Raw genomic sequence first — 57,434 nt, forward strand, 5'->3', positions numbered from 1 at the left:
GCATATAATCGACTCAGGCCGCACCTCAGCCTGGGAATGAAAACACCCGAAGAGGTGCATAAAAAAGCCGACTGCCATTGGCAGCCGGCTTGAATAAAAAAACGTCAACGTATTTTAGGACGAGACATCTAATACCTTTCGCTGTAGAGCAGGGGGTGCGTCCAGTCAAGGCAAGAGACGCGAAGTTTAGTAACACTAAATGAGCGACTCTTAACGCCGAATGGGCGCATCCTGATCGCAGCTTATGCGACGCCGATTGCTTCTCGCCATGCCAGAATCAGACGAAACTCATCGTTATCCAGATCAACGGTGAGATCACGTTTAATCTCAGTCAGTGATGCATAGGGATCGGCATCATCCAGTTCAGCCATGATCGTTTCGAAGTTTTCTCCAATAAAACCAGGCACATCAATATACTGACCGGCACGAATGATCGCCACGTAATGCTTGAGTACTGTCGCCCGGCTAACACCCTGCTCAACAGCAATCTCATCCAGCGACATGCCTCCCTTACGCTGCAGCGACAGGGTATAGGTCTGCGTTTCAGTCAGCCCCGGCCCCTTGGCAATCAACTTGGGAATATCCTTACCGCCCACATTTTCCAGCGCGCCATCGGACTTCTCGACATGATCCTTAATCTGCTTAACGAACGCAGCACCATAAGCCTCAAGTTTACGCTGACCGACACCACTGATGGTGCGCAGGGCATCATCATCGGTCGGTTTACGCTGGGAGAGTTCGGTTAGCGTCACATCACTGAACACCACATGTGGCGGCAGATCCTCTTTCTCGGCGATGCTCTCTCTGAGTTTGACCAGCTTCTTGAACAGCGGCTCATCACGAGGGGTTCCTAAACGCTTGAACTGACGTTTAATACCCGGCTGATACTTGGCCAGAATGATCGGGTCACCGATGCCGATATGCTCGGCCTTTTTCGTTGCCAGCATGGCAGCACGCTTGGAAACATCCTGGATAAAATAACCGTGATGTACGAGCTGGCGAAGGATAGAAGTCCACTCATCTGCATTGAGATCTGAACCTGTACCGTGGGTCTTGAGCTTATCATGTTTGTGTTCACGGATACGGGCATTGGTAGAGCCGCGCAGTACATCGACAATATAACCCATGCCGAAATGGCCTTTGACCTCGCGCACGCAATCCAGTGCAGCCTGGGCAAATTCAGTCGCATCATAGGTGGCTGGTGGATCCAGACAGATATCACAGTTACCACATGACTCATCGAGTGCTTCACCAAAGTAACCCAGCAGCACGCGACGACGACAGGTCAGTGCCTCGGAGAAGGCGACCATACTGTTAAGCTTGTGCACCTCAACGCGGCGCTGATCAATGTTTTCCACATTCTCAATCAAACGGCGCACCAGATTCACATCACCGGAGCCATACAACATCAATGCTTCCGATTCCAGTCCATCTCGGCCGGCTCGTCCTGTCTCCTGATAGTAGGACTCAATACTCTTGGGCAGATCATGATGAATCACAAAACGGACATTGGGTTTATCCACACCCATACCGAATGCGATGGTCGCAACAATCACCTTGATACGGTCACGCAGGAAATCATCCTGTACCTTTTCACGTGAGCGACCCGGAATGCCAGCATGGTAGGCAGCAGCACTGATACCGTGGCGCTGCAAATTCACGGCCAGATCCTCCACCCGTTTACGCGACAGGCAGTAGATCACACCTGAGGCATTGGGCCAGCCCTCAAGAAACTGCAAAATCTGAGTCAGTGGCTGACGTTTCTCAGCCACCAGATAACGGATATTCGGGCGATCAAAACTGGCCACAAAACGCGGCGCTTTGGTCAACTGCAGACGTTCACTGATATCTTCACGTGTGTGTTCATCAGCCGTTGCAGTCAGTGCCAGCATAGGCACATCAGGGAAGATTTCGCGCAGCTCTCCCAAGCGGACATATTCAGGACGGAAGTCGTGTCCCCACTGCGACACACAGTGCGCCTCATCCACGGCGAACATAGAAACTTTAATTTTCTCCAGCTTCTGCAGAAAACTCTTCGAGAGCAGGCGCTCCGGCGCCACGTAAAGCAGATCAAGTTTACCGGACTCAAAACGCTCCAGCACATCCTTGGCATCGGCGGCCTTCAGCGATGAGTTGTAATAAGCTGCTTTTACACCGCAGGCGGTCAATGCATCCACCTGATCTTTCATCAGAGAGATCAACGGAGATACAACAATGCCCGTACCGTCACGCATAATGGCAGGGATCTGATAACAGATTGATTTACCACCACCGGTTGGCATCAGGACAAAGGCATCCTTGCCATCAATCAGGTTACAGATGATCTCTTCCTGCATAGGGCGAAATTCATCGTAGCCAAATATGTCCTTGAGAATTTTTCTGGTTTCTTCTATTACCTTCTTTGTAGCCATTTCCTTCCTCTTGCAACCGACCATCTGCCAGGCTGCATGTCTAATGCCGGAACTGAAATTTCCGGTCTTTATCACTCAATGTAAGTGTAAATTTGAGAGCCCGTCCATGGGATAAATCACTACCATTTTCAGCTTCCTATTATTATTTCATCACGGATTAGCAATCTTGGCAACTGTTTTGAGTGGAGCACGGCATCATACGCCTCTCTTAATACTCTGTCTTTGACCAATTCAGCGTAGCGAAGCCATTGAACTTATTGCATGATTAGACACATGGATTCATCTGCACTTGAAGGTAAACGTATTCTGCTAACGCGTGCTGCCCATCAGCTAGGCAGCATCGAGACGATGGTCCGTGCCTGTGCTGCTGTGCCGATCCCTTTCCCCTGCCTTGAACTGCAGGTGAACACGGATGCGCTCAAGCAGGGCATCGCCATGCTACCGGAGTTCAGTGATCTGCTCTTCACCAGCGCCAATGGTGTGCTCGCCCTGGCCAGCTTCTGCCATGAGCATAACCGCACCTTGAAAAGCACTCTGGCCGACAAACGTATTGCAGCGGTGGGCGCTAAAACTGCAGCCGCACTCACAGCACTGGATATCAGTGTCGACATTATCCCCGAGATCGCTTCACAGGATGGATTGATTACCGCATATAGCGAACATGGCATGCCTGAGCAGCTGCTCTTCTTCCGGGCAGAGGAGGGCAGAGAGAGGCTTGCTGAAGTGTTAGAGCAGCAGGAGATTGTTGTGAAAACGGTGAAGGCTTACCGCACCATCTGCCCTGATGATGATGCCGGTAAAACCGTTGCCCTGCTTGAAGCGGGAGAGATTGATGCCGTACTTCTGGGCAGCACAAAAACCGCCCGCCACTACCTGCAGCGCATCGGTTCCAGCGAACTTGCCAATCGGCCTGTTGTGGTCGCTATCAGCAAACTGATGGCAGAAGAGACCGAGCAGCTAGGCTTGCACGTGCAGGTTGTGGCAAAAAGCGCTAGTTTTGACTCCATGCTCGCTGCTTTGAGCAACTATTTTGAATCTAACTCCTGAAGAGGTGCCCTCTAATGTCCCTGCCTGATCTGATTGTTCGTCCCCGCCGCCTGCGCAGAACCGCGACCATGCGCCGAATGGTGAGCGAGACAACACTCTCTGCAGACGATTTGATCTATCCGATCTTTGTTGATGAGACCATCGATTCTCCGCGCGAAGTCAAAAGTATGCCGGGTGTTTCCCGTATTCCACTCTCCATGGTTGGCGAGATGACTCAGCAGGTCGCAGCCCTGGGCATTCCGGGCATTATCCTGTTCGGTATTCCGGCTGAAAAAGATGCCATCGGCTCCGGTGGTTGGGATGATAACGGCATTGTGCAGCAGGCGATCCGTGCAGCCAAAGCAGCCAGCCCTGACACCTGTGTGATTGCTGACACCTGCTTCTGCGAATATACCGACCATGGCCACTGTGGCGTATTGCATGGCGAAGATGTCGATAATGATGAGACGCTGCTCAACCTGCAGAAGGAGGCCGCTTCCTATGCCAGAGCCGGTGTCGATATTGTTGCGCCATCCGGCATGATGGATGGCATGATCTCGGCCATCCGCGACGGGCTCGATGAGGCCGGTTTCAAGAATATTCCCATTATGTCCTATGCCGTTAAATATGCCTCCGGTTATTTCGGACCCTTCCGCGATGCAGCCGACTCCACACCAAGCTTTGGTGATCGGGCCACCTATCAGATGGATCCGGGCAATCGCCGCGAAGCGCTGAAAGAGGCGTGGCTGGATATCGAAGAGGGTGCCGACATGCTGATGGTCAAACCCGGCCTGGCTTATATGGATATCATTCGCGAAGTAAAAGATGCGACCAATGTGCCGATGGCGGTGTACAATGTATCGGGTGAATATGCGATGGTGAAAGCTGCTGCAGCCAATGGCTGGATCGATGAGAAGCGCGTTGTACTGGAAACTATGCTAAGCTTTAAACGTGCAGGTGCTGATCTGATCCTATCCTACCATGCACTGGACGTAGCACGCTGGCTGAACGAAGATAAGGGATAATGGAGAACGAAAAAGATATGTCCGAGAAGAAGAGCGAGGCGGAGATCGTTATCTCTGCCACCCCATCTGAAACGACTGCCAGCGAGAAGAAATCCTCTGGCGGACTGGCCAAGTTTGCCGGTTTCATCCTACTGGTTCTAATCATTATCGGTGGTGGACTGGCCGCCAATGGTCAGCTAATGCCGCTGCTCGAATCACTGCAGACCAAATTTGCCAGCCAGCAGAGCTCTGAGCCTGAAATTGTGGCCAGCGAACCTCTCTATCAACCTGCCCCAGAGCCTGAAGAAGTTGAACCAGAAGTGGTCACTGAAAGCATCAATGTGTCCGCATCTGCAGAGGCTGAGGCTCTGCTCTCGACTATTGAGCAGCTGCGCAGCGAACTGCAGAGCATGGAAGCATCACAGCGCTCTCTGCAAGATGGCCTGATCGAGCAACAGAAGATGAACCTGCAGGTACGCCTGCGCTGGATCACTGATCCAGCCAGCCGCGCACCTCAAATTCAACTGGCCTGGGAGGAGATCTCTCTGCTTCCCGGACTAAGCAGCGAGCAGCGCAGCCAGGCAGAATCGATGCAGTCGCTGGCTCGCGCCACAGTTCAGAGTCTGCGTGACTGGCAGGCCTCACTGCATAAATGGGCAGATGCACTCGCCACACCGGTGCATGAAGATATTATCCCTACCCCTGAACATCCGTGGCTGGCCTGGATTACCGGTCAGTTTCATCTGCGTCAGGCACCCACGCAGGAGGCCCGTCGTCTCGGCTCTCTACGTGAACGGCTGCTGAGTGCATCACGCTCGTTAACACTGGAGCGCTGGCCGAGTGATGGTGAGTGGCAGAGCCTGCATGCTGAGCTTCTGCTGCAGGTCAAAGCGATGCGTGGTCAGAGCAGTGAAACCGCGACCGATCTTGGTCTGCCAGAGAACTTCGCAGCCATTCAGAAAGATCTGCATAACCTGCGTGAAAGCGCCCGACTCTGGTCCCAGAGACCTCAAGGAGAGTATTAATGCGCCTTGTTCTCCTGCTTATTATCGCACTGGCAACCGCTGTTGCCCTGATCGCATTCCCCAATATAGCTGATCAGCATCTCCGCCTTGAAGCCTTCGGCTGGATCTTTGAAACCCGCCAGGGCGCATTTCTCATCGCCCTGTTTGCACTGCTACTTGTTATCGGGCTGCTGCGCGCCATTGTTGGCGCCATCTTCTCAGGCCCGGGCACGGTCTGGCGCTCGGTTCGCATGGGCAGCCGTAAACGTCGTGAAAAGAAACTGCGTGAAGGTTTGGCCCAGTGGCTCGATAATCGTGGTGATTTTGGCATTAAATCGATTAAACGTGCCAAGGGTGTACTGCCTGACTGGACAATGGATATGCTCAAAGTGCTCGCTATTCCTGCCAAGGATCAGGATGCACAGAGCGAGCATGAGGATGCACTGGTCACGGTACTGGCTGCACGCATTGCCACTGATCCATCCGTCCATCAGAAACCTGACCTATCGACCCGCAAAGCCCATATCGATGCATGGCTGCATCTGCACCCCGGTGCTCCGCTGGCCATCAGCCGCAAAGCTGATATTGCTGAAGAGGAGGAGGATTGGCCCGGTCTCGTTTCACTGCTTGAAGAGGAGTGGAAACAGGGACACCGCTCAGCCCATTCGGTGAAACCACGCCTTGCCATGGCCTATATCAGACTCTCTGAAGTTGAACCTGAACAGGCCATGACCCATCTGCGTAAGGCATACCGCCTGCTGCCGGAAGATAGCGATGTATTGCTGGCTTATGGCTTGGGTCTGATTGTTTCCGGTGAAGCGCCTACAGCATCACGCCTCTGGTTCTCACACCTTGAGAAGCATGACGCGCCTGATATCGCTGATGCCCTTCTCAGTAGTCAGAAACAGGATGCCCTGCGTGCCTACCGTAAACTTGAGTCACGCAAAGAGAGTGAGCTTAATTTCTCTGAGCGCTGGCTGCGTGCAGAGCTTGCCCATGCCGCCAAACTCGACGGTCTCGCTTTTGAACAGATGCTTGCACTGGCTGAAGCCGCGGACAGTGCTGATGCGTGGCAGAGCCTTGCGCACTGGTACAGTGAATCAGGTGATTTCGAGAGCGCTGCCAACGCATACAAGCGCGCTTTAGAAACCTGATATCACCACTTTGACAACCGGCTATAACCGTCTAAAATAGTAATAGGATAGATAAACACCTCTCTTGAGGTGTCAGGCGGTTGCCGACGGGTAACCGCCTGTTTTATTTCACCATTGAGACATTAGGAGAAGATGTGAGTGAGCAACAGGATTGGCAGTCTGTTGAGAAACCGGCTGAGGGTGAAGCGGTCTGCTTTGACCTCAAAGCCAGACTCCGCCTCTCAAATGGTGAGCAGGCCGATATCACCGAACAGGGTTTTCTTATCTGCCATCAAGGCCAGTACCGCGCCTGGAAAAACAGCTGCCCGCATGCAGGAGCGCCACTGGACTGGGTTCCCGGCCAGTTCTTCTCAGAGGATGGCAAACAGCTTGTCTGCCACGTCCACTTCGCCCATTTCGACCCCCTCACCGGCGTTTGCCTCTCCGGCCCCTGCCAACAAAAGGGCCTCTCTCCTCTCGAATTCAATGAGTTAGAATACATGATTCAGGTTCCGGTCTCTTCACAACTTGAGGGCTCCGAGTGAATACTTCCGACCCACAGAGGATATTCATAATGAATATTCAGGGGGTAAGTTGAGGCTTTTTATATATTTGTTTCTGGGAATGTTTTTGACTGTGGGCTGTGTACGTTACGACTACCAGTTAATCACGTCGCTCGATAAAGAGAAATTCACTTTTTATGCCGGTTATCATTTGGTTGCTAGCTCAGAGAAAGATGAAAATGAATTCGTTACCGAGCTTTTAGAACAAGAGCTGAAAAAGAACCGCCTTTGCCCCGATGGATATATTATTGACCGGAAATCTTATAGTAGGCATTCAGACCCCTTATGGGACTTGCACTGTAAGTAAATCCCATCAACCAATTAGACTTTTTTCAATACTTTAATATCCACTCTTGGCTGCATGGGATCGATGGGGTCAGACTCGATTGATATTTAGCTAAGCCTTTCCAACCATCCGGTTTTGCCTCGCAAAAAGTCATTTAGATTTATTCACAGGCGCGGGAAAGAAAGTCCATATGATCAACACCGAAGAAGAGTTCTGGGCGGCCTCTCTCTTTCTTAAGGATGAAGCTGGGGACACCAAACGCGCCGGCTTTGAGTGCGGCATGGGTATTGGGTTCAAAATCTTCGTTTTTTAGCTGTAACCATTCGTCGGGCAACTCTTTTAGAGAGACAACCTGTTCTAGACAATCCCCTGCAGTTGGATCAACAGCTCCTGACCAGATCGATTCGAAGGCGGCCAGGCAGAAAGTCGCACGATCACTGCCATGAAGTGCTCCGGCAATGCGCAGGGCAGGGCGGCTGTCGAAGGTGCCGGGTCGGATCATTTTGAAGGGCACGTCCAGATATGCGGCCCAGCGCTTGAGATCACGAAGGGAGTAGATCGCTTTGTTTTTAATGGTAGCAGGTGAAACGTTGCCGGAGAGGCTCATCAGTCGCGGCAGATTGAGTGGCAGCCAGTTGACCTCCACCGCATGCTTCTCGGCAAAAGCGGGCATCTGTGTCGCCGCCAGATAGCTGTATGGGCTGATGAAGTCGAAATAGAAGTCGACTACAGGACGATTCCCATTACTTGTCATCGTGATCCTCATGTGGCGCGACATAACCCTCGGGGCGAATGGCGACGGTATTGAGGATGCGTGTACACACTTTTCCATCCTCGCGTGTGAACTGCATCTCAAAGGTAGGGGTGGAACGACCACTCTCTTTCAGCTCCTGTTCAATCTCGTGAAACTGAGCCTCATCAAAATCAAAGTGCAGGGTAAGATCTGAACTACCGACGCGAATAAAATCAACCACTAGCTTTTTGGTGGCCACCCGGTAACCGGGGAACCGTTTCAGACAGGCCAGAGAGGGGATCGGATCGGCAAGGCTGGCCTGATATCCGCCATACATATTACCTGCGGCATTGGCTGAGACCCAGTTCAGCGGCAGGCGAATACGCACACTGCGCCAATCCTCGGCCAGCTCCTCTATCTTGGCCCGCATCAGGAAAAAGGGCGGAAACAGCTCAAATCGCCTGCGATCAGAGAGCCAATGCATTTTGGCTAACAGGTGTAAATTACTACGGCGCAATGCTTTTCCTCCTCTGAAACGTGGCTGAACGACCAGCTTGGTATATAATAGAAACCAACAACACCTATTAAGTTTCTATTGGTTACCTTCTAAGTCATGTTAGTTTCTAATAGAAACCGATGGCATATAGTAGGTTTCTTTTTGCAACCTGCTATAGTAACACCATGAGCAGCGAACCATCGACCTCATCTCTGGACCCCATCACACGCCTGTTGGATATAACCGGTGAGCGCTGGAGTTTTCTCATTCTACGGGATCTCTTTTACGGTGTCAGGCGTTTTGACGGCCTGCAGAAACATCTCGGCATCTCCAAAAAGGTACTATCGCAGCGATTAAGCTCGCTTGTAGAGGCCGAAATGCTCACTCGTGTGCCCTATCAGGAGCGGCCGCCACGCTTTGAATACCAACTGACTGCCAAGGGGCGCGACTTTTTTCCGGTACTGGTTGCCATGCAGAGCTGGAGCAACCGCTGGCTGTTCAGCGACGGTGAACAGGGCGCTCTGCTTATCCATAGCGATTGCGGCCAGCCACTGGATACCAAGCTGATCTGCAGCCATTGTGAAGGCACTGTGACACCAGCCCGCATCAGGCCGGGCAAACGTGAGCAATAGCACAGCGAGCACAAACGTATTATCATATTTTTTGCCTGGACAGAGAATGGCCAAACAGGGGAAGGGGAATTGAACAGGGAAACCGAGCTACTGGAGCACTTCAGAAAAGATAATGAGCGGCTGCGTACTGCTCTGAAGATCAACCAGTTGATAGCCGGTGAGCTGAAGCTTGGACCACTGCTCAAGCAGATCATGGAGATTACCCAGTCACTAATGCAGGCGGAGAGCTGCTCGCTATTTCTCTATGATGAGAAGAGTGGCGAACTGGTATTTCACGCCTGCTCCGGTGAAAAAGAAGATCAACTCAAAGAGATCTGCCGCCTCCCCAAAGGCAGCGGCATTGCAGGCTGGGCAGCTGAGAACCTGCAGACCGTGCGTCTGACAGACGTTTATGCAGACCCCCGCTTTAACTCCGAATTTGATAGCGAAACAGGCTTCATCACCCGCAACATGATCTGCACACCACTGATTGCCCACGGTAAACTGATCGGTATCAGCCAGGTGATCAATCGTGAGGATGGTGATTTCACTGCTGCGGATGAGCGGTTGATGGAGTCGCTGGTACAGATGGTGGCGATCGCCATCGACAATGCCCGCATCCATGAACGGCTCATGCAACAGCAATTGCTGCAACACGACCTTGAACTGGCCAAATCCATTCAGGAGTCGTTCCTGCCCAATGAGATGCCGCAGATCGATGGTTATCAGGTCGCATGTCATATGAGCTCGGCATTTGAGGTGGGTGGAGACTTCTACGATACCGTTCAGCTGCAGGATGGGCGTACCGCCTACCTGATCGGAGATATTTCAGGCAAAGGTGTGTCGGCAGCCATGATCATGTCGACTGTACTCAGTGATCTGCGCATGGAACTGACCCACGGCGGCACAGCAGCATCCATTCTCAACCGCTTTAATATTTCACTCTGCAGAAAAGCCAAAAATGGCATGTTTGTCAGCCTGATATTGATGATTCTCGATCCAAAAAGCGGTGAGCTTGAGATTGCCAATGCAGGCCATCTGCCACCGATACATATACTCGATCAGAACATCTGGCAGCACGATGAGGCATCAGGCCCGCCCGCAGGTATCATCCTCGATGCCAATTACGATTTCACACGGCTGGTACTGGAGCCCGGAGAGATGGTTCTGCTCTATACCGACGGCATCACCGAAGCGCGCAACAGCGATCACATCATGCTTGGTGCAGGCAGACTGCTGGCCTGGTTAGGTGAGTGCCCTGACACACCAGAGGCATGCATGGAGTTTATCACCGAGCGCATTCAGGCTTTTACTGATCAGGCCAGCCAGAGTGATGATATTACGCTACTGATTCTGGGTAGAAGCTGAGTAAATTAGAGCGCCGATGCAGGCTGCTCGACAGCCGGAACCTTACCTGTTCGCTGAATAACCTTAAGAATTGAGATGATCTCAGGTGATGCCCAGGGAAATGCACCGGCCACCTTTTCTACGATCACACCTTCGGCATTAAGAATATAGGTCTCTGGAAAGCGGAATGATCTGAGAATACGACTGGCAATTTTAGAGCCGCCCTCATCCCAGTACATCGGAAAGGTAACATGCTCTTCATCAACAAATGTCTTCACATCTTCAAGGTTGTTATCCACAGAGAGGCCAACTACCAGAAACTTGTCGGCGGGCAGCAGGCTGGAGAGTGCTACCAGATCAGGCATCTCCTTACGACATGGCGGGCACCAGGTCGCCCAGGCATTGAACACCACCACCTTACCGGCAAACAACTTATCACTATCAACCACTTCGCCGGAGAGCGACATCATCGGAAAGTTGGGCATCTTCTCACCTTTCGTGGCTACCGGAGCGGCCTCTTCACTACAGGCAGAGAGCCCCAACAAAATCGCCAGCATCAACGCAAATGAACCGCTTTTCATACGAAATGACATCAAAAACCCCTAGTAGGCGTGATAAACGGTAGTTTTACCGTCTTTTTCAAAACTTAGAACATCGTAGTTTTTCGCCGGCAGACCCTCTGCCTGCATGCCGGGTGACTGCATCGGCATGCCCGGTGCAGTCAGACCAACCACAGCAGGCCGCTCTTTAAGCAGGCGTTTGATATCATCAGCAGGCACATGGCCCTCAATGATATAACCATCAATAAGTGCTGTATGGCAGGAGGCCAGTTTCGCTGCCACACCATACTTGGCCTTGATCGCATCCATATCATCACTTAACACCTCTGTAACAGAGAAACCTTCCGCTTGCAGATGCTTGGCCCACGCTCCGCAGCAACCACAATTGGGATCCTTGTACATGGTGATTTCTGTAGCCATAACCGGCTCGCTTGCGTTGCACGATATAAGCAGTGCAGCAACAGCTGCGAGTAGAAAACCGCCCACACGTCCATTTTTAAGATTTAGTTTCATCACTGCTCCTGTTTGAAAACTCGTCCTGAGAACTGATCGAAGTTGGCGCATGCTGCCATTGAAGCAGCAGGCCATAAACAACGGGTAACACAATCAGACAGAGTATCGTAGTGGTAACCATGCCACCAATCATCGGTGCTGCGATACGTTGCATGACATCGGAACCTGTGCCTGAACCCCACATAATCGGCAAAAGGCCTGCAATCACTGCCGTGGCCGTCATAGCAATCGGGCGCACCCGTCTGCCCACACCCTCCTGCACCGCCTGCCACAACTGCTCAGGGCTTAGTGGGCCGATTGCTTCCGCCCTTTTATGTGCCACGGCTTGATCGATAAAAGTGAGCACCAGCACGCCGATCTCAACTGCCACACCGGCCAGTGCAATAAAACCGACGGCTACAGCAACAGAGATATTGTAACCGAGCAACCAGACCAGCCAGAAGCCGCCAATCAAAGCAAAGGGGATGGAGAGCATCACCGTCAGTGGTGCCATCATATTGCGGAAATTAAGCCAGAGCAGCAGCAAGATAATGAGCAGCGTTGCCGGAATCACCATCTTCAACCTCTCTGTGGCCCGTTGCATGTACTCGAACTGACCGGACCAGCTAACCGTATAACCGGCAGGAATCTTCACCTCTCTATCAACAATCTCTTTGGCCTGCTCAACAAAACCGCCAATATCGCTGGTTGTGATATCAACATAGACCCAGGCATTGGGGCGTGCATCCTCGGTTTTGATTGATGGCGGGCCGCGGCGCAGCTGCAGATCAGCAACCAGAGACAACGGTACCTGCGCACCGGTCGGTGTCGGCACCAATACACGCTTGAGTGACTGCAGGTTGTCACGCAACTCACGCGGGTAACGCACATTCACCGGATAACGCTCAAGCCCCTCAATGGTGGTGGTGACATTCATGCCACCGATGGCACTGGAGATCACATCCTGCACATCACCGACAGTCAGCCCGTAACGGGCTGCCGCCTCACGTTTAATATCGAAATCGAGGTAGTAACCGCCTGCCGCTTTATCGGCAAACGAGGAGAGTGTATCCGGGTGTGTTTTCACCGCCCGCTCGATCTGCCCGGCCACCTGCTCCAACACCTGCAGATCCGGGCCGGACACCTTGATGCCAATCGGTGTTTTGATGCCCGTGGATAACATATCGATGCGCGTTTTGATCGGATAGGTCCAGGCATTGGCAAGCCCTGGAAATTGAATTGCGACATTCATCTCATCCATCAGCTGGCGCGTGGTTTTAGCAGGATCAGGCCATAATTCCTTCGCTTTCAGACGGATGGTTGTCTCCAGCATCGAGAGCGGTGCCGGATCGGTTGCTGTTTCTGCACGTCCAACCTTGCCGAACACCGACTCGACTTCAGGAAAGGTCTTGAGGATTTTATCGGTCTGCTGCAATAGCTCGCGCGCCTTGGTGATGGAGATGCCGGGGTAGGTGGTTGGCATATAGAGGATATCCCCCTCATCCAGCGACGGCATAAACTCCGAACCGGTTTTCATCACCGGATAGGCAGTCACAGCAAGCAGAAGCACGGCCAGCATGAGCGTTAAACCACGCAGACGCACAGCCAGTGCCAACAGCGGCCTGTGCAGCTTCTTCACTACGCGGTTCAGCGGATTCTGATCTTCGGATGGAATGCGCCCACGGATAAACAGCCCCATCAGCACCGGCACCAGTGTCACGGCAAGCAACGCTGCTGCTGCCATGGCGTAAGTTTTAGTAAAAGCCAGCGGTGCAAACAGACGCCCCTCCTGCGCCTGCAGTGTAAACACCGGCAGAAAAGAGACCGTGATAATTAGCAGTGAAAAGAACAGTGCTGGCCCCACCTCTTTTGAAGAGGCAAGCATAACGGCCCAGCGCTCACTCGTGGTCAAATCAATTTGTTCATTGGTTTTCTTTGTATCTTCGTGCCTTCGTGGTGAAAGGTTTTGCTTTTCATGAACCGCCCGCTCCAGATGTTTATGGCCGTTCTCTATCATCACGATGGCCCCATCAATCATCGCACCGATGGCAATGGCAATGCCTCCCAGACTCATGATATTGGCCGAGATGCCCTGCCACTGCATAATCAGGAAGGCCATCAGAATACCAACAGGTAGCGAGATGATGGCCACCAGCGCACTGCGCGCATGCATCAGGAAGAGCAGGCAGATCAGCGCCACAACGATCGACTCCTCGATCAGTTTTTCAGTCAGGTTATCCACGGCCCGCTCTATCAAATCACCGCGATCATAGACCGGCAGAATCTCCACCCCCTCGGGCAACCCTCTGGTCAGCTCATCGAGCTTTTCTCGTACTTTTTCTATGGTGGCCTGTGCATTCTCACCGTAACGCATGATCACTACGCCACCGGCCACTTCACCTTCTCCATTGAGATCAGCAGCACCGCGCCGCAGCTCCGGCCCCAGATGCACATGCGCCACCTGCTTGAGAAAGATCGGTGTGCCGTGTGCATCCACACCAATCGGGGTGATCTCCAGATCATGGATGGAGCGGATATAACCCAGACCGCGCACCATATATTCGGTTTCGCCCATCTCGACCAGGCGACCACCGACATCATTATTACTGCGTGCAATGGCATGTTTCACTTTGGAGAGGGGAATATTGAAGGCGGCCAGTGCATCAGGATCAACTTCGACCTGATACTGCTTCACAAAACCACCTATAGAGGCGACTTCTGCCACCCCTTCGACTGTCTGCAGCGGATAGCGCATATACCAGTCCTGCAGCGTCCTGAGCTGAGCCAGATCATGATTACCGGATTTATCGACCAGGACATACTCATAGATCCAGCCGACACCGGTGGCATCGGGCCCAAGCTTTGGCGAAACGGAGGCAGGCAGGCGGTCACGAGCATAATTGAGATATTCAAGCACCCGTGTGCGTGCCCAGTAGATATCTGTTTTATCTTCGAAAATGACATAGACCATTGAGAAACCGAAGAAGGAGTAACCGCGCACCACCTTGGTATGCGGTACAGAAAGCATCGCCGTGGTCAGCGGATAGGTGACCTGATCCTCAACCACCTGCGGTGCCTGACCGGCATAATCGGTAAATACAATGACCTGTACATCAGAGAGATCGGGGATCGCATCCAACGGCATGACGCGCATCGCCTGCATGCCTGCAATGACAATGATGACGGTCGCAACCAGCACCAGAAAACGGTTCTTAACCGAAGCTTCAATAAGTTTCTTAATCATGATTTTTTCACCACACAAAAGGGCAGGACAGCCGTTTGGACGGCCAAAGGCCGCCCGCAGGGCAAGGGGCATGGATGCCCCGAGTCAAAGGACACGAAGGACACAGAGGAAAAACGATTAGTCATGATGATCTCCGTGCATGTGTGAATGATCAGGCTGACTGGCAGGCATCTGCATATTACCCATATCATGGCCCTCGTGATCCATCACTTTCGACTTCGGAGCAGCTTGCTCATCCATTTGCATGCCGGAGTGTGGGGCCGTCGCTGGCTGACTGCCGGTTTCGAGCATCTTGGCAGTCGCCTCTTTCAGTTTGGATTCCGAATCGATCAAAAACTGGCTGCTGGTGACCACCCTTTCACCTGCCATAAGGCCGGAAATAATCTGAACCTGACCATCGGCTTGCAATCCAACCACCACTTCACGTGGTTCAAACTTGCCCGGCTCGCGCTGCACAAACACCTGCTCACGGGCTCCGGTGCGCACAATCGCCTCGCTTGGTATCGCAACGGCATTCACCGTGCGTGATGCTTTCAGTGTGATGGTGGCAAACATATCCGGTTTCAGCATCAGATCGGCATTATCAAACTCGATACGCACCTTGTTGGTGCGGGTTTTGCCTTCTAGATAGGGGTAGATGTAACTCAGCCGCCCTTTGAAAATGCGCCCGGGCACAGATGGCAGGCGCATCTCGGCCTCATCTCCAAGCTGCACCCACGGCAGTTCATCCTCATAGACATCAACCTGCACCCAGATGCGAGAGAGATCGGCGACCATATACAGTTCCATATCCGGGGTGATACGGCTGCCTTCGCGGGCTCCGATTTTCATCACAACGCCATCGAACGGCGAATGGATATGCAGTGCTTTGGGCACGATACCACTGTCGCGAATCTCTTTAAGCTGGTGCTCCGGCACATCAAGCAGCTTGAGCCGATCAAGAGAGCTCTGCAGTAGTCGTTTTGCCCCCTCCCTGACATCGGCAAACGGGCTGTCCTTCAACTGCTGCCAATTTTTCAGCGCCAACAGATACTCTTCACCACTGGCCACCAGCTGCGGCGAATAGATCGCCAGCAGCATGGTGCCTTTAGCCACCAGCTCACCGGTTTTCTGGACGAACAGCTTCTCCACCCACCCCTCAACCTTGGGATGCAAGCGCGCCACCCGCTGCTCATCAAAGGTGACGCGACCAACTGTGCGGATATCGCGGGAGATCGTTCTCTTCTCAGCCAACACCGTACGCACGCCGATGTTCTGCACCATGGTCGCATCGATGCTTACGGTTCCCGCCGATCCAGTATCCCGTTCCCCGTCAGCGCAAATCGGCAGGTAATCCATGCCCATCTCATCCTGCGTATACACAGGGGAGGTGATGGCCGGATTCATTGGATTGCGCCAGGCGAATGCTTCCGCTCCGCCAGAACAGGGGCCGTCGCCACGACTGACCTGCTCCCTGTTGTCGTTCGTCGAACTGCCCGGCAACAGATATCCAACGCAGAGACCCACTATCAATACTAAGAGCATGATCATTATATTTTTTGCATTCATCGGAGACTCCCCATCTCAACTGTTGTTTGCCCAAAAACGCTATCGCGCTGCGCCTGAGGTACCGCTTGCTCCTTTGCCGATGCTGCAGCAAGCCGGGCCTGTGCTTGGCCGGCGCGGGCGTAGAGATGCCAATACTGGATATCGTTATTGAATTCGTTGAGGCGGGCACGAACCAGATTAAGGAAATCGACCTTATTCACCTGGTATCCGGCCAGCATAGAAGCGGTGGTCTGGCGCGCCTGCGGAATAATACCGTGCCGAAACAGGGATAACTGCTCCAGCGCCATAGCCAGCTCTGCGGCAGCGATATCAATTTCTGCATGAACCTGATTCACCGCATCCTGCTTTGACAGGCGGGCCCGCTCTTTCTCTGCCCTGCGCTGATCAACCGCCCGGTCCTGCTTGCCACCACTGTTAAACGGCATATTGAACGACAGGCTTAGTGACGCCAGATCGGGGCGCGACTGGCGATTCGCCGGATTAATGCCCTGCCGGAAACCATAAGCTGCAGCCAGTTTGAAATCGGGGTAATAATCTTTCTCGGCCAGCGAAACCATACTCTCCGCTGCCGCGATGCGTTGCTCAAAACCGGTCAGCAGTGGCCGATGCTCTTCAGCCCAGCGTTTCAGCGCCACAATATCAACAGGGGTTTCAGCGTGCTCCGGAAGGGATTCAGGCAGATCAATCGCCTCTCTGCTACCCCGACCAAGCAGTCTGTTGAGTTCAGCCTGTTCACGCAGATGATCTGATTTCAGGGAGAGTTCACGCTCCAGTAGCTTGGAGAGTTCAAGCTGCGCCAGCAATACATCCTGCTGCAATCCGCCACCGGTTTTATACTTGGCTTCTGCCACCCGCACCAGATGACGCAGCATCACCTGGTTGTGCTGCACCGTCTCCAGAGCCCGTTCCAGATAGGCAAGGTTCCACCAGCGCAGACGCACATGGCGCAACAGCAGCAGGCGAAACTCTTCACTGTCGCTGGCTGCAGCTGCGGCCAACTGCTCAGCGGCCTGCTGCCTCAAGCCAAGCTTGCCGGGAAATGGCAGTGCCTGTGAAAAAGCCACCTGCATCTGCGTCATATTTTCCTGAGAGGTGGAGAAGGAGTCGACCGGCAGATTCATGGCATTCAGGCTAAGTACAGGGTCGGGAAGTGAGCCCACCTGCGCCGGAATCGCCCGCATCGCTTCTGCCTGCTGCCCCTGAGCATGCAGCCCGGGATTGTTTTGCAGCGCCATCTGCTCTGCCTGTTTCAGCGTCAGTGGCGTTGTCGCAAAAGCCACCGTGGTACAACTAAGAAGTGCTGGCAGCAACCAGCCGGTTTTGAGGATATGCATATATGCCCCTTGCTAAATTTTTTCATGTGCAAGCCGGAAACGACAGCACAATCCCAAACCCGTACGGGCTTGGGCATCAGCAAAAAGGGTTGATCAAATACGAATGCGTTGTGTGGTTGTGTAGATAAGGGAGGAGCTTCTCGGCGGCCCTGTCGGAACCAGCGAAGTGAGGATTAAAGCGGGTTGAGCAACAGAAATGGATAGAAGTTCTGCATAAACAAGGGTGATAAATGAGTTGTCGGCATCAATAGAGAGTTTGCTGTTCTGCCATAACTCATCGGGCTGATCGCAGTGGTTGCAGGCGGTGTGCTGCATGTCGGTGTCTGCGCTCTGCATCGGTTCCGCACAGTGCTCAGCCCCCATCTCGGCTGCATGTGAAACTTCCATACTCATCGGCATGGCGTGAGCTTGCGGAATCATCAGGCAGAATCCAGCTGCAAAAAGCTGCATGGCAAACAGACCGACCATCAGTCGGGAAATGCCTCGCATATGCAGTTTTCGATTCAACATGCGCCTCAAGTTACGCTGACAAAGATGAACAGACAATGAAAATTGTTCTTCTTTCTTATGGTGTTACTTCCACATTGCAGATGGCGAATATGCTCGGATGGCGATCAGAGAGGCCGATCATCTCTGCCAGTTGGCCCATATGCCGGAGCGATTGCGCAGGCAGATGCACGCCTGTCAGTGCCAGCAGTTTCCGCTCCAGTCCGTAAAAGATTCCTGATACATAGCTGTTGGCATTGCCGAACAGTTTCACCAATAGCATCTCACGCAGTCCCATCGGCTGCTCAATCCAGACTCTGCTATAACTCTCCAGATTGGCCCGTCTCGCCGCTGCGGCAACCGCATCATCGAAACTTCCGAGCGCATCAACCAGACCAAGGCGCAGCGCATCTTTACCACTCCAGACACGTCCCTCAGCCACCTCTGCAACTTTCTCTATTGGCATTTTTCTGCCATCTGAAACGACCTGCAGAAAACGGTGATAGATAAATTCGATGGAGAGCTGCATCACCCGGCTCAACTCTTCAGGCAGGGCACGATCACCGCGAATACCGGCAGCAACGGAGGTTGTGCCCAGTCCGTCTGTATGAACACCTAGCTCGTTCAGCCCTCTGCTGACATTAGCCAATACACCGAAGGCGCCAATAGAGCCGGTAATGGTGGTAGGGGATGCCCATATCTCATCAGCCGGTGCCGATAACCAGTAACCACCTGAGGCGGCGACACTGCCCATTGATACGATGACCGGCTTACGGCTTGCCTGCAGTCGTTTGACCTCGGCACGAATCACCTCGGAGGCCTGGGCGCTGCCACCGGGACTATCCACACGAATCACAACTGCTCTGATATTGGGATCCTTGCGCGCCTGTGCCAGCATCTCAGCCATGGTTGCACCACCTACTGTTCCCGGGGGCTGTTTGCCATCTAAAATCATGCCGCTGGCAGTGATAATACCTACGCGATCCTTCTTGGCAGGCGGCTCTTCGCTGCTGGCTGCCGCCATATAGTGCTGCAACTCAATAAATGGGTATTCACCTGCTTGATGGCCCATGGCTCCGGAGATGTAATTCTCAATATCGCCATAATCAGCCAGTGCATCAACTAACCCTTCGGCCTTGGCCAATTCGGCAAGACTGTTGTTGTGCTGCGCAAGAAATTCTGAGGGTCTGTCCAGCACCGTCTGCAGTCGGTCCTCCTTTAGATCACGCATGGCCGCCAGATCCTGTTTGTACTCACTCCAGAGCAGATCAATCACCTGCTTGTTGGCCCGGCGATCAGCATCCGACATCGAATTGCGAACCAGCGGCTCCACCGCAGATTTATATTCGCCCGCCTTAAACAGTTGTACATCGATATTCAGTTTGGCCAGCAGATCTTTGAAGTAGTTGCGGTAGACACTGAAGCCGGAGATGGCTACGACACCGAGTGGGTTGAGGAACACCTGATCGGCTGTAGCAGCCAGATAGTATTGCGACTGACTGTAGTTCGGGCCAATGGCGATCACCATCTTCTCGCTCTTCTTGAAATCTTCGATGGCCGATCTGATCTCCTGCAGCTTGGGCAGTGAGGTCGCCTCCATCTGATCCAGCTTAAGCACCATCAGGCGAATGCGCGGATCAGAGGCGGCAAAACGGATCGAGGCAGTAAGATCATGCAGGTTGGTCTGATTCGGGGCAGAGACATTCAAGCCGCTGGGCAGCAACGCCGATGATGGCAACTCCAGCTCTTCAACAATTTTACCCGTCGGATTAATCACCAGCGCTGCATCATTGGGCACAGAGGCCTGCTCGCTTGTCACGGCCAGAATGAAGATAAGAATAAAAATAAGGAAGAAGCCGTTGACCAGAATCCGGCGAAAGCGGTCAAGCCAGGTCATCAATGTGCTGAAGAATTTTCTCATGGTTTCAGTTCCTTCTTAATCGCTGCGTGATACGGCTAGCGTAGCAGTGTTGTTTCGAAAAAACATCACGTATAGTGCCGCCATGCAAAACATCGCCACAGAGTCGGTTGATTACATCCAGGCCATTTTCCTCGCACTGATTCAGGGTATCACTGAATTTCTGCCCATCTCCTCATCTGCCCATCTGGCGCTGGTGCCACTGCTGACAAGCTGGCCGGATCAGGGGCTGGCCTTTGACTGCGTGGTACATCTGGGTTCACTCACCGCTGTAGTTTTCTACTTCCGTTCAGATCTGGCACGTATGGCATCCGGCTTTACCGTGACACTGAAACAGCGCTCTATCTCTGCTGATCGTGATGGTTATATGGCCTGGCTCATCGGCTTTGCAACAATTCCGGTGGGCCTGTTCGGCTTAACCTTTAAAGATATGATTGAGAATGACTTTCGTTCACTGACCGTTATCGGCACCACTTCGATCATCTTCGGTCTGCTGCTCTGGCTGGCCGACACAGAGGATAAAAACAGCAAAACCGAAAGCTCATGGAACCTGCGTGATGTGATGATCATAGGTGTAGCGCAGGCCATTGCCCTGATTCCCGGCACATCGCGCTCAGGCATCACCATGACTGCCGCCCTGATGATGGGGTATAACCGTGAGACAGCAGCCCGCTTCTCATTTCTACTCTCCATCCCGGTGATCATTCTGGCTGGCGGCATCAAAATCAGGGATTGGATTGAACAGCCCGATCAGGCTGCAGGTCTGCTTGAGCTGCTGATCGGTTATGGTCTCTCTGCCATCTCGGCCTATCTCTGTATTCACTATTTCCTCAAATATCTGCAGCGTATCGGCATGGGCCCTTTTGTAATCTATCGCATTCTGCTTGGCGCCGTCCTGCTCTGGATGGTCTACTAATGGCGGTGAATTGAAATGACATGGAGCGGCATTGATCCTGTAGCGCTACAACTCGGCCCGCTGGCCATTCACTGGTATGGCCTGATGTATATCGCCGGCTTTTTCGGCACCTGGTATCTGGTACGTCTGCAGCTGAAGCAGGCAGGGCTGTGGGAAACACGCGTTAGTCACGATGCCTACGAAGGGCTGTTCACCACACTGATTCTCGGTGTCATCCTCGGTGGTCGCCTCGCCTACGTGCTGTTCTATAACTTCGATTATTACCTCGATCACCCGATTGAAGCGCTCTATATCTGGCAGGGTGGCATGTCGTTTCACGGCGGTATGGTCGGCCCGCTGATCGCCGGCTGGTGGTACTGCAAAAAGCATGATCTGCCGTTTCTGGCGCTGGCTGATCGCTTTTTTACCGTTGCACCTCTGGGTCTGATGTTCGGGCGCCTCGGCAACTTTATTAATGGTGAACTGTGGGGCCGCACTACCGACGTCTCATGGGGCGTCATCTTTCCCCATGCCGGGCCGGAACCGAGACATCCCAGCCAACTCTATGAGATGGTACTGGAGGGACTGCTGCTGTTTGTGGTGTTGTGGCTGCTGCGCAACAAGGCCTGGCCGGAGGGGGCACGCGTGGCGATCTTCCTCAGCGGTTATGCCGTTGCACGCATCTTCTGTGAGAATTTCAGAGAGCCGGATGAGCAGCTTGGTTTCCTCTTTGGGCCGGTCACCATGGGTATGCTGCTCTCATCAGCGATGCTGATCGCTGGCCTGATCTGGCTGAGTAAGCTATTTCTAGGCAGAGAACGAAAAGCCTCAGGCGAGTAGTTCAGCCTCGATCTCGGCTACCTGACCCTCTTCATGGTTGGCATAACCCAACCTGAAAGCAAACGACCAGAAACAGGCTTCTCGGACAAAGTAAGCATGATTGTCCAGGTAGTGAACACAGATGCCTTTACCTGCACTCTCAACGGCAAAAGAACTGATACGTGAAAAAGATTCTGCGATGGTTTTAGCTCGGCTATTTTTCATGGCTCTCTCCTCTGATCGGTCGGGTTACTTTATCTATCTATCGCTCTACGCTTATCAATCATGAGCATAAAGCGTGCCGCTACAGTAATTCGCACTATTTCTTGAGACTGTGATGTAAGTCATTCATGATAAGCCCATGCAAATCACCACCTGGAATGTGAACTCTCTCAACGTGCGCCTGCCGCATCTGCTTGAGTTCCTGAGTGAATTCAAACCCGATGTTATAGCGCTTCAGGAGACCAAAATTCCCGATGAGAGGTTCCCGGCTGCAGAGATCGAAGCTGCCGGTTACCGGGTCATTTTTTCCGGTCAGAAAACCTATAACGGTGTTGCCATCATTAGTCGTGATGAGGCCAGCGATATCGTCACAGAGATTCCCGGACTGGATGATCCACAGCGCCGACTACTGGCTGCAACCATCAACGGCGTGCGCATCATTAATGTCTACATTCCCAACGGTCAGGAGGTCGGCTCGGAGAAATACGACTACAAATTCCGCTGGCTCGATGCCTTTCAACCCTTCCTGCAAAGCGAGCTGGATTCGCACAGCCGACTCGTGCTGCTCGGTGACTACAATATCACGCCGGGTGATTTTGATGTGCACGACCCCAGTCGCTGGCAGGGTAAAATCACCTGTTCAGAGCGGGAGCGCGAGATGTTTGCTCAACTACTGGATCTGGGGCTGAGAGACAGCGTGCGCGAGCTGCATCCTGATGAGCCGATGTTCAGCTGGTGGGACTACCGCATGAATGCATTTCGACGGCGTTGGGGGATTCGCATTGATCATCTGCTGGTCACCCCTGCCATGCAGCCGCTTACTGCCGGTGTGGCCACCGACTACCGTGCCAAAGAGCGGCCCAGCGACCATGCGCCGGTGTGGGTCGATTTTGCCTGACTGATCTGCGAAGCTTGGACGGGCCGATAAAACCGTGCATGATAAGTGCAAAGTTTCATCTGTTCAGAGTTTGCTGCAAGATCAAGGAGATACGCCATGAAACAATTTCAGAAGACTCTGGTCATTCAATGCCATGAACAGGGTTTCAATGATTTCACACGTGCGCTGAAAATGGAGGTGCATCAAGCCAATTTCGATGGCGGTCTGCTCAATCTGTTCACTCAGGATGTCGGCTGCTCACTGAGTATTCAGGAAAAAAATGGCCCGGGAAACCGGCAGAAGATGGAGATTATGACCGGCCATCAGGCCACCGAGGCACATGCCAAGGCTGATCTGCATGAGGTCGACCTGCATGACCATACACGCATGGCTATGACCACCCCTTCACTCACAATTCCGATACAGAATGGTCGCCCGGTGCTTGGCACCTGGCAGGCCGTATGCCTCTATGAGCATCACTCCCATGCAAAAACAAGGCACATTTTTCTGCATATCGTCGGCAATTAGGAGGCAGTTGAAAAAATAAGCGGCTCACTGCTGCGGAAAAACAGTTCAGCAAGCGTGACCGATAACACATCCTGAAACGGTCACCAACCTACATTTCTGCTACGGGAAGCCGGGGCAATCTCGCTTACGGGTGATCTCAGAAGAGCATCCGTTAGAGCAAAGTCGCCTCCACCCGCACAATAATGCTGTTTTTATCATGAAGCCCGGGACTATATAGCGTTAGACCGCTTTACCTGTCCTGCTTCAACAACTAGGCTCGCATGCTTAGTTTTCGGAGGCTCGTTTCTTATGTTTCAACGATTGTTCGGGATTTTCTCTCGCGATATTTCCATCGACCTGGGCACTGCCAACACGCTGATCTATGTGCGTGGTGAAGGCATTGTCCTTAATGAGCCATCCGTGGTGGCCGTGCACGTTGGCGGCGGCAGTCAACACCGCAGAGTTCTGGCCGTCGGCACCGATGCCAAACGTATGCTCGGACGCACCCCCGACAGCATTCAGGCCACCCGTCCGCTGAAAGATGGTGTGATTGCCGATTTTGTGACCACTGAAGAGATGCTTAAACAGTTTATCCGCAAAGTGCACGACCGCACCTGGGGCATTCACCCACGCATTGTGATCTGTGTGCCCTACGGCTCCACTCCGGTTGAACGCCGGGCAATCCGCGAATCCGCGCTCTCTGCAGGTGCTCGCGAGGTCTACCTGATCGAAGAGCCTATGGCGGCTGCTATCGGTGCAGGCCTGCCTGTGACTGAAGCATCCGGCTCCATGGTCGTGGACATTGGTGGCGGCACCAGTGAGATCGCCGTGATCTCCTATGGTGGCATCGTCTATTCACGCTCCGTACGTGTTGGCGGTGACAAAATGGATGAGGCGATCATCAATCACCTGCGTCGTAAATACAGCCTGCTGGTTGGTGCTCCGACTGCTGAAAGAATCAAGATGCAGCTGGGTAGTGCATTCCCTCAGGAGACACGCCGCGAGATGGAAGTTAAAGGCCGCGACCTGATCAATGGCGTGCCGAAAAATCTGCTTCTTGATGATTCTGAAATTCTTGAAGCGCTGACTGAGTCAGTCAATGCCATCATTGAAGGCGTAAAAGTCTGTCTTGAGCGCACACCACCTGAACTGGCCGCTGATATTGTCGATAAAGGCATTGTGCTGACCGGTGGCGGCGCGCTGCTGGTAGGCCTTGATCAACTGCTTCGCGAAGAGACAGGTTTGCCTGTAACCGTAGCTGAAAATCCTCTGGACTGTGTAGTGCTGGGCAGCGGCCGTGTTCTTGATGAACTGGATCGCATGCGAGGCGTCCTCTTCGAGGAGTAATTCATGCAACACGTCAGACACCGCTACAAGCTGTGGCTGATTGGCATAATCATTGTTGCGGCTCTCTTTGCCTCTGCCCGTCTCTCCGGCTCATGGCCGATGCTGGCCACCTGGCCAGTCCTTGAAGCCCTTCAGGCACCGGTGCGCTGGTGGCAGGAGTTCAACCTCTGGTTCTCGGAGAAGCAGACACTGCAGACCGATTATCTTGCCTTTCGCAAAAAAGCGGAGCAGCAGGCGTCGCTGATTCAGGAAGCCAATTCACTGCGTGAAGAGAACCGGCAGCTGCGCAGCATTCTTGATATTGCCGGCATCACCGGCTATCGCTGGCACGCCGCCAAGGTTCGCGGTCGAAGCCCTGAAGCGATGAGCCAGCGTATTCTGCTGCAGGTTCATGGTGTCTCAAAAGATGATGTGATCGTATCAAGCGAAGGGCTGGTCGGCGTTGTCGACAGCACGGCTGAAGCCCATGCCACGGTGCGCACCATCTTTGATGCCTCATTGGCTGTACCGGTCACCATTCCCGGCAGCGCTCTGGCGGCACTTGCCCGAGGACAGGGTGAAAGCCTCTCCATCGACTTTGTACCTGAAGAGTTTGTTCTGACAGCAGGACAGGTACTCTATACCAGTGGCGCAGGCGGTCTCTTTCCACCGGGCATTGCAGTAGCCCGCATCAACCGTGTAACAAGCGTACCCGGGGAGCTGTTCGTTAAAGTCTCTGCCGAGCCGGTTGCACACTGGCAACGCGATAACTGGCTGGCCGTCGCTTCACACCTTCACCAGCCTCCTGTCGTGCCACCTGTAGCACCACCCGTCGCACCATGATAGCCCTCGCCATCGCCTCACTGGCGCTATTGGGACTGAGCCTGAACCTCGCCTTCTCAACCTCACTGACGCAACCGGACTGGGCCATGGCCCTGCTGTTGGCTGGCATCCTGGCCCGTCGTCACAACTGGATATGGGTGCTGCCCGCCATTATTCTTCATGATCTGGTTCTGCACTGGTCGGTGGGCCTTAGCTCTATCGTTGTTGCCCTGATTCCTCTGGCCATGATCTATTTCGATCAGCATCTGGGGGCCGGCCTGCCGCAACGCATTGTGCTGATGACACTTGCCAGCCTCAGTCTTTTACACTGGGGCTGGGACGCCACAGCCCTGCTACTCACTCTCTGTCTCTGTGTGCCGATATGGCACCTGTTAACCGGTCTCTATGCGCAAGAACCAGCTTGAGAGCCGCCAGCGCTTTGATATGCGCATGCTTTTTTTTTATGCCGTCACGCCACTGCTTTTCGGCGGCCTTAGCCTGCACCTATTGCAGCTGCAATGGTTTCAGCATGAGGCGCTGGCGCTGCAGGCGAATGAGAACCGGCTGAATATTGTGCCGGTACTGCCGGTGCGCGGTGAGATTGTCGACGCCAATGGCGAGGGCCTTGCGATGAACAAAATCGCCTACCGGATTCTGTTGATTCCAGAGCGAGTGGATGCGCTTGATGAGGTTCTGGCATCACTCTCCGTGACCCTAGAGTGGAGCCCCGAAAAACTCGCTCACATACGCAAGCGTATTCAATCGAGCCGACCTGATCGCCCTGTACTGCTCGATGATAAACTGCAGTGGCAGCAGGTTTCACCCATTGCCGCCCGGCTTCACCACTTCTCCGGCATCGATGTTGAAGCAGGAAGCTATCGTTATTACCCCTATGGTGGTTTGACCGCCCACCTGATCGGTTATCTCTCGCTGGCTCGACAGAGCGATCTTGATGCAGGTTATCTCTCCACCGAATTCATTGGCCGCACCGGCGTTGAGAAATCGTTTGAGAGTTACCTGCACGGCAGCCCCGGCTCCCAGCAGGAGGAGGTTGATGCACGGGGTCGACGCATCTCCGTCATCAAACGATCACCTTCGGTGATGGGTAATCAGGTGCAGCTTGCACTGGATATTGATGTTCAGAAAACAGCATCAGAAGCGCTGGGTGATAGAACCGGAGCCGTTGTGGTAATCAATGTAGAGACCGGCGAAATCATCAGCATGCTGAGCCAGCCGGGTTATGATACCAACCGCTTCATTACCGGTCTTGAGTCGGTACAGTGGAATGCCTGGCTCAACAATCCGGACAAACCACTGCTTAACCGGGCAACGCAGGCCGCATATCCGCCAGCATCCACGTTTAAAATGCTCACTGGCCTTGCCGGGCTGGAGCAGCGGGCAAGTCTGGCTACCGGAGCAACCCAATGTCCCGGTTATCTGGAGCTGGCCGACCGTAACCTGCGCTGCTGGAAACGAACAGGTCATGGTAAGGTCGACATGCACTCGGCACTGGTGCACTCCTGTGATGTCTATTTCTATAAGCTTGGTGATCAGGTCGGCATGGCCGCAATCAGTGATACAGCCCAGAAGTGGGGGTTGGGTGTAAAAACAGGTATCGACCTGTCACCGGAATCGCGCGGTATTATCCCGGCTCATCGCCCCTATATGATGGCTGAGATGAGTAGCCGCTCATCCAAACGCAGACACTGGTTTCGTGGTGAAACGATGATTACTGCCATTGGTCAGGGTCAACTCACCACCACACCACTGCAGATTGCCCGCCTTGCAGCCACCATTGCCAACGGTGGCAAAGTTTTAAAACCTCAATTGCTGGCCGGCTCTAAAGCTGAGATTCAACTTCAGATCGATGTCAAACCTGAACATCTGAACACCATTCGCAAAGCGATGCGCAGTGTTGTCTCCAGCCCGGGCGGCACAGCATTCAGACCCCTGGCATCGGCGCCATGGAAGGTGGCGGGTAAAACAGGCACGGCCCAAGTGGTCAAAATGGCGCAGGATGATGAGAAGCGCACCAAACTAAGCCCCGACCAGATTCTTAAGCGGCACAAGGATCACGCCTGGTTCATGGGATATGCCCCCTATGATAACCCCAAGGTTGCTATTGCTGTATTCGTCGAACATGGCGGCCATGGTGGCAGTGATGCCGGACCCGTTGCCGCAGCGATCATCCGCACGCTTGCCGCCAAAGAGAAGGCGGCAGCACTGTGATCAGGGCACTGCGTGGTATCGACTGGATACTTCTGGCTGCGATCCTCTGTCTGATTGGATTGGGGCTGATCACCCTCTATGCCGCCGTCTATCAGGGTGATGCAGGGTTGTGGAAACGCCAGGTCATCTATCTGGGTGTTGGTTTTTCTGTATTCCTGATCCTCTGCCTGGTTCCTCTGCGTTTTCTGGGACTGGCTAGCTGGCCTTTTTATATTCTGGCGCTACTGCTGCTAGCGCTGGTGCCGCTGGTCGGCGATGTCCAGATGGGTGCCCGGCGCTGGCTCGATCTGGGGGTGATGAATCTGCAACCCTCCGAACTGATGAAGTGGGCGCTGATGTTTGTGTTGGCCAGCTGGTTTGCCAACCGTGAGGCCAATACACTACAAGATCTCGGTGTGGCACTGGCGCTGGCCATTGCACCGGCAGCCCTGATCATCATTCAGCCTGATCTGGGTACAACGCTGGTGCTGCTATTTGCGGCCACCGCGCTGCTGATTGCCTCAGGCCTGCCCTGGCGCTGGTTCGGCCTTGCCGTAACCCTCGCAGTGGCATCACTGCCACTGCTCTGGCATTTCATGCACGACTACCAGAAACAGCGCGTCTTAACCCTGTTTGATCCGCAATCCGATCCGCTGGGTGCCGGCTACCACGTGATCCAGTCGACAATTGCCATCGGTTCCGGTGGCCTGTTCGGCAAAGGCTTCCTGCAGGGAACACAGGGACGACTGCACTTCCTGCCTGAGCAGCATACCGATTTTATCTTCTCCGTACTGGCTGAAGAGGGTGGTTTTATTGCGGTCATACTCCTGCTTATGCTCTACACCATACTGATTACCCGCATTCTGATCATCAGTTATCGGGCCCATTCACGCTTCGGCTCGCTGATCTGTATCGGGGTTGCCTCGGTGTTCGTACTCTATATTACCGTCAATATCGGCATGGTTTCCGGCCTGTTGCCGGTGGTGGGGCTACCCCTACCCTTTATCAGTTATGGAGGTTCGGCGCTGGTGACCATGCTGGCTGCCCTTGGCCTGGTGATGCGAGTTGCCATAGAATCCAGAGAGCATATCCCGTGGCAACGGCCTGGCAGCCCTCTCGTCTAAGCGATCAAGGCTTAACTAAGCAGCGCGGCAACCAGAAGCGCGAACGACAGTGAGATGAATATCGTCTTTAACACTACACGCATCAACAGCTCATCAACCCGGTCATGCAGGCGTGCAGACCAGCTGGAAGCATAAGGCAGAACCAGCACAATGCCTGCCCATGCTGCCACCAGAAACTGCCACTCCGTCTGAAGCAAACCAAGCCAGTCGGGCTCCAGTGTCAGATTAAGTAGCACAGATCCCAGCGCCATGATCAGACCACACATCGCTGAGGTGCCAACTGCCTGCCTGAGGTGTACAAAACGCCTGAGCAGCGGCACCAGCATCGTGCCGCCACCAATACCGAGCAGGCCTGATACATAGCCGATAGGCCCTGAAAGAAGATGCATCAGATGCGACTGAGCTGGCCTTACCTGAGGCTGTCGACCATAATCAAAGGCCACCCATGCATTGAGGCTGGCCAGCCCAAGCAACACCCATAACTGTGGCATTTGCAGTGTGCTCCAGAGTCCCAGTGATGCCCCGATAACCAGCCCCGGCAACAGGTATACCACAGCTCGGCTATCAACATGGCCAAGACGAAAATGGGCGCGGGCAGAGAAGAAACCGGTTGCTACCACCGCCACCATGCTGGCAAAGATAAACAGCGCCATACCTTCACTGTTGTGGGTTGGCATAAAGGCATAAAACAGAGGCACATAGATCAATCCGCCACCAATTCCGGCAATTCCAGCTAACAGCCCACCGATCAGGCCTGCCCCTATACCGACAAGCATGCCGTAGATCATCAGGCCCGCATCGATTTCAGGCACCTGGGCTTATCCCGGACTACTATGTTTAAAAAGAAGGTAGGCTTGATACTCCTCCATATCCATTTTACCAAGGATATAGAGCTGCTGATCATGCAAAACCTCTGGATCGGAGATATCATGCTGTTGGTTGTGTGAATCAGCCTGTATTCGGCGCTTTTCTGATTCCAATCTGTCGACACCATTCTGCCGCTGCATCGCACTCTCCCGCCACGCTTTGTCAGAGTGATATTGATCATAACTGCCCTTACTCATAGGACACTGCTCTTTTGGTAATCACGTAACAGGCTGCAGCTATGCTGATAAACCTCTTCCACGACCTTAGCACAGGTGGACATCTGTGAAACAGTCAGGGGATGCTCATCATCTTCCCTGAGGCTGCAGATTGCCACCAGCCCACATAAGGCCATCGTGCCCGCGCTGCCTTTGAGCGAATGCAGGCGCTTGAAAAAAGCTTCCCTGTCATTTTGCGCCACAGCTAGCTTCAGTTTTTCGACATGCTCGGACCCACTGCTCTCAAAGGCGCAGATCAGCTGCTCCCTTTTTCCAGGAGCACGAATCATTGTGAAAAGTGAAGCCAGCTTCTCATCATCAAGCAGTGCTGAAGTCGTTAATCCACTGTCCATGCCAGCTACAACACCTTCTCTCATGTGCCGGGCGCTCTGCCCGGTTTAGGTTCGAACTTCAGGCAGTTGAGATTGGATACCACCTGCACTTCGTAACAGGGCAGAATGCCCGACTTGAATCCGAAAGCGCGGCAGCCGTGCGGCTTGGCCTGATCCCAGGTGATAAAATAGAAGCGGCAGCTCTGACATGGCGGTTTTTTTGGGCTTTGATCTTGAGCAGCCATCAGTCAGTCGTCCAGATCAACCTGCACCATGCCGTTCTCTACACGGATCGGAAAGGTGTCGATATTGTCATAAGCAGGCGGGGTCAATGCGCGGCCATCACGGATACAGAAGCGAGCCCCGTGGCGCGGACAGATAATCTGATCACCCTCACAGGCACCACTGGCCAGCTCACCACCGTCATGGCTACAGACATCTTCAATCGCAAAAAAGAGACCGTCGAGATTAAACACCGCAACCTCAGCATAGGCGGTGCTGACCACTTTCCGGCTTCCCGGCAGCAGTTCGCTCTCCGGCGCCACATCAATCCACTCAGCCATTTCACCCTCCAGCGGCTCGTGCCTTCAAACGCACTCAGCCCTCTTTGCCATCCAGACGAGGCCGCAATAGTAACATCGAATAGCGCACCGCAAAAACCAGAAATGCAGCGATCCAGCAGCTGCCGCTGATCAGCACTGCAATCTCAAGCCACTGTACATTGAACATCGGCAGCAGAACCCGGACCAAGGCAGCGACAACCATCAACGCGAATGCAGCAGTCATCCACGGCAGCGCCCGTATAACACGCCCGCTATGACCCAGTGCGACACGTGCCATCATACCGAGTGTAAGCATGCTGACTGTTCCAATCGTCCAGCCGTGCAGGGCATGGCCAAGAGCAATATCCAGCAGCAGCGCTGTCGCATAGAGGAGAAAGCCTGCAACCAGCCAGCCATAACCGAGATAGAGTATCCAGAGCATCGGCTCCTGCCATATGCCGGGTCTGTACCAGCGCTGCATACGCAGACCATGCAGGCCAGCAACTGCAATGGCTGCGACTGCTATCAGTAGAGGGGATGGAAGCAGCAGATTAATTGCTGCAAAGAGCAATACCGAAGGCAGTGCCAGCATCTCGACGATCCGAATCGAGTCTGTTTGGCCGCCTGTTGTTTTAGCAATGAAAAAGGGCAATACGCGCCCGGCTATCAGCACAACAATCGCAACAGATGTCAGCACAGCCAGATGTAACATCGGAGTAATTAAACCTTCGAACAGGCCAAGTTGATCGAGGTGGATACCAGCGTTGCTGGCTGCCAGCAGCAGAAGCAGGGCTGGCACCGGGTAGTTGCGAGACTGCTTCGCCTGTTTCAAATTCAGGAAAATCACCACGGCCAGCACAGGAAGAAAGAGCATATCAAGCAGGGCAAACATCTCTGGCGCCATAGGAATCACTGAAACAAGCCGTGGTATCAACCAGAGCAGTACCAGCAGTGCCAGCGGCCAGCCGGTCGGGGTCGGAAGACCTGTCCAGTTGCGCACGGCTGTGAGTAGAAACCCTGCAATCACGGCGACAGCAAAACCGAAGAGCATTTCGTGGGCATGCCAGAGTGAGAGATCAAAATAGTTGTAGTGCCAGATGCCGGTTACAAAACCACCGAGCGAGGTGACCATAAACAGAATGGCGAACCAGCCGGCAAGTAGAAAGAAGGGGCGAAACCCTAAAGCAAACGGCGCCCAGCCTTTAGGTTGTTGCGGAGTCGGTTCTATTTCGATTTTCATGTTTTTCTAACCTATTGAACATTACTGCCACGAAAGAGATGACAGCATCTTGAGTCACTTTAGAACATTCCCAATTGTAAACGTGCTTCATCAGACATCATCGAACGATCCCAGGCCGGATCAAAGACCAGCTCCACCTCAACATCGCTGACGTTATCCACAGAGAGTGTTTTAGCGCGCACATCATCGACAATGAATGGGCCCATGCCACAGCCGGGTGCTGTCAGTGTCATAACGATATCGACATGGTTGCCGCCCTCATCATCTTCAACGACATGCACATCGTAAATCAGACCCAGATCAACAATATTGACCGGGATTTCGGGATCGTAACAGGTTCTCAGTACCGCCCAGACATCCTGTTCATCCACCGGCCCGTCCACAGCTATGTGCTCATCTATTTTGGCAGCCGAGGCCGCTTTCTGCTCATCTGTTTCACCCAGCCCGAGTGCATCGGCATCTTTGCCTTCGATGCGGGCCAGATTACCGCCCACACTGACGGTATAGGTGCCGCCAAGCTCCTGCGTGATCAGTACCAGTGCCCCTGCAGGAATGGTTACCGGCGTGCCGAGTGGAATCAGGATCGCATCGACATCGCGGGTAGTTGTGATTGTATCGCCAGCACTATTCATTCTGTCTTTGCCACCTCGTCGGAATCTGTAACTGCCGACTTCAGCGTATGCCAGCAGAGTACCGCACATTTAATGCGGCTGGGAAACTCACGCACACCGGAGAGCACAGCCAGCTTACCCAGCACCTCTTCATCCGGCACCTCTTCAAGATCGGCAGTAACCATATGCTGAAACATATCAAATTTCTCAGTGAATTCTGAGAGCGGCGTCCCCTTTACAGCGTCAGTCATCAAAGAGGCTGAAGCCACAGAGATCGCGCACCCTTCACCTTCAAACGATACATCCTCAATCAAACCATCGTCGTTCACATTCAGATAGACGTGCAACCTGTCACCACAGAGTGGATTATAACCGTCCGCCTCATGGTTGAATGTTTCAAGCTTACCGTAGTTACGCGGGCTCTTGTTGTGATCAACGATCACCTGCTGATATAAATCTCTCAAATCAAACATTATCAAAACCTTTTTTCACCACAGAGGGCGCGAAGTTCACGAAGATACAAGATAATAAGCATTTGAACGCCTTAACGACAAGCAGCCCTTCGTGCTCTTCGTGACAAGGTGAATGCCGCTTGCGACAGAGAAAGTACCCTGGGGTGTTGCGCAAGAGAGCGTGCCCTGGGGTGCCTTCGTGGTAAACACTCATGCAAATATCTCCTGTGCTTTTTTCAGGGCTGCGAAGAGCGCATCCACTTCAGCTTCGGTGTTGTAAACCGAGAATGACGCGCGCGCTGTTGCCGGCACCTTGAAGAACTGCATCACCGGCATCGCACAGTGGTGACCAGCACGGATCGCTACAGCTTCACGATCAAGGATCGTACCCAGATCATGCGGATGTACACCATCGAGCACAAAGGAGAGCACACACGCCTTCTCTTTTGCCGTGCCTATCTGGCGCAAGCCCGCAAAAGCTTCCGCTTTGGCAGTGGCATAAGCCAGCAGCTCTTTCTCACGCTTCTCAATGGCTTCAAAGCCGATGCTCTGAATATATTCAATGGCTCTACCGAAACCGATAGCACCGGAAATATGAGGGGTCCCCGCCTCAAACTTGTAGGGCAGATCATTAAACTCGGTCTTATCAAAGGTGACCACGCGGATCATGTCACCACCACCCTGATAGGGGGGCATGGTTTTGAGGATACTCTCTTTGGCGATCAATACACCGATACCGGTCGGGCCATACATCTTATGCGCGCTGGTGACGTAGAAATCGACATCCAGTGCCTGCACATCAACAGCCAAATGAGCCGCAGCCTGTGCACCATCCACAAGCACTTTGGCACCGACAGCATGGGCTTTCTCAATGATAGAGCTGATCGGATTGATCGTACCCAGAGCATTGGACATGTGTACCACACCCACCAGCCTGGTGCGCTCAGAGAGTAGTTCTTCAAACGCCTCCATGATCAATTCGCCCTGCTCGTTGATCGGCACCACTTTCAAGGTCGCGCCGACATGTTCGCAGAGCATCTGCCACGGTACGATATTGGAGTGGTGCTCCATATGCGTAATCAGCACCTCATCACCGGCTTTCACATTGGCTCCGCCCCATGATGAGGCGACCAGATTGATTGCTTCGGTGGCACCGCGTGTGAAGATCACCTCACGCTCTGAACGCGCATTGAAGAACCCTGCAATGATCTTGCGCGCACCCTCATAAGCAGCGGTTGCCCGCTCAGATAAGGTGTGCACACCACGATGTACATTGGCGTTATCAGCCTCGTAGTAGTGGCTGATGGCATCAATCACACACTGCGGCTTCTGGGTTGTCGCCGCGTTATCAAGATAGACCAGCGGTTTGCCATACAACTGCTGACTTAAAACAGGAAAGTCGCTGCGAATCTTTTCAATATCGAACATAATAAAAAACCTTTTGCACCGCTAAGGACGCAAAGGTACGCAAAGGAAAGAGATCCATAAGAGTACCCCCGATCATCTAGAGAAACCAAATAGATTGAGCAAGCCATCAGATGACATACTTTCTGAGAATACCTTTGCGCCCCTTTGCGTCCTTAGCGGTGAGAAAATCATACCAGCATATCCTCAAGGCCGGAGAGGTTGGGCAGCTTGGCAAAAGCAGCCCGTTCAATATAACGGCGTATAGGCTTGCTCTTCATCTTGGCCAGAAGCTCATCGGCAAAGGCGAAGGTGAGCAGCTGTTTCGCTTCATCTTCAGAGAGTCCACGCGATTTCAGATAGAAGAGCTGATTCTTATCCAGCTGACCCACGGTTGCCCCGTGTGCACATTTCACATCATCGTTATAGATCTCAAGCTCAGGTTTGGTATCGATCTCGGCACGACCCGAGAGCAGAAGATTGGCATTGGACTGCGCCGAATCGGTTTTAACCGCACCCTTGGCCACAACAACCTTACCGTTGAATACAGCGTGGGAACGACCATCAAGCACCGTACGATAGTGTTCACGACTTCTGCAGTGCGGTGCCTCATGGGCAACACGGGTATGGTGATCAACATGCTGACGACCGGAGAGCACAAACAGGCCGTTAAGCTCAGACTCAGCGCCCGGCTCGTTAAGATCGTCCACCACATCTACGCGTGAGAGTGCAGAACCCAGCTCTACGGCATGCAGGGTATAGGAGGAGTCAGCCTTCTGATTCACCTCAACACGACCAAGATGCCACTGTTTGCTGCTCTCCAGCTGCAGACGGTAGTGCTCACATTTGGCTCCGGCTGCCAGGCGGATCGCAGTCAAACTGTTGGTCACTCCTGCCGCGCTATCGCTTCCGGCAAAGTGTTCAATAATCTCCAGCTCGGCATGTCTACCGATGGTGATGCCAGTCCTGATATGGGCAGCACCACCACTGCTGAGATTGAGTATATGCAGTGGTCGATCAAGTTTTACATTGTTTGCAACGCAGATGCAGTAGCCATCGGATGCTCTGGCGCTGTTCAAAGCGGTAACGCCACTGGCAAAAGGGGCATCACTGTCATTCAGCATCAGTTCAACGGCCGCATCGGGATCATCCTGTAACAGCGCTGCAAGCGGGGTAATGGTGATCGCATCAGGAATTTCAGATGCAGCAAGATCAACCACACCATTACTGATCACCAGACGATAGGCGTGAAGATCGGGAATCAGATAGTCATCGGCTGAAACGGCTTCGCCAGCCTCAGCGTTCCACCATGACTCGCCGAGCACAGCAGCAATGCGTGAGAGATCGGTATATTTCCAATCCTCATCGCGTGTTGTCGGCAGCCCGTCGACCTCAAAGGCGCGCCAGGCCGACTCTCTGATTGAATTCAAAGCATTACTCATTTTCTAAGCCCTTGATGAACGAGGATTTTGCTTCCAGGCAAGGCGAGCTGTGGCCGAGCAGTGCAGCATATGTGCCAATATGTGAACCGCGCAGGACGCGGCTCAACGCAGCATGGGAGGAAAAGCCGAAGTTAAGCATGGGCTTCGGCGCGAACCCAGTCATAACCGCGCTCCTCCAGCTCCAGTGCCAGATCCTTATTGCCGGTTTTGAGAATCTGACCATCGACCAGTACGTGCACGAGATCGGGTTTAATATAATCAAGCAGGCGCTGGTAGTGGGTTACCATCACCACCGAACGGTCAGGCGCACGCAAGGTGTTCACGCCTTTGGCGACAATACGCAAGGCATCGATATCAAGGCCGGAATCGGTCTCATCAAGCAGTGCCAGTGACGGCTCAAGCACGGCCATCTGGAAAATCTCGTTACGTTTCTTCTCGCCACCGGAGAAACCTTCATTCACACCACGCGAGAGGAATGACTGGTCAAGCTCAACCAGTTTGGCCTTCTCTTTCACCAGCTGCATGAACTCCATCGCATCGAGCTCCTGCTCACCCTGATGTTTACGACGGGCATTCACGCCCGCTTTCAGCAGGTAGGTGTTGTTCACACCGGGAATCTCAACCGGGTACTGGAAGGCAAGGAACACGCCTTCCCAGGCGCGCTCTTCCGGACGCATCTCCAGCAGATCTTTACCTTTGTAGGTAATTGATCCCTTGGTCACTTCATAACCATCGCGGCCGGCAATCACATTGGAGAGGGTCGATTTACCGGAGCCGTTCGGGCCCATGATGGCATGCACTTCACCATCGCCGATCTCCAGATTGATCCCCTTCAGGATCTCTTTGCCGCCTACTGAAACATGTAAATTCTCAATCTTTATCATCATGAATACCTTTTATTACCACAGAGGGCACGAAGATCGCGAAGAAAAAACATAATGACTTCGTGTGCTTCGTGTACTTCGTGGTTCATCTTTTTATCCTACTGCGCCTTCGAGAGAGACTTCCATCAGTCGATTCGCCTCTACGGCGAACTCCATCGGCAGTTCATTAAATACATCTTTGCAGAAACCATTCACAATCATATTCACCGCATCCTCTTCCGAGATACCACGGCTCTGACAGTAGAAGAGCTGGTCTTCGCCAATCTTTGAGGTGGTCGCCTCATGCTCCATGGTGGCCGTGGCATTCTTCACCTCCACGTAAGGGAAGGTATGCGCCCCTGACTTGTCACCGATCAGCAGTGAATCGCACTGGGTATAGTTGCGCGCGTTGTCGGCATCTTTACCAATCTTCACCAGACCACGATAGGACTGATTGCCACGCCCTGCCGAGATACCCTTGGAGACAATCGTGCTGCGGGTGTTTTTACCGATATGAATCATCTTGGTACCGGTATCAGCCTGCTGGCACATCTTGGTCAGTGCCACCGAGTAGAACTCACCCACCGAGTGATCACCACGCAACACACAACTTGGATATTTCCAGGTGATGGCACTACCTGTCTCCACCTGTGTCCAGCTCACCTTGGCACGATGGCCACGGCAATCGGCACGTTTGGTCACAAAGTTGTAGATACCACCCAGACCATTCTCATCACCCGGATACCAGTTCTGTACGGTTGAGTATTTGATCTGCGCATCATCCATCGCCACCAGCTCAACCACAGCCGCATGCAGCTGGTTCTCATCGCGCTGCGGTGCCGTGCACCCCTCAAGATAAGAGACGTAAGAGCGCTCATCAGCAATGATCAGGGTACGTTCAAACTGGCCTGTATTCATCGCATTGATGCGGAAATAGGTGGAGAGCTCCATCGGACAGCGCACACCCTTGGGGATATAGACAAACGAACCATCGGTAAAAACGGCTGAATTCAGGGCTGCGAAATAGTTGTCACCGGCAGGCACAACGGTGCCGAGATACTTCTGCACCAGTTCAGGATAATCACGCACTGCTTCGGAGATCGGACAGAAGATCACACCGGCATCCTTGAGCTTGCCTTTGAATGTCGTGGCCACTGATACCGAATCAAACACCGCATCCACAGCAACACCGGCCAACCACTCCTGCTCACGCAGTGGAATGCCCAGTTTTTCATAGGTCTCCAGCAGTTTCGGATCAACTTCATCAAGGCTTTTGGGCCCATCCTTCATCGATTTCGGTGCCGAGTAGTAGGAGACCGCCTGATAATCGATCGGCGGATAAGTCACATGCGCCCAGTGCGGTTCTGTCATGGTTTGCCAGTGGCGAAATGCCTCCAGCCGCCAGTTAAGCAGCCACTCCGGCTCCTCTTTCATAGCTGAGATATGGCGAACCACATCCTCATTAAGACCCGGCGGCAGGGTGTCGGCTTCAATATCGGAGACAAAACCTGCCTCATACTCGCGCGATGCATGCTCTTGGGCCGAGATTTCGACTTTCTCTTCGTTTTTCACTTCACTCATTAGTGCACCTTCGAGATGGCGATACCGCGCTGCAGGCGGAAGATCGGGATGAAATCCTGCTCGGTCATATCGGCCAGCGAGATATCCTGCAGTGCCTGACGCACAGCCTGATTGATCCGCTTCCAGTTGTTGCTGGTGGAGCAGACATCGTGCTGATCACAGCTGCTGTCATCGAGATTGCATTCGGTCAGGGCAATGGAACCCTCAAACACATTGATAATATCACGTACGTTGATTTCGGTGGCAGGCCGGGTGAGGCGATAACCGCCTTTGGCACCACGCGTGGAGTCGAGCAGCCCTTCATGCAGAAGCATCTGCAAAATCTTGCTGACGGTCGGTGATGGAATACGGGTAATCTCCGCAAGCTCCCCGGCGGTAAAACGCTCCTGCTCGGACGACACCATACGTGTCATCAGCAGAATGCCGTAGTCCGTCAATTTGGTCAGTCTGAGCATGGCGACTCCTTCAAATACTGAACAGGCTCGCTCTGAGCCTTGAGAAGTGGCCAACAAAAAAGGCCGCCTCCATTAAAGGCGACCATTCTAGTCCGGTTTAGATACCGGATCAATATGGTACAAATTAGGGTTATTCAGTAACCGGAAGGAAAAAGAGCATAATTAGCCCCAATCGCAATCTTCCCACGCATCATCATCGTCTCCACCAAACGGTGGAATGCCGATCAGAAATTCCAGTTCCGACATCGGGATATGCGCATTGCGCTCGCTTACCCATTTCATAAATTCAAATCGTGCAGACGACGGGTTCAATCTTTCAGGTGTCAATTCACTCTCCTTCTTTTCACTTGTTGCGATGAAGAATAGAAAGAAGTGAGTCACCCTTATGTCAGCCTCAAGACAGCCCTATGACAGGCTGAGCTTTCTATTCGTGATGCGCCATCTGGTGAGATGCGCCGAACTGGATCCGGAGGCCGTAGACCCAGACGTTGCCGAAAACATCTGCAGGGGCTGCAGCTGAAAGATTGTTGGCATTGTGGTGATACTGGATATCCGGGCTGATGGCGATCTCATCGGTGATCTGCCAGCGATAGTAGATCTCGGCGACTGTGCTGTTGGCACCGCTGTTTGGCGCCAGTGAGGTTTTATAATCATTGAGCAGACCGGAGTGGGCGACTCCAGCACCGAAAGCGTGCTGCTCATTGATGCTGTATTCAGTGGAGAGTGAGGCGAAGCTGTTCACGCCGCCGGTGATATCGGTTTTACCATTGTTGAAACCGACACGTGCAGACCACGCGAGATCACCCACTACGCCATCAATATTCGCATAACCACCAAGCGTAGATCTATCATTGCCTGCGCCATCATAGCGGGTCGCTTCCGTTGAGCTGTGCCAGCCACCCATGGTTAGCAGAGCACCATCCTGCGAGAGCGGCAGACGCAGCTCAACCAGAGAGAAGAGCCCTTTTCGTTCGCCGGTTGGCGTGTTGCCAAACTTGAATAGCTGACTGTAGTTGCCGCGCGGATTATCACCCAGGCCATAGGCATTGGCGGTCAGGGCTGTGAGCTGGATGCCCGCTTCTTCACCATAGTTGAATACGATAGCAGGGGTGTAGTCGGGAAAAGCGATGGTCGGGTTATTCACCAGCGCGTCCGCCAGAAACTGCGACCCCTCATCATTAGCTGTAGCCGTAGCATCGGCAAAAGCGCTTAGATCCATCACACCGATGTTGGTGTTCAGTGCGCCAATATCGAAACCAAATGAGATTTCTGATAACTGCACCCTGCCCTTGCCTGCCGGTGTGGCGGCTGTGCCTGCATCGGCATTGGCACCGCCAACAAGGCTGGATGCCGAGATATCAGCCGTGGATGCGCCTTCGCCGTAGAGATGCAGGGTGCCGAAACCAAGGTCGGCATCGATCACCAGATCAAGACTGCCTATGATGTCTTTGTTGATATCGCCATTGTGCTTGCTGATCTGCTGACCCACGATGGTGGAACCCAGTTCGATGCTGATGCCATCGTCTCCAAATATTTCACCTGCGCTAACTGCATGGCTGCCAACCAGCATGGTTGCAGCAAGCGCCAACATGGGGAGAAGCCGCTGCATTCGGGAGGTGGCAGCGCCATGCAGTCTGATATCACCACGTTTCATGGCGCAATCATTGGAACATTTCACGCTGTTTGCAAATCCAAGCCTCAGATTGATTCAGAAGACGATCTCCACCCTTCTTCTGAATGCCCTCCTAAATCAGCAAGCAGACCAGGTTCAGGATCTAATCTGCTCTGTTAATAGCAGTTGAGGTGCCACGCCAAAGCAGAGCTGTCGCGGCAAGGAAGACAACAACGGCCGATGAGGGAGGGTAATCAAACTGGTTGGAGAAGAAGAGGCCACACACACTTGCAACGAGCGAAATCGCCACCGCCTGTAGTGCAGACCCATTCATGCCATTTCGCCAGACCGCCAGCCCCGGCATCACCAACATGGCAAAGACCAGAATCACTCCTACCGCATAGATAGCAGGCACAACCGCAACTGCCAGTGCACCATAAAAAGCTACACGCCCACCATAGCTATCTTTTCTACCCAGCTTTGAAAGCAACAGCGCTGCAACGCCTGCTATAGCAATAATGACCAGTTCAACCTCGGTTACTCCAAGTACGCTACCAAAGAGCAGCTCCATCATCTGCCCTTCGGCATGAGGCATCATCGCTAGAACCATCATACCGAGTGAGGCGGCCAGAGCATACAGTGCGCCCATAACCGCCTCTTTCGGCAGATCACTCTCTTCAGATAACGTTGCAATAAGCAGAACTGTTACTGCAGTAACTACGCCTGCAAACAGCATTCCGTTAGCATCCATAGCCACGCCTAAGGCATAACCGACAGCCGCCACTTGTGCTAAAGCCAGATCGATAAAGATCACCCGACGATGCAAAATCTTTTGGCCCAATAAAGGCAGAAACAGAGAGACCAACAAGCAGGCGGCAAGGCTAAACCAGAGTATCATGCTTTAATCTCCTGCAGCCTTCTGAAGTAGCATCTCTATAAACTGGATATAGCCCTCTGAACCTTTTACCTCATGAGCATCTGGCATAGAGAGAAGTGATGCACCCGAAAGTTGAGCCACTCGCTTTGCCACACGTCCATGATGATATGGCTCAACCCATAGCTGCTTCACCCCTTTTGCCTTCACTATGCTCACCAGCGAATCAAGATGCGCAGGTGATGGTTCCACTCCAGGTTTGGGCTCGATGAAACCGACAACCGGAATAGCAAAGCGCTCACTAAAATAACGGTAGGATTCGTGATAGCTAACCACAGGCAAAGCGTTACTGAATCGTGGCTTCCAAACAGCCGTCATATCATGCAGACGAAAGGCAAAAACTGCAGCTCGTTGCCTGTAACTATCGGCATTCTCTGGATCAATCATCGCAAAACGATCAGCCAGAGCAATCGCAACCTGAGACCCACGAATTGGATCAAGCCACCAATGCGGATTGCCTTCAGGATGCACATCGCCCATTGAGCGATCAACACCAGCCTTAGCACCGAGCACTTCAATAACTGATGCCCCCTCGAAATAGCCTGAAGTTTCAGGACGGATAGCCTGGTTACGCGCCACTTCTATCAGTGGCGGTAACCAACCCATCTCCAGACCGAGACCCGCAGAGAAGAGTAGATCGGCACGAGCAAGGTGACGTGCAAGTGTCGGTTTAGGCGGCACGAAGTGTGGATCCTGCCCCACTCTGGCCAAGACGCGAACCTCGCCATCCTCACCTGCCACGGCGGCAGCGATCTGCCCCAGTGCCGGCAGTGTGGCGACAATATGCAGCTCTGCATGGCTGATTGCAGGAAACAGGAGACAGAGCGTAAGGATTGATCGTTTTATAAATGTCATCTGATCCTCCTAATAGGGATGAGCGCCGTGCGGGCCAATCGCTACAACCCAGCGCAAATACATCGCATTTGCATTGGCTCCGGCTGCAATGCCAAGATCACCTGCCATCTCTGCAAGGGCTTTGCGGGTATGCTTATACTGCAGAGTAACGCTCTGGAATTCACTGAACTTCCACGCCAGGCCTGCAGAGATTGCGCTCTCTTTCAGCCAACCAGTTGTTGCTGGAACATACTCACGGGAGTAGTCAAAGCGTGAGAAAAGATGCCAGTTACGATTTAGCGCTGCTGTTGCCAACAGATAACTACCATCGTTGATTGCTGTTGTGACACCGGTGCCCTGCTCTTGCCAGCGGCGAAGCCATTCGCCTTCCAGTGTGAATCCGGCATGTGCAAGGTTCTGGTGTTTGATGGCAAAGTGGCCACCGGCAATGCGTGTCATGGCATCTGTTGCTGCAATACCATTTTTACCCTGAACATAGTTAGCGCCCAATTCAAACGTTGCGTTATCACCGATATCCCAGAGGCCAGTCCAACGTGCCAGACCTGCATACTGACTGGTGCCAGTCGGATCGAATGCAACATCATTTTCAGTGGAGAAGAATCCGGCCGTCAGCGTCTGTACCGAATCGCCTATAAACAGAGGTTTATCCAGCAGGAGACCATCGCCAATAAATATCTCTGGCCCGAAGAGATTAACCAGGCCATTGGGGCGATCAGCGTAGATCAGTGCATGCGGATGCATCTCGTTCACCCGTCCAACGGGCAGGAACTTGCGCCCTGCGCGCATATTCACACCCCACGGCAGGTAGGCGGTAATAAAACCCTCTTCAACTGCCATGCCGCCATTGGCTCCGGTAACGGTAACATCAAGCCGGGCATGCGTATCGATATTGGCACCAAAGATAAATTCAGCTTCGGAGAGCGGCAGAAAGCTGCTGCTTCTCACCCCGCCATCGCCACGGATGCGCTGGCCGGTGAAATTTCCAATCACCGAAATGGATGGATTGCCGCTATTCTCAGCCGTCGCGACACGAGCAGACTTGCGTACTTCACTTGAGGCAACAGAAGGTGCCGCCTCTTTTGACGTTGCTGCCTGAGGTGCAGCTGCAGGAGCCACCCTGTTTTTCGATTCCAGCTGTTCAATGCGATCCATGAGTTGCTGAACCTGATTTTTCAATACTTCCAGCTCACTGGCCGCATATGCGTTGCTGCTGACCAGAATGGCCGCAGCAAACACAGCACGTTTAAGTGCATGTTTCATATTAAGTCTCCTAATTCTGTTTTGATTACGTCACTAAGACGAGAGAGGGATTAGGAGTAAATAGGGGGTGCTCGGATAGGGGCGCTTGATCGTGTGGTCGCAACTGTAATCGACTGTTGAGAAACCACCGCTGCGACATCGGAGAGATCTAATGATTTGGTCGGTACTGCTGAGATAGCTGCGCCGTGAGAAGTAACATTTTCAAGATCACAGCTGATACAGGCGCTATCGAGTACGTGCAGACCACTCTCATGGCTATGCAGGGAACCAACAGAGAAGAGGCATACCACAATAGCCAGCATGGAGAGCATCCACTGCATACGACGCATGGTGTTGACACCCTTCAAGTTGACTTCACTCCATATCATGGGCGCAATCATCGAAACATTTCACTCTTTTTGCAAATCATTGCTTCAACAGCCACTCGCTCAACCTCGACTCCCAGCTGCCACATTGAGGTGACTGGGCTATCGCTCATGCCACAGGCAACAATGCCAGCGAAGTGTTTGAGGTTGGGATTAATGTTCAGTGCAATGCCGTGATAGGTAATCCATTTTCGGCAACGCACACCCACGGCCGCGATCTTTTCACCATCCACCCAGACACCGATGCCGCGCGCATCCCGATCCGCAGTGATGCCGAACTCGGCCAGTGTGCGAATCACCATCTCCTCCAGTCGCCAGACATGTTTGTGCAGATCCTGCTCTCCGCGCTGATCGGCAATGACATAACAGATAAGCTGGCCGGGGCCGTGATAGGTGACTTCGCCACCACGCCCGGTCGGGTAAACAGCAATGGTTTCACCATCAATCTGACGACTTAACACATCCGCTTCAGAGCCGGAGGAACCAATCGTATAGACAGGCGGATGCTCGGTAAGGATCAGCGACGGTTCCGATTCTCCGACCAGAATCGCGGCAACAAGCGCCTCCTGCTCGGCCAGCGAATCGGGATAAAGCTGTCTTTGATGGCGGATAATCTGCATTTGCAAAGCCTAGCTGCGCTCCTGCACGTTGACCAAGCCTCAATGCCTTCTAGAATCAGCAACTCCCTTCCGGGAAAAGGAGCGGCCAGTTGTGAGCAGCAAGAAAGAAACAGACGAACTCTCATTCGAACAGGCACTTGAGCAGATGACCAGCCTGGTTGCGAAACTGGAGTCGGGTGAACTGCCTCTGGAAGAGAGCGTGGCCGCATTCGAGCAGGGCGTGAAACTCTCCCGCCGCTGCGAATCACTACTGGATAAAGCCGAACAGCGTCTGCAGGTACTCAACAGTAGCGAAGACAACGCTTAAATGAGGGCACCTGACTTTCTTGCCTCCCATGCATCGCATGTGGAAAAGGCACTTATCGACACACTCAATAGCCGCTCATCGGTGGTGGCTGAGCAACTGATTCAAGCGATGCGCTACTCCCTGCTTGCCGGTGGCAAACGGGTGCGCCCTGCACTGGTGGTGGAGTGTTTCCTGGCCAGTGGCGGCAAAAACATTGCTGAAACCATGCCTGCAGCGATGGCCATTGAGTGCATCCACACCTATTCACTGATTCACGATGATCTGCCCTGCATGGATGATGATGACCTGCGCCGTGGCAATCCGACCTGCCACAAGAAGTTTGATGAGGCGACGGCTGTACTGGCTGCTGATGCACTGCAGGCGCTGGCCTTTGAGCTGCTTGCCGCGTCCGACATACCTGCCGAACTGCGCTGCGAACTGATCCGCAGCCTGGCTGTTGCAGCCGGATGTCAGGGCATGGTTGGCGGCCAGATGCTCGATATTCAGAGTGAGAGTAGTAGCTCGGATATCGATATTCTCGCCGTGGAGCGTATCCATCTGCACAAAACCGGGGCACTGCTGCGCTGGTGCTGTGAAGCCGGTGCACTGCTGGCCGGAGCCAGCCAGAAGCAGTTTGATGCCTGCTCCCGTTATGGCAAAGCAGTCGGCCTGCTGTTTCAGATCGCTGATGATATCCTCGACGTGACCGCCAGCTCCGATAAACTCGGCAAATCTGCCGGTAAAGATGAAGCCCAGAACAAGGCAACCTATGTTTCACTGATGGGGCTGAGCCGGGCCAGAGAACTTGCCGATGAGATGCGTGAACTTGCGCTCAATGCCTGCGAAGCACTGGATGACAACGCCCCGCAACTCAAGGCACTGGCCAACTATATTCTGGAGCGTGAGAGCTGATGTTTGAGCTACTGAATCGAATCAAAGGCACAGCCGATCTGAAAGCGCTCTATCCCGAGCAGCTGCCACAGCTGGCCGATGAGATGCGCAACTATCTGATTGAGACGCTGGCACCGATTGGTGGCCACCTTGGCGCAGGCCTTGGCGTGGTTGAACTCACCATTGCGCTGCACTATCTCTATGACTCACCGCGCGACAAAATCGTCTGGGATGTCGGGCATCAGGCCTATCCGCATAAGATTCTTACCGGACGATTGGCCCAGATGCCAACGATTCGCCAGTACGGCGGCCTCTGCGGCTTCACCAAACGCAGCGAATCCGATCATGATCCGTTTGGTGCAGGTCACGCCTCCACCTCAATCTCAGCAGCTTATGGCATCGCCGCAGGCCGTGATCTGAGCCATGATACCTATCAGGTTGTTGCTGTTATCGGCGATGGTGCCCTGACCGGCGGTATGGCCTTTGAAGCACTTAATCATGCCGGTGCCCACAAAAACCGCCTGCTGGTGATTCTTAACGATAACGAGATGTCGATTGCCCCCAACGTCGGTGCGATGTCCTCCTACCTCGCCCGCATCATTACCGGCAAGCCATACACACAGGCCAAGGACACCGCCAAACGTATCCTCGGCAAACTGCCGGGTGCACTGGATGCAGCCAAACGGGTTGAAGAGCATGTTAAAGGCATGATCACACCGGGCACACTGTTTGAGGAGATGGGTTTCCGTTATATCGGCCCGATTGATGGCCACGATTTCGATCATCTGCTACCAACACTGGGTAACTGCAAAGATCTGGATGGTCCGATCCTGCTGCATGTGGTGACTAAAAAGGGACTCGGTTTCTCACCTGCAGAAGAGGACCCTGAAACCTGGCACGGCCTTGGCCCCTACAATGTTGAAACCGGCATTCCGCATAAGAGCAATGGCACACCGCCGACCTACACGCAGATCTTTGCTGATACGCTGGCTGATATGGCCGATCACGATGAACGCATTGTGGCGATTACGGCAGCCATGCCTGCCGGCACCGGTATCAACCGCTTTGCCGACCGCCATCCCGAACGCTGTTTTGATGTTGGTATTGCGGAGCAGCATGCCGTCACCTTTGCCGGTGGTCTGGCCGTTGCGGGCAAACGCCCCTATGTGGCGATCTACTCCACCTTCCTGCAGCGCGCTTATGATCAGATTATTCACGATATCTGCATCCAGAATCTGCCGGTGACATTCTGTCTGGATCGGGCCGGTATCGTCGGTGCTGATGGTGCAACCCATACCGGCATGTTTGATATCGCCTTTATGCGCAACCTGCCGAATATGACTGTGATGGCGCCCAAGGATGAGGCTGAGCTTAAGGATATGCTGCTGACCGCCAACAGCATCAACGGGCCTGTCTGCATTCGCTATCCGCGTGGCAATGGTTACGGCGTTGATATCAGTCAACCCGCCATTCTTCCGGTCGGCAAGGCCGAGGTGCTGGAAGATGGTGGCGATGGCCTGGTGATTGCCGTCGGCAGCCGTGTTCGCGATGCGCTGTCAGCAGTGGAAACACTTCGCCGTGAAGACAGGCGGGCGATGACGCTGCTCAATCTGCGTTTCATCAAACCGCTGGATGTCGAGTCGATTCTGCTGCACCTGAAAGCGAGCAAACCTCTGGTGATTATTGAAGAGGGCGTCGCACAGGGCGGCATTGGTCAGGAGATTGCAGCCCTTGCTCTAAATTCGGGCTGGAGTGGCCCCTTTGCCCATATTGCCATGCCTGACCATTTCCCGGCTCACGGCACACAGGCAGAGATTCTGCGTGATTTGGGACTTGATGCAGAGGGCATTCTCAAGCAACTGCGCAACCACTAAAACTTTGGCTGCAAAACCTAAAAAACTCCGACTGAGCCAGATCATCTTTGATAGAGGTCTCTCTGATTCGGTTGATATCGCCTCCCGTCAGATTATGGCCGGTCTTGTCTACGTGAATGGCCAGAAAGCCGATAAGCCAGGCATGATGTTCCGCGAAGATGCCGAAATCGAAGTGCGTGAAGTGCTCAAATATGTCTCACGCGGCGGCCTCAAGCTTGAGAAGGCTCTGGAAGTTTTCCCCTTTAGTGCTGAAGGCATTGTAGGCCTTGATGTGGGCGCTTCCACCGGCGGCTTTACCGATGTGCTGTTGCAGAAGGGTGCGAAAAAAGTTTATGCCGTTGATGTCGGCCACGGGCAGCTACACTACAAACTTCAAAATGATGAACGTGTCATCAACATGGAGAAAACCCATGTGCGCAAACTCAGCGATGCGCTGATTTCCGAGCCGATTGATGCGCTGGTGATCGACACCTCATTTATCTCCCTGACCCGTGTCCTGCCCTGCGCATGGCCCTTTGTGAAACCCGGTGGCTGGTGTGTGGCACTGATCAAACCGCAGTTTGAGGTCGATCCCAAACATCTCGATCGTGGCGTTGTGCGTGAAGATCAGTGGCGTCAGTGGGCCATTGATCGCATAACCGCCATGGTAGAGAGCGAACTCTCCGGTGCCGAGATCATCGGTATTACCGAATCCCCCATCCATGGCCCCAAAGGCAATGTCGAATATCTGCTAGGCCTAAACAAAACCGGCTGAGCTCATAGTCAACCCAATGAAGCGTTGACTCACTCACTGCTTCAGCCCATCGCCTTAAATAGACCCCATAGCTTATAAACCTGCATGCTCCAGCAACTCGCCATATATTGCGATTATATTCGTTTAATGAACATATTTCGCCGTAAGTTGCGAATTGACACCACACCGCCCGTGATATATAAATCGTCATATATTACGATATATAATGAATTTGGCGGCTTATTCGTCAACGGTGGCGACTATGAGAATAACAAAGCAGCTTTCAGATGAAGCGATACTGGCTGAAGTAGGAGCCCGCATTACTCACCACCGTCTCAGGCTGCACCTGACTCAGGCCAAACTGGCCGAACTGTCTGGCGTTGGTAAACGCACTCTTGAGCGCGTTGAAGCTGGAGCATCGACACAGATGGTGAGCGTGGTCCGTATTTTTCGAGTACTGGAGCTACTGTCGAGTCTGGATGCTGCAATCCCGGAGGCTCATGCGGGACCAATGGACCTGCTCAAATTTAAAGGGAAAACTCGCCGCCGTGCATCAGCAAAAAAAGACTCGGATCAACCGAACGATACCTGGCAATGGGGTGATGAGTCATGAGTAGCATTGCTGAAGTCAAACTCTGGGGCCGCACCATTGGTGCAGTATCACTAAACGATGGTGATGAGATCGCCTCCTTTGAATATGACCCTGGCTTTGCCCGCAGTGGTATAGAAATATCTCCGCTCACCATGCCTCTATCCAACCGAATTTATCAATTTCCGGCACTGTCGAGACAGACATTCCACGGCCTGCCGGGCCTGCTGGCTGATTCACTGCCGGATAAATTCGGCAATGCCCTGATAGATGTCTGGCTGGCTACGCAGGGGCGGGAAGCAACATCGTTCAATGCGGTTGAGCGCCTCTGCTATACAGGCGCAAGAGGCATGGGGGCATTAGAGTTTGCACCGGCTATCGGGGTGCGAGCTAGCCGCAGCCATCGGGTGGAGCTAGAGAATCTGGTGGCACTTGCTTCAGACATTCTTACGCATCGAAACAATCTGCAAACCTCATTTACAGATGAAACAAAGGCATTGACCGATATCCTTCAGGTCGGCACATCGGCGGGCGGAGCACGCGCCAAGGCTGTGATCGCCTGGAATCCGATCTCGAATGAAGTACGTTCCGGGCAAGTGGCTGCAGATAAGGGCTTTGAATACTGGCTGTTAAAGTTTGATGGCGTGAGCGGAAACAGGGACAAAGAGCTGGACGACCCGCAAGGCTATGGCGTGATCGAATATGCTTATTATATGATGGCAAAAGCCTGCAACATTGATATCAGCGAGAGCAGACTGTTTGAAGAGAACAGCAGACGCCACTTTATGACCAAACGGTTTGACCGCCTGGACGGCGGAGAAAAGCTGCACATGCAATCGCTTGGCGCTCTGGCGCATTTCGACTTCAACATGGCAGGTGCATACAGCTATGAACAGGCACTTCAAACGATGCGCAAGCTGAACTTGCCCATGCATATGATTGAAGAGCAGTTCCGCAGAATGGTATTTAATATTGTGGCCCGAAATCAGGACGATCACGTCAAAAATATAGCCTTTCTGATGAATAAATCCGGCCAATGGCGCCTTTCTCCCGCCTTTGATATCACTTACAGCTACAATCCGGCAGGCAACTGGACGGCAAAACATCAAATGAGCGTGAACGGAAAAAGAGACGCGTTTACGATGGATGACTTCAAGGCGTGCGCCAAGGTAGCCTCTATGAAGCGGGGCAGGGCCGAAACCATTGTCAAAGAGGTGCAGGGTATTGTCTCGCAGTGGAAAACCTATGCACATGAGGCAGGCGTACCAGAGCATACTCAACAGCAGATTCAGCAAATGCTTCGCCTAAGTCCTTTCTGAATCGATTATGAATCAACTTAAAACATCCGTCTTGCTCGGCCACCATCATACCTGACGCGTGCTGTCGAACGGGGCTAGCCCTTTTAATCGTCACCATCCCGAACACGAGAAACAAGAAGCGCCCCCTCAGTCTTCGCACGCAATAGAACTGGTGGAGAACAAGCCATCCGGTGCAGAGATCATCGGCAGCGAAGAGTCCCCGATCCACCGCCCTAAAGGTAATGTCGAATATCTGCTGGGGATCAGGAAAATTTAATACCCTCTCAACCACCTGTTACCCCGGCCCTTGTTGACGGCTCTATGCATTAGCCGTGAACAATTTATTTCAGGCTGAACCACCACTTGAATGCAGCTGTAGCGATTAATGTATCACCACTAAGAATTTGGACTGAAATCATTAGCGTGCCTTGGCCACGCCGCTGTAACATGCTCAGACACTTCTCCACCGCCATCTGATCAACATCAACCACGGCATGACAATCCTCTGCAGCCGGGCGTTTGTATTTAATATTTCCCTCACGAGCCAGTGCCAATGCATCGGGATAATGCGCCATAAGATGCTCGATGATCCAATCACCGGTTGCTGCTTCTGCCAGACCGTAGAGTGCTGCAGCATGAAGGGAGCCGACATGATTGAGCAGGCGATCATGTTTCGTCAGGCCAACATTCTCTCCCCTCTTATCAATACCGATAAATCTGTTGAACGGAAGGTCAGTGATTTTCAACGGCAACTCCTATCGCCTCTCAGCCAAGAAAAAAGCGGCAATTAGCGTTGAGACTCCAGATGATCCAGTAGCTTCTCGGCATTGGCTACCAGCATCTGATAGGCATCTTCAAAACCGTGCGCACCACCGTAGTAGGGATCAGGCACATCAGGGGCGTTGCCAGTCTCAACTTCAAACTGGCGCATCATCAGAATGCGTGATTCGGGTACTCCCATGCGCAACAGGTTGGCTCTGTTGTCACCATCCATGGCGACCAACCAGTCCCATTGCTGGCAATTTCGGGCAGTAACCTGCTGGGCGCGATGGCGACTTAAGTCTAATCCCTTCTCTTCTGCCTTGGCTGCAGAGCGTGGATCCGCAGGGCCACCAACATGCCAGTCACCGGTGCCGGCAGACTCGAAATGGTAGTGATCTAATCCCCGCTGCGCTGCTACACCCCGCACAACAACTTCAGCTAAGGGTGAGCGACAGATATTGCCCAGACAGACAAACAGGATTTTCTCTTTTTTGCTTTCAGCCATGAAGATTCTTCTCCGCCTGTGATCGTTGCAGGTAAACCGGTGCAGGGTATCGGGGCAACAGGGCTATAGAGTCCAAAATATCAAGCTCTGCCAAGGTTGTCGTTAGCAGCGCCTGCGAACGGCTGATGGTCAGGGGTTGTTCAGACCAGCCAGCCAGTGCAACCGGTGGCTCGTTATGGCAGATAAAGCTGCCAGGCTGCATCTCCAGCACCTCGTGCCATGTTAAACATCTGTCTTCACATCTCGGCAAACCATTCTGGTAGCAGCCGACAAAGACCTCTCCGGCCCGGGCATCTTCCAACACCCAGATCGCTTCACTGCTATCACATTGACGTGCTGTAATGGCCAGTGATGATAGGTGTAACATCGGCAGATTCAGGCCGCTGTTGATGCCTGCCAGCGTTGCCGCTGCGATGCGCAGCCCGGTAAAGGCGCCGGGGCCTGCGCCCAGGGCCAGCAGATCAAGCTGCTTCCAGGTCAACCCCGCCTGCTCCAGCAGCTCAGCAAGTAGCGGCACAATGCTGGTCGAACGGGTTTTACCCTGCTCAGGTGTTGCCGCAGTCAGGAAACCACCATCTGCAGTATGCATGCATGCCGATATTTCACCGAATGCAGTATCCAGTGCCAGAATATGTAGATCAGATTTCACAGATGCTCTTTCAGCGCCAGCCGCAGTGATTCACCATACTCCGGGTGCTGAAGGCCGAGCACAGAGTTAGCCAAAAGGAACCCTTCAGGATTACCGGCATCAAAACGCTGTCCTTCAAGCAGCACACCGTAGACCGGCTCCTCTCTGGCGAGAGCCGCAATGGCATCGGTCAACTGGATCTCACCACCCTTGCCCGGCACCACCTCTTTCAACAGCCCCATCAAGCGTGGAGTAAAGATGTAACGGCCGGTAATTGCCATGCGGGAAGGAGCCTCATCTACCGAAGGCTTTTCAACCATATCAGTCAGGCGCAGCAAGCCGCTCTCTTCAGCGTGATAATCTACAATACCATATTTGGAAACTTCACTGGCCTGCACCTGTATCAAGCCGATCACCGAACAGCCGGTCTGCTCATGCACCTCGCGCAACTGCTGCATGGCCGGTTTTTCACTGATAATCAACTCATCGGCAAGGGAGACACCGAACGGCTCATCGCCCACCCAGTGATCTGCACAGAGCACGGCGTGACCAAGGCCCAGCGCCTCTTTCTGGCGCAGGTAGATCACCTCTGCCATGCGCGCCACACGTGACACCTCTTTATAGAGGGCACTTTTACCGGCTTTTTTCAGATTGGCTTCAAGCTCGGCTGAGATATCGAAATGATCCTCAATGGCGCGTTTGCCACGACCGGTAATCATGATGATCTGGCCCATACCTGCAGCCAGCGCCTCTTCCACGCCATACTGAATCAGCGGTTTATCAACAATGGTGAGCATCTCTTTCGGACTGGCCTTGGTGGCCGGGAGAAAGCGGGTGCCCATGCCAGCGGCCGGAAAGATAATTTTACGTAGTGGTTTCATGATCGCCCCCTCTCAATGCGACCGACTATACACCAAGATTGCCGATCAGGTGAGGCGACCGTAAGAGTGCAGGCCTGAGAGGTACATATTCACTCCGAGGAAACAGAATATAGTCACCAGGAAGCCTGCTACAGCCCACCATGCCAGTGCTTTACCATGCCAGCCGTGAGAAACACGGGCATGCAGATAAGCGCCGTAAACAAGCCATACGATCAGTGCCCAGGTCTCTTTCGGATCCCATGACCAGTAACCGCCCCACGCTTCAGCTGCCCAGGCAGCACCAAGAATCGTTGCCAGTGTGAAAGCGGGGAAACCAACGGCGACTGATTTATAAGCCAGCTGATCCAGCTGATCCAGTGTCGGGAAAACTTTCAGCATTTTCGAACTACTGCCTCGTGCTTCCATGCCGTGACGCACCAGATATGCCATACCCGCACCACAAGCCACAGCAAAAGCACCGTAACCGACAAAGTTCATAGGCACATGAATCTTCATCCAGTAGGACTGCAGTGCAGGCACCAGCGGTTTAATATCGGCCTGTCCAATCGAGTCCAGCCAGACACCGAAGAAGACACCGGCAGAAACCAGCAGCATAACAAATGCACCCATGCCCTTAGCCTGATAACGGCGCTCAAACGAGAGGTAAACTGCCGCGGTAATCATGAACAGCAGAATAAATACTTCATAAAGGTTGGAAACTGGCGCGTGGCCGATCTCAACATCAATCAGGTAGGACTCATGCCAGCGCAGTAGCAGGGCTGTGCCGCCAGCATAAATACCGATGTAAGCCGATGCAGTGGCGATACGGCCGATGAACTCCTCAGGGGCAAACAGGTAGGCGATATAGGCAACGGCTGAAAAGATAAAGACGATATTCATCGTCATAATAATATTTGCAGCCAGCAGATTGGACTGATCTTCATAGACGACCTGACTTGCAGCCGGCTCAAATTGTGCAACGATCACCGCCAGAATCACCATCAGCAGTGAGCCATCCAGCCAAGGCACGGTATTGGGTGCAACACGCCCCTCAAGAATGGTTGGTTTGATGGTAATATAAACTGCCGCAAGAGCAGCGCCGATCAGTGCACCGGTTCCACCCCAGAGTAGCCCCTGCATGCTGAAAATCTGGTAGAGGAAGGCATCCTCGTCATAACCACCCGATGCATACATCGCCATGGCAGAGATGCCGAGCGAAAGACCGATATAGGCATAGAAACGGATCAGCGCCCAGCGCCCCCGATTTACCACTTCCCATATTGATGATTCAGCAGTTATTGCAGTCATGCATTTCTCCTATTATGCCCTGTTCGGGGCTACAGCGGGTTCGATCCGGATTCAGCTGCGGGTGAAATCTTCATCGAGCTTTGTGAACAGATCGTTAAAGGTTTGTTTAAAAGCGATCTGATTGCGGTTGGTCATGCCGACCAGCTCTACCTCGGTCGTTTCACCCTCAGGCCGAATAACCAGCCAGAGCTTACGATGCGGCAGATAAAACATGATACAGAGGCCGATCACCAGGATAGCACTACCGACCCAAACCACATTCATTCCGGGGTCTTTAGCCAGCTGCAAACCGGTGTAATAGACGTGAGAATAGTCTTCCAGCATCGGAATCACCGGCCACGGCAGCTGTGGAATCAGATTCACCGCCTGCACGGTGCGGCTACCAATATCCTGAATGTTTTCCGGCGGGTTATCACCATAGACGTCAGCCATAGCCTTTTTGAATGCCGTAAAATTCGCCTTCTCATCGGCTTTACCCTGCACCTCGGAGAGATGAACAATAAAAGCGTGGAATAGACGCCACTCATCAGGATTGGTCAGATCCAGCCCCAATCCGACCGACTGGTAATCCTTGGCATCTCCGGTGAGTGACACCATCAACCATGAGCCCTGGTTGTGGCCGTGACCATCAACAAAGGGGTTCATGTACGATTTAACCTTAACCGGTTTCATGCTTGGGCCACGGATCACATACTCTACCGAAGGTCCGATATCCTTGAACTTACGCGGCTCGCCCGGATCAGCGACATTCTCCACGTTATAGGGCCTGAAATCGGTCACCTCAAGAGAGACACCGGTCTCCGGATCGTTCCAGGTTTTGTAAACCGCGGTTTTGATAATGCGTGTTTTCTGGCTGCCATCCATATGGAACAGCTTGAAGCTGACATCGGAGCCGCCATCACCAAAGCTGGCCTGATAGATATAGACGCCTTTATAGAAGAGTGGCTCATTCACAATGATATCGGAGGTCAGCACCTCTTTGCCTTCATCAATAATGGTCAGATTACTGCGGAACTCTTTGGGTGCACCGGTCGGGAAGAAGTCGATCTCAAATGAGTTGCAGCGCACCTCAAACGGCATATCCATACCAACGGTTTCCGTACCCTTTAAGAAGGAGATGCTGTGCTCCATCTTACCTTCTGGCACCGCCATATTACCACGGAAGCCAAACTGCACGCTGATCCAGCCGCCCACGAGAACAATCAGAATGGCGGAATGCACCGAGATATAACCCCACTTGTGGCTGCGCCCCTTATCAGCACGGATAACGTGCTCTCCGTTCTCTTCAGAAGACTTAAACTCCCATCCATACAGACGCTTGCGGAAGCGCTGCTCAAGCTCATCGGGAGAGACCGCACCATCCAGCTGCCACTTCTTCTGCAGCTCCATGCGGTTGCGTGAACGCTCATTGATGGTGACCTTACGGCTACGCATCTCCTTGAGCATCTTGGGCACATTGCGCCACAGGCAGGCGGTCAGTGAGAGCATCAGGAAGCCGAGCAGGGTCTGGAACCACCATGTGTGATACATGTCGAAGAGACCGAGCGAGCGGAATACCCAGTACCAGAGCGGGCCGAACTGCTGCAGGTAATCGGTCTGCTCCTGATTCTGTAGCAGTACCGTGCCGATGACGGAGGCGATAGAGAGCACCATCAGTAGAACGATGGCCAGTGACATCGAACCAAGACGCTGCCACAGCTGTTTCAAAAAATCGGAGAAAGAATTCATGGCGGCATGTTAGCCATTCATCACTGCGCCGTCATGGCCGAATTGTGGTGGAATCATTACGCCATACACGCAATAGAACTGAGGCTTTGCCTGTGCTTGCTGGCCCCTGCAGCACTGCATCGAGATGGCGATGCCAGCGCATGCACAGTTTTCGGCTCGGCTCGGCTGTAGTTCCACCCCTGCGATTAAGGCTGGATGAGAGCAGAAAACCGCCACAAGCCGCTGCCAGTTGGCGGGTCTGTAGACTGGCATCGACACGTACAGCCACAGTGCTTTTGCGGTAGCAGACAGCGCTCAAACCCGGTTTGGCAGAAATAATCAGCGTAAAAGGACCCGGCCAGGATGAGCGGATTACCCTGCGCAGTTCAGGTGAGTAGAAACGAATCAGCCCACAGGCGCGCTGCACAGAGTCGGCCAGCAGCAGAAATGGCCCCTGCCGCTGCTTAAAGCGCACCAACCTGTTTACCGCTTTGGCAGATTGTGGATTGGCCGCCACCCCGGGCAGGGTGTGGGTATAATGGGCAATGATGCCGCCCCGATGAAGCAGTGCTGCCGCCCTGAGGGCGGCCAGCTTGCTACGGACCGGACTAGGCTTCAGCGAGAATCGCCTCTGCCTGTGCAGCACGGTCTGCCTTCAGTTTTGCAGTGAGATCTTCATCGGTCTGGGCCAGCATCTGCACAGCCAGCAGGCCTGCATTCTTGGCGCCGTTGATACCGACCGTGGCAACCGGCAGACCCGGAGGCATCATCACGGTAGAGAGCAGAGCGTCCTCACCATTGAGCGGGCCAGATGCAATCGGCAGTCCGATCACCGGTTTTACCGTTTTGGAGCAGACCACACCGGCCAGATGAGCCGCCATGCCAGCAGCACAGATAAAGACTTTACAGCCCGCCTCTTCAGCCTCTTTCACAGCCTGCACAGTCGCCTCAGGTGTACGGTGAGCCGAGCGCACCATCGTCTTATAGGCTACACCGAACTCATCAAATACAGCCTCAGCCTTGGATACCACAGGCCTGTCATTGGCGCTGCCCATCAGAATTAATACTTTAATCGCTTCCATTATTCATAAACTCCTTGCACCACAAAGACACGAAGGACACAAAGAAATGATAATGATTCCCGTGACCAAACGCCTTCTCTGGTTGTTAATGACTCAACCTCTTGAGCAGCTGAACACAATGGCTTTCTCATGATTACCTTCGTGTTCTTCGTGCCTTCGTGGTTAAGCCTTTTCCTCTCTTACTACCGCACGATAACCGATATCCCGGCGATAGAAACCACCCGGCCACTCCAGCTTCTTAAGCGCTGAATAAACCGTGGCCTGT

General features: G+C 53.3%; 62 protein-coding genes and 1 pseudogene (1 of these 63 running past the window's edge). 23 read left to right on the forward strand and 40 right to left on the reverse strand.

The genetic code is table 11. The features are described 5' to 3' along the window. Positions 1–93 (forward strand): annotated as a pseudogene (locus F3F96_RS12705) (integrase); the annotation flags it as partial. A 149-nt stretch (positions 94–242) separates the two neighbouring features. Here F3F96_RS12705 and recQ read toward each other — a convergent pair. Further along, entirely contained in the window at positions 243–2,411 is a 2,169-nt protein-coding gene (gene recQ / locus F3F96_RS06830) for a DNA helicase RecQ (RefSeq protein WP_176962519.1), read from the reverse strand. Between the two features lie 273 nt (positions 2,412–2,684). On the opposite strand from recQ, the gene F3F96_RS06835 reads away from it, so the two are divergent. The 5 genes from F3F96_RS06835 (at position 2,685) to F3F96_RS06855 (ending at position 7,123) form a co-directional block, all read left to right on the forward strand. Then, the gene (locus F3F96_RS06835; protein WP_176962520.1) at positions 2,685–3,458 is read left to right on the forward strand and encodes a uroporphyrinogen-III synthase; all 774 of its coding nucleotides are present in this window, start codon (positions 2,685–2,687) and stop codon (positions 3,456–3,458) included. 14 nt (positions 3,459–3,472) lie between these two features. Next, a complete protein-coding gene (gene hemB / locus F3F96_RS06840; protein ID WP_176962521.1) occupies positions 3,473–4,462 on the forward strand; it encodes a porphobilinogen synthase in 990 nt (329 codons plus the stop codon). Beyond that, on the forward strand, positions 4,462–5,466 hold the full coding sequence (locus F3F96_RS06845) for a hypothetical protein (protein ID WP_176962522.1): 1,005 nt from the start codon (positions 4,462–4,464) through the stop codon (positions 5,464–5,466). Before hemB ends, F3F96_RS06845 begins: the two co-directional genes overlap by 1 nt. Beyond that, positions 5,466–6,599 (forward strand): hypothetical protein, encoded by a 1,134-nt coding sequence (locus F3F96_RS06850; RefSeq protein WP_176962523.1) that lies wholly within the window; start codon positions 5,466–5,468, stop codon positions 6,597–6,599. The genes F3F96_RS06845 and F3F96_RS06850 overlap by 1 nt, the downstream gene beginning before the upstream one ends. A 134-nt stretch (positions 6,600–6,733) precedes the next feature. Then, complete coding sequence (locus F3F96_RS06855) at positions 6,734–7,123, forward strand: Rieske 2Fe-2S domain-containing protein (RefSeq protein ID WP_176962524.1); 390 nt, start codon at positions 6,734–6,736, stop codon at positions 7,121–7,123. 464 nt (positions 7,124–7,587) lie between these two features. Here F3F96_RS06855 and F3F96_RS06860 read toward each other — a convergent pair whose 3' ends face one another. Together F3F96_RS06860 and F3F96_RS06865 are read right to left on the reverse strand one after the other, a co-directional pair. Beyond that, the gene (locus F3F96_RS06860; protein WP_176962525.1) at positions 7,588–8,181 is read right to left on the reverse strand and encodes a 2-hydroxychromene-2-carboxylate isomerase; all 594 of its coding nucleotides are present in this window, start codon (positions 8,179–8,181) and stop codon (positions 7,588–7,590) included. Next, the gene (locus tag F3F96_RS06865) at positions 8,171–8,677 is read right to left on the reverse strand and encodes a PaaI family thioesterase (RefSeq protein WP_241697710.1); all 507 of its coding nucleotides are present in this window, start codon (positions 8,675–8,677) and stop codon (positions 8,171–8,173) included. The genes F3F96_RS06860 and F3F96_RS06865 overlap by 11 nt, the downstream gene beginning before the upstream one ends. 164 nt (positions 8,678–8,841) lie before the next feature. On the opposite strand from F3F96_RS06865, the gene F3F96_RS06870 reads away from it, so the two are divergent. Together F3F96_RS06870 and F3F96_RS06875 are read left to right on the forward strand one after the other, a co-directional pair. Then, positions 8,842–9,288, forward strand: coding sequence for a helix-turn-helix domain-containing protein (locus F3F96_RS06870; RefSeq protein WP_176962526.1), 447 nt, complete (start codon positions 8,842–8,844; stop codon positions 9,286–9,288). A gap of 69 nt (positions 9,289–9,357) precedes the next feature. Beyond that, positions 9,358–10,635 carry a PP2C family protein-serine/threonine phosphatase gene (locus F3F96_RS06875; protein ID WP_176962527.1) on the forward strand — a complete coding sequence of 426 codons (1,278 nt, stop codon included), beginning with the start codon at positions 9,358–9,360 and terminating at the stop codon, positions 10,633–10,635. Positions 10,636–10,640: 5 nt separating this feature from the next. Here F3F96_RS06875 and F3F96_RS06880 read toward each other — a convergent pair whose 3' ends face one another. From F3F96_RS06880 to sppA, 7 genes are all read right to left on the reverse strand, one after another. Further along, positions 10,641–11,207: a TlpA disulfide reductase family protein gene (locus tag F3F96_RS06880; protein WP_176962528.1), complete on the reverse strand. Its 567-nt coding sequence runs from the start codon at positions 11,205–11,207 to the stop codon at positions 10,641–10,643. A gap of 9 nt (positions 11,208–11,216) precedes the next feature. Next, positions 11,217–11,687, reverse strand: coding sequence for a DUF411 domain-containing protein (locus F3F96_RS06885; protein ID WP_176962529.1), 471 nt, complete (start codon positions 11,685–11,687; stop codon positions 11,217–11,219). Then, positions 11,671–14,910 (reverse strand): efflux RND transporter permease subunit, encoded by a 3,240-nt coding sequence (locus F3F96_RS06890; protein WP_176962530.1) that lies wholly within the window; start codon positions 14,908–14,910, stop codon positions 11,671–11,673. Before F3F96_RS06890 ends, F3F96_RS06885 begins: the two co-directional genes overlap by 17 nt. Before the next feature lie 117 nt (positions 14,911–15,027). Then, a complete protein-coding gene (locus F3F96_RS06895) occupies positions 15,028–16,434 on the reverse strand; it encodes an efflux RND transporter periplasmic adaptor subunit (protein WP_176962531.1) in 1,407 nt (468 codons plus the stop codon). Between the two features lie 20 nt (positions 16,435–16,454). Continuing rightward, positions 16,455–17,792, reverse strand: coding sequence for a TolC family protein (locus F3F96_RS06900; protein ID WP_176962532.1), 1,338 nt, complete (start codon positions 17,790–17,792; stop codon positions 16,455–16,457). Between the two features lie 93 nt (positions 17,793–17,885). Further along, entirely contained in the window at positions 17,886–18,302 is a 417-nt protein-coding gene (locus tag F3F96_RS06905; protein WP_176962533.1) for a hypothetical protein, read from the reverse strand. 55 nt (positions 18,303–18,357) lie between these two features. Continuing rightward, complete coding sequence (sppA, locus tag F3F96_RS06910) at positions 18,358–20,199, reverse strand: signal peptide peptidase SppA (RefSeq protein WP_176962534.1); 1,842 nt, start codon at positions 20,197–20,199, stop codon at positions 18,358–18,360. An 82-nt stretch (positions 20,200–20,281) separates the two neighbouring features. On the opposite strand from sppA, the gene F3F96_RS06915 reads away from it, so the two are divergent. Then, a complete protein-coding gene (locus tag F3F96_RS06915; protein ID WP_176962535.1) occupies positions 20,282–21,112 on the forward strand; it encodes an undecaprenyl-diphosphate phosphatase in 831 nt (276 codons plus the stop codon). Between the two features lie 15 nt (positions 21,113–21,127). Beyond that, positions 21,128–21,931 (forward strand): prolipoprotein diacylglyceryl transferase, encoded by an 804-nt coding sequence (gene lgt / locus F3F96_RS06920; protein WP_176962536.1) that lies wholly within the window; start codon positions 21,128–21,130, stop codon positions 21,929–21,931. Here lgt and F3F96_RS06925 read toward each other — a convergent pair. After that, complete coding sequence (locus F3F96_RS06925; RefSeq protein WP_176962537.1) at positions 21,920–22,135, reverse strand: hypothetical protein; 216 nt, start codon at positions 22,133–22,135, stop codon at positions 21,920–21,922. The two genes, lgt and F3F96_RS06925, sit on opposite strands and share 12 nt — an antisense overlap. A gap of 136 nt (positions 22,136–22,271) precedes the next feature. On the opposite strand from F3F96_RS06925, the gene xth reads away from it, so the two are divergent. From xth to rodA, 7 genes are all read left to right on the forward strand, one after another. Continuing rightward, positions 22,272–23,030 carry an exodeoxyribonuclease III gene (xth, locus tag F3F96_RS06930; protein WP_176962538.1) on the forward strand — a complete coding sequence of 253 codons (759 nt, stop codon included), beginning with the start codon at positions 22,272–22,274 and terminating at the stop codon, positions 23,028–23,030. Between the two features lie 96 nt (positions 23,031–23,126). Further along, positions 23,127–23,537, forward strand: coding sequence for a secondary thiamine-phosphate synthase enzyme YjbQ (locus tag F3F96_RS06935; RefSeq protein WP_176962539.1), 411 nt, complete (start codon positions 23,127–23,129; stop codon positions 23,535–23,537). Positions 23,538–23,825: 288 nt separating this feature from the next. Further along, entirely contained in the window at positions 23,826–24,863 is a 1,038-nt protein-coding gene (locus tag F3F96_RS06940; protein ID WP_176962540.1) for a rod shape-determining protein, read from the forward strand. A gap of 3 nt (positions 24,864–24,866) precedes the next feature. Continuing rightward, positions 24,867–25,685 carry a rod shape-determining protein MreC gene (mreC, locus tag F3F96_RS06945; RefSeq protein WP_176962541.1) on the forward strand — a complete coding sequence of 273 codons (819 nt, stop codon included), beginning with the start codon at positions 24,867–24,869 and terminating at the stop codon, positions 25,683–25,685. Beyond that, the gene (locus tag F3F96_RS06950; protein WP_176962542.1) at positions 25,682–26,089 is read left to right on the forward strand and encodes a hypothetical protein; all 408 of its coding nucleotides are present in this window, start codon (positions 25,682–25,684) and stop codon (positions 26,087–26,089) included. Before mreC ends, F3F96_RS06950 begins: the two co-directional genes overlap by 4 nt. Continuing rightward, positions 26,070–27,893, forward strand: a complete 1,824-nt coding sequence (mrdA, locus tag F3F96_RS06955) for a penicillin-binding protein 2 (RefSeq protein WP_176962543.1) — start codon at positions 26,070–26,072, stop codon at positions 27,891–27,893. Before F3F96_RS06950 ends, mrdA begins: the two co-directional genes overlap by 20 nt. Further along, a complete protein-coding gene (gene rodA, locus F3F96_RS06960) occupies positions 27,890–28,996 on the forward strand; it encodes a rod shape-determining protein RodA (RefSeq protein WP_370465512.1) in 1,107 nt (368 codons plus the stop codon). Before mrdA ends, rodA begins: the two co-directional genes overlap by 4 nt. Positions 28,997–29,007: 11 nt before the next feature. Here the strand turns inward: rodA and F3F96_RS06965 are convergent, their stop codons facing one another. The 20 genes from F3F96_RS06965 to lipB all read right to left on the reverse strand — a co-directional run bounded on the left by F3F96_RS06965 (position 29,008) and on the right by lipB (position 44,646). Then, positions 29,008–29,808: a sulfite exporter TauE/SafE family protein gene (locus F3F96_RS06965; protein WP_370465513.1), complete on the reverse strand. Its 801-nt coding sequence runs from the start codon at positions 29,806–29,808 to the stop codon at positions 29,008–29,010. Between the two features lie 6 nt (positions 29,809–29,814). Beyond that, on the reverse strand, positions 29,815–30,060 hold the full coding sequence (locus tag F3F96_RS06970) for a hypothetical protein (protein ID WP_176962544.1): 246 nt from the start codon (positions 30,058–30,060) through the stop codon (positions 29,815–29,817). After that, positions 30,057–30,431, reverse strand: a complete 375-nt coding sequence (locus F3F96_RS06975) for an Hpt domain-containing protein (RefSeq protein ID WP_176962545.1) — start codon at positions 30,429–30,431, stop codon at positions 30,057–30,059. The genes F3F96_RS06970 and F3F96_RS06975 overlap by 4 nt, the downstream gene beginning before the upstream one ends. Positions 30,432–30,451: 20 nt before the next feature. Next, entirely contained in the window at positions 30,452–30,655 is a 204-nt protein-coding gene (locus F3F96_RS06980; RefSeq protein WP_176962546.1) for a uracil-DNA glycosylase, read from the reverse strand. 3 nt (positions 30,656–30,658) lie between these two features. Continuing rightward, complete coding sequence (locus F3F96_RS06985) at positions 30,659–30,973, reverse strand: non-heme iron oxygenase ferredoxin subunit (protein WP_176962547.1); 315 nt, start codon at positions 30,971–30,973, stop codon at positions 30,659–30,661. A gap of 34 nt (positions 30,974–31,007) precedes the next feature. After that, positions 31,008–32,192, reverse strand: coding sequence for an NnrS family protein (locus F3F96_RS06990; protein ID WP_176962548.1), 1,185 nt, complete (start codon positions 32,190–32,192; stop codon positions 31,008–31,010). Positions 32,193–32,251: 59 nt separating this feature from the next. Further along, positions 32,252–32,824, reverse strand: coding sequence for a putative Fe-S cluster assembly protein SufT (gene sufT, locus F3F96_RS06995; protein WP_176962549.1), 573 nt, complete (start codon positions 32,822–32,824; stop codon positions 32,252–32,254). Continuing rightward, positions 32,821–33,276, reverse strand: coding sequence for a Fe-S cluster assembly sulfur transfer protein SufU (gene sufU, locus F3F96_RS07000; protein WP_176962550.1), 456 nt, complete (start codon positions 33,274–33,276; stop codon positions 32,821–32,823). The genes sufT and sufU overlap by 4 nt, the downstream gene beginning before the upstream one ends. Positions 33,277–33,465: 189 nt before the next feature. After that, positions 33,466–34,683 (reverse strand): aminotransferase class V-fold PLP-dependent enzyme, encoded by a 1,218-nt coding sequence (locus F3F96_RS07005; protein WP_176962551.1) that lies wholly within the window; start codon positions 34,681–34,683, stop codon positions 33,466–33,468. 167 nt (positions 34,684–34,850) lie between these two features. Then, complete coding sequence (gene sufD / locus F3F96_RS07010) at positions 34,851–36,089, reverse strand: Fe-S cluster assembly protein SufD (protein WP_241697711.1); 1,239 nt, start codon at positions 36,087–36,089, stop codon at positions 34,851–34,853. A gap of 4 nt (positions 36,090–36,093) precedes the next feature. Next, complete coding sequence (locus tag F3F96_RS07015; RefSeq protein WP_176962518.1) at positions 36,094–36,264, reverse strand: hypothetical protein; 171 nt, start codon at positions 36,262–36,264, stop codon at positions 36,094–36,096. After that, on the reverse strand, positions 36,233–36,985 hold the full coding sequence (gene sufC, locus F3F96_RS07020; protein WP_176962739.1) for a Fe-S cluster assembly ATPase SufC: 753 nt from the start codon (positions 36,983–36,985) through the stop codon (positions 36,233–36,235). The genes F3F96_RS07015 and sufC overlap by 32 nt, the downstream gene beginning before the upstream one ends. A gap of 93 nt (positions 36,986–37,078) precedes the next feature. Continuing rightward, the gene (gene sufB, locus F3F96_RS07025; RefSeq protein WP_176962553.1) at positions 37,079–38,545 is read right to left on the reverse strand and encodes a Fe-S cluster assembly protein SufB; all 1,467 of its coding nucleotides are present in this window, start codon (positions 38,543–38,545) and stop codon (positions 37,079–37,081) included. Continuing rightward, a complete protein-coding gene (locus F3F96_RS07030) occupies positions 38,545–39,000 on the reverse strand; it encodes an SUF system Fe-S cluster assembly regulator (protein ID WP_176957409.1) in 456 nt (151 codons plus the stop codon). The genes sufB and F3F96_RS07030 overlap by 1 nt, the downstream gene beginning before the upstream one ends. Before the next feature lie 424 nt (positions 39,001–39,424). Further along, positions 39,425–40,654 (reverse strand): carbohydrate porin, encoded by a 1,230-nt coding sequence (locus F3F96_RS07035; RefSeq protein ID WP_176962554.1) that lies wholly within the window; start codon positions 40,652–40,654, stop codon positions 39,425–39,427. A 121-nt stretch (positions 40,655–40,775) separates the two neighbouring features. After that, a complete protein-coding gene (locus tag F3F96_RS07040) occupies positions 40,776–41,510 on the reverse strand; it encodes a metal ABC transporter permease (protein WP_176962555.1) in 735 nt (244 codons plus the stop codon). A gap of 3 nt (positions 41,511–41,513) precedes the next feature. Then, entirely contained in the window at positions 41,514–42,401 is an 888-nt protein-coding gene (locus F3F96_RS07045; RefSeq protein WP_176962556.1) for a metal ABC transporter substrate-binding protein, read from the reverse strand. Positions 42,402–42,410: 9 nt separating this feature from the next. Then, positions 42,411–43,661 carry a hypothetical protein gene (locus F3F96_RS07050; RefSeq protein WP_176962557.1) on the reverse strand — a complete coding sequence of 417 codons (1,251 nt, stop codon included), beginning with the start codon at positions 43,659–43,661 and terminating at the stop codon, positions 42,411–42,413. A 50-nt stretch (positions 43,662–43,711) separates the two neighbouring features. Further along, positions 43,712–44,029, reverse strand: coding sequence for a hypothetical protein (locus tag F3F96_RS07055; protein ID WP_176962558.1), 318 nt, complete (start codon positions 44,027–44,029; stop codon positions 43,712–43,714). Between the two features lie 8 nt (positions 44,030–44,037). Then, a complete protein-coding gene (gene lipB, locus F3F96_RS07060; RefSeq protein ID WP_176962559.1) occupies positions 44,038–44,646 on the reverse strand; it encodes a lipoyl(octanoyl) transferase LipB in 609 nt (202 codons plus the stop codon). 91 nt (positions 44,647–44,737) lie between these two features. On the opposite strand from lipB, the gene xseB reads away from it, so the two are divergent. The 6 genes from xseB (at position 44,738) to F3F96_RS07090 (ending at position 50,338) form a co-directional block, all read left to right on the forward strand. Further along, the gene (gene xseB / locus F3F96_RS12565) at positions 44,738–44,953 is read left to right on the forward strand and encodes an exodeoxyribonuclease VII small subunit (protein WP_176962560.1); all 216 of its coding nucleotides are present in this window, start codon (positions 44,738–44,740) and stop codon (positions 44,951–44,953) included. A gap of 39 nt (positions 44,954–44,992) precedes the next feature. Then, complete coding sequence (locus tag F3F96_RS07070; protein WP_370465514.1) at positions 44,993–45,844, forward strand: polyprenyl synthetase family protein; 852 nt, start codon at positions 44,993–44,995, stop codon at positions 45,842–45,844. Beyond that, a complete protein-coding gene (gene dxs, locus F3F96_RS07075; RefSeq protein WP_176962740.1) occupies positions 45,841–47,697 on the forward strand; it encodes a 1-deoxy-D-xylulose-5-phosphate synthase in 1,857 nt (618 codons plus the stop codon). The genes F3F96_RS07070 and dxs overlap by 4 nt, the downstream gene beginning before the upstream one ends. Further along, positions 47,660–48,451 (forward strand): TlyA family RNA methyltransferase, encoded by a 792-nt coding sequence (locus F3F96_RS07080; RefSeq protein ID WP_176962562.1) that lies wholly within the window; start codon positions 47,660–47,662, stop codon positions 48,449–48,451. The genes dxs and F3F96_RS07080 overlap by 38 nt, the downstream gene beginning before the upstream one ends. Positions 48,452–48,692: 241 nt before the next feature. Continuing rightward, positions 48,693–49,043 (forward strand): helix-turn-helix domain-containing protein, encoded by a 351-nt coding sequence (locus tag F3F96_RS07085; protein ID WP_176962563.1) that lies wholly within the window; start codon positions 48,693–48,695, stop codon positions 49,041–49,043. After that, a complete protein-coding gene (locus F3F96_RS07090; protein ID WP_176962564.1) occupies positions 49,040–50,338 on the forward strand; it encodes a type II toxin-antitoxin system HipA family toxin in 1,299 nt (432 codons plus the stop codon). The genes F3F96_RS07085 and F3F96_RS07090 overlap by 4 nt, the downstream gene beginning before the upstream one ends. Before the next feature lie 320 nt (positions 50,339–50,658). Here F3F96_RS07090 and F3F96_RS07095 read toward each other — a convergent pair whose 3' ends face one another. The 9 genes from F3F96_RS07095 to purD all read right to left on the reverse strand — a co-directional run. Next, on the reverse strand, positions 50,659–51,063 hold the full coding sequence (locus F3F96_RS07095) for a PaaI family thioesterase (protein WP_176962565.1): 405 nt from the start codon (positions 51,061–51,063) through the stop codon (positions 50,659–50,661). Positions 51,064–51,104: 41 nt separating this feature from the next. Beyond that, positions 51,105–51,584, reverse strand: coding sequence for a low molecular weight protein-tyrosine-phosphatase (locus F3F96_RS07100; RefSeq protein WP_176962566.1), 480 nt, complete (start codon positions 51,582–51,584; stop codon positions 51,105–51,107). Continuing rightward, positions 51,577–52,233 (reverse strand): tRNA (adenosine(37)-N6)-threonylcarbamoyltransferase complex dimerization subunit type 1 TsaB, encoded by a 657-nt coding sequence (tsaB, locus tag F3F96_RS07105; RefSeq protein ID WP_176962567.1) that lies wholly within the window; start codon positions 52,231–52,233, stop codon positions 51,577–51,579. Before tsaB ends, F3F96_RS07100 begins: the two co-directional genes overlap by 8 nt. Continuing rightward, complete coding sequence (gene galU / locus F3F96_RS07110; RefSeq protein WP_176962568.1) at positions 52,230–53,093, reverse strand: UTP--glucose-1-phosphate uridylyltransferase GalU; 864 nt, start codon at positions 53,091–53,093, stop codon at positions 52,230–52,232. Before galU ends, tsaB begins: the two co-directional genes overlap by 4 nt. 45 nt (positions 53,094–53,138) lie before the next feature. Continuing rightward, a complete protein-coding gene (gene ccsB, locus F3F96_RS07115) occupies positions 53,139–54,380 on the reverse strand; it encodes a c-type cytochrome biogenesis protein CcsB (protein WP_176962569.1) in 1,242 nt (413 codons plus the stop codon). A 51-nt stretch (positions 54,381–54,431) separates the two neighbouring features. Beyond that, the gene (locus F3F96_RS07120) at positions 54,432–56,108 is read right to left on the reverse strand and encodes a cytochrome c biogenesis protein ResB (protein WP_241697714.1); all 1,677 of its coding nucleotides are present in this window, start codon (positions 56,106–56,108) and stop codon (positions 54,432–54,434) included. 31 nt (positions 56,109–56,139) lie between these two features. Beyond that, positions 56,140–56,733: an L-threonylcarbamoyladenylate synthase gene (locus F3F96_RS07125; RefSeq protein WP_370465515.1), complete on the reverse strand. Its 594-nt coding sequence runs from the start codon at positions 56,731–56,733 to the stop codon at positions 56,140–56,142. Further along, complete coding sequence (purE, locus tag F3F96_RS07130) at positions 56,696–57,169, reverse strand: 5-(carboxyamino)imidazole ribonucleotide mutase (RefSeq protein WP_176962570.1); 474 nt, start codon at positions 57,167–57,169, stop codon at positions 56,696–56,698. Before purE ends, F3F96_RS07125 begins: the two co-directional genes overlap by 38 nt. Before the next feature lie 162 nt (positions 57,170–57,331). Further along, positions 57,332–57,434: the 3' portion of a phosphoribosylamine--glycine ligase gene (gene purD / locus F3F96_RS07135; RefSeq protein WP_176962571.1), read on the reverse strand. The gene runs 1,178 nt beyond the window's last position; the window shows 103 of its 1,281 coding nt (coding positions 1,179–1,281); its start codon lies off the right edge, out of view — the gene reads right to left on this strand; the stop codon is at positions 57,332–57,334.

Source organism: Mariprofundus sp. NF (genome assembly GCF_013387455.1).
Classification (GTDB): domain Bacteria; phylum Pseudomonadota; class Zetaproteobacteria; order Mariprofundales; family Mariprofundaceae; genus Mariprofundus.

Bases quoted from the DNA above. Each gene is read 5' to 3' on its own strand.
- mrdA (WP_176962543.1), top strand. From the start codon at position 26,070: ATGCGCAAGAACCAGCTTGAGAGCCGCCAGCGCTTTGATATGCGCATG.
- sufU (WP_176962550.1), bottom strand. From the start codon at position 33,276: ATGTTTGATTTGAGAGATTTATATCAGCAGGTGATCGTTGATCACAAC.
- F3F96_RS06935 (WP_176962539.1), top strand. From the start codon at position 23,127: ATGAAACAATTTCAGAAGACTCTGGTCATTCAATGCCATGAACAGGGT.
- mreC (WP_176962541.1), top strand. From the start codon at position 24,867: ATGCAACACGTCAGACACCGCTACAAGCTGTGGCTGATTGGCATAATC.
- F3F96_RS07100 (WP_176962566.1), bottom strand. From the start codon at position 51,584: ATGGCTGAAAGCAAAAAAGAGAAAATCCTGTTTGTCTGTCTGGGCAAT.
- lipB (WP_176962559.1), bottom strand. From the start codon at position 44,646: ATGCAGATTATCCGCCATCAAAGACAGCTTTATCCCGATTCGCTGGCC.
- F3F96_RS06895 (WP_176962531.1), bottom strand. From the start codon at position 16,434: ATGCTCTTAGTATTGATAGTGGGTCTCTGCGTTGGATATCTGTTGCCG.
- F3F96_RS06925 (WP_176962537.1), bottom strand. From the start codon at position 22,135: ATGAAAAATAGCCGAGCTAAAACCATCGCAGAATCTTTTTCACGTATC.
- galU (WP_176962568.1), bottom strand. From the start codon at position 53,093: ATGAAACCACTACGTAAAATTATCTTTCCGGCCGCTGGCATGGGCACC.
- F3F96_RS06890 (WP_176962530.1), bottom strand. From the start codon at position 14,910: ATGATTAAGAAACTTATTGAAGCTTCGGTTAAGAACCGTTTTCTGGTG.
- xth (WP_176962538.1), top strand. From the start codon at position 22,272: ATGCAAATCACCACCTGGAATGTGAACTCTCTCAACGTGCGCCTGCCG.
- F3F96_RS06980 (WP_176962546.1), bottom strand. From the start codon at position 30,655: ATGGCTGCTCAAGATCAAAGCCCAAAAAAACCGCCATGTCAGAGCTGC.
- purE (WP_176962570.1), bottom strand. From the start codon at position 57,169: ATGGAAGCGATTAAAGTATTAATTCTGATGGGCAGCGCCAATGACAGG.
- F3F96_RS07050 (WP_176962557.1), bottom strand. From the start codon at position 43,661: ATGAAACATGCACTTAAACGTGCTGTGTTTGCTGCGGCCATTCTGGTC.
- F3F96_RS07015 (WP_176962518.1), bottom strand. From the start codon at position 36,264: ATGACTGGGTTCGCGCCGAAGCCCATGCTTAACTTCGGCTTTTCCTCC.
- F3F96_RS06850 (WP_176962523.1), top strand. From the start codon at position 5,466: ATGCGCCTTGTTCTCCTGCTTATTATCGCACTGGCAACCGCTGTTGCC.
- sufC (WP_176962739.1), bottom strand. From the start codon at position 36,985: ATGATAAAGATTGAGAATTTACATGTTTCAGTAGGCGGCAAAGAGATC.
- F3F96_RS07030 (WP_176957409.1), bottom strand. From the start codon at position 39,000: ATGCTCAGACTGACCAAATTGACGGACTACGGCATTCTGCTGATGACA.
- F3F96_RS06915 (WP_176962535.1), top strand. From the start codon at position 20,282: ATGCAAAACATCGCCACAGAGTCGGTTGATTACATCCAGGCCATTTTC.
- ccsB (WP_176962569.1), bottom strand. From the start codon at position 54,380: ATGACTGCAATAACTGCTGAATCATCAATATGGGAAGTGGTAAATCGG.
- F3F96_RS06985 (WP_176962547.1), bottom strand. From the start codon at position 30,973: ATGGCTGAGTGGATTGATGTGGCGCCGGAGAGCGAACTGCTGCCGGGA.
- F3F96_RS06880 (WP_176962528.1), bottom strand. From the start codon at position 11,207: ATGTCATTTCGTATGAAAAGCGGTTCATTTGCGTTGATGCTGGCGATT.
- F3F96_RS06870 (WP_176962526.1), top strand. From the start codon at position 8,842: ATGAGCAGCGAACCATCGACCTCATCTCTGGACCCCATCACACGCCTG.
- F3F96_RS07120 (WP_241697714.1), bottom strand. From the start codon at position 56,108: ATGAATTCTTTCTCCGATTTTTTGAAACAGCTGTGGCAGCGTCTTGGT.
- F3F96_RS07040 (WP_176962555.1), bottom strand. From the start codon at position 41,510: ATGATACTCTGGTTTAGCCTTGCCGCCTGCTTGTTGGTCTCTCTGTTT.
- sufT (WP_176962549.1), bottom strand. From the start codon at position 32,824: ATGAATAGTGCTGGCGATACAATCACAACTACCCGCGATGTCGATGCG.
- F3F96_RS06970 (WP_176962544.1), bottom strand. From the start codon at position 30,060: ATGAGTAAGGGCAGTTATGATCAATATCACTCTGACAAAGCGTGGCGG.
- F3F96_RS07045 (WP_176962556.1), bottom strand. From the start codon at position 42,401: ATGACATTTATAAAACGATCAATCCTTACGCTCTGTCTCCTGTTTCCT.
- F3F96_RS06845 (WP_176962522.1), top strand. From the start codon at position 4,462: ATGGAGAACGAAAAAGATATGTCCGAGAAGAAGAGCGAGGCGGAGATC.
- recQ (WP_176962519.1), bottom strand. From the start codon at position 2,411: ATGGCTACAAAGAAGGTAATAGAAGAAACCAGAAAAATTCTCAAGGAC.
- sppA (WP_176962534.1), bottom strand. From the start codon at position 20,199: ATGAGAAAATTCTTCAGCACATTGATGACCTGGCTTGACCGCTTTCGC.
- F3F96_RS07080 (WP_176962562.1), top strand. From the start codon at position 47,660: ATGCAGAGGGCATTCTCAAGCAACTGCGCAACCACTAAAACTTTGGCT.
- F3F96_RS06975 (WP_176962545.1), bottom strand. From the start codon at position 30,431: ATGGACAGTGGATTAACGACTTCAGCACTGCTTGATGATGAGAAGCTG.
- F3F96_RS06835 (WP_176962520.1), top strand. From the start codon at position 2,685: ATGGATTCATCTGCACTTGAAGGTAAACGTATTCTGCTAACGCGTGCT.
- sufB (WP_176962553.1), bottom strand. From the start codon at position 38,545: ATGAGTGAAGTGAAAAACGAAGAGAAAGTCGAAATCTCGGCCCAAGAG.
- F3F96_RS07055 (WP_176962558.1), bottom strand. From the start codon at position 44,029: ATGATATGGAGTGAAGTCAACTTGAAGGGTGTCAACACCATGCGTCGT.
- F3F96_RS06900 (WP_176962532.1), bottom strand. From the start codon at position 17,792: ATGCATATCCTCAAAACCGGCTGGTTGCTGCCAGCACTTCTTAGTTGT.
- F3F96_RS07005 (WP_176962551.1), bottom strand. From the start codon at position 34,683: ATGTTCGATATTGAAAAGATTCGCAGCGACTTTCCTGTTTTAAGTCAG.
- hemB (WP_176962521.1), top strand. From the start codon at position 3,473: ATGTCCCTGCCTGATCTGATTGTTCGTCCCCGCCGCCTGCGCAGAACC.
- F3F96_RS07085 (WP_176962563.1), top strand. From the start codon at position 48,693: ATGAGAATAACAAAGCAGCTTTCAGATGAAGCGATACTGGCTGAAGTA.
- F3F96_RS07090 (WP_176962564.1), top strand. From the start codon at position 49,040: ATGAGTAGCATTGCTGAAGTCAAACTCTGGGGCCGCACCATTGGTGCA.
- F3F96_RS06950 (WP_176962542.1), top strand. From the start codon at position 25,682: ATGATAGCCCTCGCCATCGCCTCACTGGCGCTATTGGGACTGAGCCTG.
- F3F96_RS06885 (WP_176962529.1), bottom strand. From the start codon at position 11,687: ATGAAACTAAATCTTAAAAATGGACGTGTGGGCGGTTTTCTACTCGCA.
- F3F96_RS06940 (WP_176962540.1), top strand. From the start codon at position 23,826: ATGTTTCAACGATTGTTCGGGATTTTCTCTCGCGATATTTCCATCGAC.
- F3F96_RS07035 (WP_176962554.1), bottom strand. From the start codon at position 40,654: ATGAAACGTGGTGATATCAGACTGCATGGCGCTGCCACCTCCCGAATG.
- lgt (WP_176962536.1), top strand. From the start codon at position 21,128: ATGACATGGAGCGGCATTGATCCTGTAGCGCTACAACTCGGCCCGCTG.
- F3F96_RS06860 (WP_176962525.1), bottom strand. From the start codon at position 8,181: ATGACAAGTAATGGGAATCGTCCTGTAGTCGACTTCTATTTCGACTTC.
- F3F96_RS06905 (WP_176962533.1), bottom strand. From the start codon at position 18,302: ATGTTGAATCGAAAACTGCATATGCGAGGCATTTCCCGACTGATGGTC.
- F3F96_RS06990 (WP_176962548.1), bottom strand. From the start codon at position 32,192: ATGAAAATCGAAATAGAACCGACTCCGCAACAACCTAAAGGCTGGGCG.